At 37.7% G+C, this 57,671-nt stretch carries 46 protein-coding genes and 3 tRNA genes (1 of these 49 running past the window's edge); 34 read left to right on the top strand and 15 right to left on the bottom strand.

Annotation, left to right across the window (positions count from 1 at the left end; translation table 11 throughout):
* The 8 genes from COCH_RS00230 to COCH_RS12100 all read left to right on the top strand — a co-directional run.
* Positions 1 to 96, top strand: partial view of a hypothetical protein gene (locus tag COCH_RS00230; protein WP_012796847.1) — the end only. Its footprint begins 780 nt before the window's first position; 96 of the gene's 876 nt are visible here — the last part of the coding sequence; the start codon falls outside the window, past its left edge; its stop codon occupies positions 94 to 96.
* A gap of 5 nt (positions 97 to 101) precedes the next feature.
* On the top strand, positions 102 to 626 hold the full coding sequence (locus tag COCH_RS00225) for a ClbS/DfsB family four-helix bundle protein (protein WP_012796846.1): 525 nt from the start codon (positions 102 to 104) through the stop codon (positions 624 to 626).
* Entirely contained in the window at positions 623 to 1,852 is a 1,230-nt protein-coding gene (locus tag COCH_RS00220) for an NADH:ubiquinone reductase (Na(+)-transporting) subunit B (RefSeq protein ID WP_012796845.1), read from the top strand. Before COCH_RS00225 ends, COCH_RS00220 begins: the two co-directional genes overlap by 4 nt.
* A 3-nt stretch (positions 1,853 to 1,855) precedes the next feature.
* Positions 1,856 to 2,593: a Na(+)-translocating NADH-quinone reductase subunit C gene (locus COCH_RS00215; protein ID WP_012796844.1), complete on the top strand. Its 738-nt coding sequence runs from the start codon at positions 1,856 to 1,858 to the stop codon at positions 2,591 to 2,593.
* Positions 2,594 to 2,599: 6 nt separating this feature from the next.
* Entirely contained in the window at positions 2,600 to 3,247 is a 648-nt protein-coding gene (locus tag COCH_RS00210; RefSeq protein WP_009420940.1) for an NADH:ubiquinone reductase (Na(+)-transporting) subunit D, read from the top strand.
* Positions 3,248 to 3,267: 20 nt separating this feature from the next.
* A complete protein-coding gene (gene nqrE / locus COCH_RS00205; protein ID WP_009410221.1) occupies positions 3,268 to 4,011 on the top strand; it encodes an NADH:ubiquinone reductase (Na(+)-transporting) subunit E in 744 nt (247 codons plus the stop codon).
* Complete coding sequence (gene nqrF, locus COCH_RS00200) at positions 3,995 to 5,308, top strand: NADH:ubiquinone reductase (Na(+)-transporting) subunit F (protein WP_012796843.1); 1,314 nt, start codon at positions 3,995 to 3,997, stop codon at positions 5,306 to 5,308. The genes nqrE and nqrF overlap by 17 nt, the downstream gene beginning before the upstream one ends.
* A 158-nt stretch (positions 5,309 to 5,466) precedes the next feature.
* Positions 5,467 to 5,607, top strand: coding sequence for a hypothetical protein (locus COCH_RS12100; protein ID WP_167524716.1), 141 nt, complete (start codon positions 5,467 to 5,469; stop codon positions 5,605 to 5,607).
* Between the two features lie 148 nt (positions 5,608 to 5,755).
* Here COCH_RS12100 and COCH_RS00195 read toward each other — a convergent pair.
* Positions 5,756 to 5,829, bottom strand: a tRNA-Ala gene (locus tag COCH_RS00195).
* 89 nt (positions 5,830 to 5,918) lie between these two features.
* Here COCH_RS00195 and COCH_RS00190 point away from each other — a divergent pair.
* The 4 genes from COCH_RS00190 to COCH_RS00175 all read left to right on the top strand — a co-directional run bounded on the left by COCH_RS00190 (position 5,919) and on the right by COCH_RS00175 (position 20,299).
* Complete coding sequence (locus COCH_RS00190; RefSeq protein WP_012796842.1) at positions 5,919 to 6,686, top strand: enoyl-CoA hydratase/isomerase family protein; 768 nt, start codon at positions 5,919 to 5,921, stop codon at positions 6,684 to 6,686.
* Complete coding sequence (alr, locus tag COCH_RS00185; protein WP_012796841.1) at positions 6,683 to 7,792, top strand: alanine racemase; 1,110 nt, start codon at positions 6,683 to 6,685, stop codon at positions 7,790 to 7,792. Before COCH_RS00190 ends, alr begins: the two co-directional genes overlap by 4 nt.
* 70 nt (positions 7,793 to 7,862) lie before the next feature.
* Positions 7,863 to 7,935, top strand: a tRNA-Met gene (locus tag COCH_RS00180).
* A gap of 487 nt (positions 7,936 to 8,422) precedes the next feature.
* Positions 8,423 to 20,299 carry a T9SS type B sorting domain-containing protein gene (locus COCH_RS00175; RefSeq protein ID WP_012796840.1) on the top strand — a complete coding sequence of 3,959 codons (11,877 nt, stop codon included), beginning with the start codon at positions 8,423 to 8,425 and terminating at the stop codon, positions 20,297 to 20,299.
* 101 nt (positions 20,300 to 20,400) lie between these two features.
* Here the strand turns inward: COCH_RS00175 and COCH_RS00170 are convergent, their stop codons facing one another.
* Positions 20,401 to 20,724 carry a hypothetical protein gene (locus tag COCH_RS00170; protein ID WP_012796839.1) on the bottom strand — a complete coding sequence of 108 codons (324 nt, stop codon included), beginning with the start codon at positions 20,722 to 20,724 and terminating at the stop codon, positions 20,401 to 20,403.
* A 247-nt stretch (positions 20,725 to 20,971) separates the two neighbouring features.
* Here COCH_RS00170 and COCH_RS12095 point away from each other — a divergent pair, with 247 nt between their 5' ends.
* From COCH_RS12095 to ftsZ, 8 genes are all read left to right on the top strand, one after another.
* Positions 20,972 to 21,193, top strand: a complete 222-nt coding sequence (locus COCH_RS12095) for a hypothetical protein (RefSeq protein ID WP_041546577.1) — start codon at positions 20,972 to 20,974, stop codon at positions 21,191 to 21,193.
* 457 nt (positions 21,194 to 21,650) lie between these two features.
* Positions 21,651 to 22,661: a beta-ketoacyl-ACP synthase III gene (locus tag COCH_RS00160; protein WP_012796838.1), complete on the top strand. Its 1,011-nt coding sequence runs from the start codon at positions 21,651 to 21,653 to the stop codon at positions 22,659 to 22,661.
* A 32-nt stretch (positions 22,662 to 22,693) separates the two neighbouring features.
* The gene (gene accB / locus COCH_RS00155; RefSeq protein WP_002672720.1) at positions 22,694 to 23,197 is read left to right on the top strand and encodes an acetyl-CoA carboxylase biotin carboxyl carrier protein; all 504 of its coding nucleotides are present in this window, start codon (positions 22,694 to 22,696) and stop codon (positions 23,195 to 23,197) included.
* An 11-nt stretch (positions 23,198 to 23,208) separates the two neighbouring features.
* Positions 23,209 to 24,561 carry an acetyl-CoA carboxylase biotin carboxylase subunit gene (gene accC / locus COCH_RS00150; protein WP_002672717.1) on the top strand — a complete coding sequence of 451 codons (1,353 nt, stop codon included), beginning with the start codon at positions 23,209 to 23,211 and terminating at the stop codon, positions 24,559 to 24,561.
* 79 nt (positions 24,562 to 24,640) lie between these two features.
* Entirely contained in the window at positions 24,641 to 25,084 is a 444-nt protein-coding gene (locus COCH_RS00145; RefSeq protein WP_012796837.1) for a DUF6790 family protein, read from the top strand.
* 2 nt (positions 25,085 to 25,086) lie between these two features.
* Positions 25,087 to 25,824 carry a 3-deoxy-manno-octulosonate cytidylyltransferase gene (kdsB, locus tag COCH_RS00140; RefSeq protein WP_012796836.1) on the top strand — a complete coding sequence of 246 codons (738 nt, stop codon included), beginning with the start codon at positions 25,087 to 25,089 and terminating at the stop codon, positions 25,822 to 25,824.
* A gap of 251 nt (positions 25,825 to 26,075) precedes the next feature.
* Complete coding sequence (ftsA, locus tag COCH_RS00135) at positions 26,076 to 27,503, top strand: cell division protein FtsA (protein ID WP_012796835.1); 1,428 nt, start codon at positions 26,076 to 26,078, stop codon at positions 27,501 to 27,503.
* A gap of 29 nt (positions 27,504 to 27,532) precedes the next feature.
* Positions 27,533 to 29,314, top strand: a complete 1,782-nt coding sequence (ftsZ, locus tag COCH_RS00130) for a cell division protein FtsZ (protein WP_012796834.1) — start codon at positions 27,533 to 27,535, stop codon at positions 29,312 to 29,314.
* 101 nt (positions 29,315 to 29,415) lie between these two features.
* On the opposite strand, the gene COCH_RS00125 is transcribed toward ftsZ, so the two are convergent.
* From COCH_RS00125 to COCH_RS12570, 6 genes are all read right to left on the bottom strand, one after another.
* Positions 29,416 to 30,699: a dihydrolipoamide acetyltransferase family protein gene (locus COCH_RS00125; protein WP_012796833.1), complete on the bottom strand. Its 1,284-nt coding sequence runs from the start codon at positions 30,697 to 30,699 to the stop codon at positions 29,416 to 29,418.
* Positions 30,700 to 30,706: 7 nt separating this feature from the next.
* Positions 30,707 to 31,216, bottom strand: coding sequence for a DUF4252 domain-containing protein (locus COCH_RS00120; protein WP_012796832.1), 510 nt, complete (start codon positions 31,214 to 31,216; stop codon positions 30,707 to 30,709).
* Between the two features lie 15 nt (positions 31,217 to 31,231).
* Positions 31,232 to 31,456 carry a hypothetical protein gene (locus tag COCH_RS00115; protein WP_009421325.1) on the bottom strand — a complete coding sequence of 75 codons (225 nt, stop codon included), beginning with the start codon at positions 31,454 to 31,456 and terminating at the stop codon, positions 31,232 to 31,234.
* 17 nt (positions 31,457 to 31,473) lie between these two features.
* Positions 31,474 to 31,761: a hypothetical protein gene (locus COCH_RS00110; protein WP_009421394.1), complete on the bottom strand. Its 288-nt coding sequence runs from the start codon at positions 31,759 to 31,761 to the stop codon at positions 31,474 to 31,476.
* 55 nt (positions 31,762 to 31,816) lie between these two features.
* A complete protein-coding gene (locus tag COCH_RS00105) occupies positions 31,817 to 34,669 on the bottom strand; it encodes a DEAD/DEAH box helicase (protein ID WP_012796831.1) in 2,853 nt (950 codons plus the stop codon).
* 273 nt (positions 34,670 to 34,942) lie between these two features.
* Positions 34,943 to 35,077: a hypothetical protein gene (locus COCH_RS12570; protein WP_262481556.1), complete on the bottom strand. Its 135-nt coding sequence runs from the start codon at positions 35,075 to 35,077 to the stop codon at positions 34,943 to 34,945.
* 204 nt (positions 35,078 to 35,281) lie between these two features.
* On the opposite strand from COCH_RS12570, the gene htpG reads away from it, so the two are divergent.
* The 14 genes from htpG (at position 35,282) to COCH_RS00035 (ending at position 51,132) form a co-directional block, all read left to right on the top strand.
* Entirely contained in the window at positions 35,282 to 37,177 is a 1,896-nt protein-coding gene (htpG, locus tag COCH_RS00100; protein WP_012796830.1) for a molecular chaperone HtpG, read from the top strand.
* 179 nt (positions 37,178 to 37,356) lie between these two features.
* Complete coding sequence (locus tag COCH_RS00095; RefSeq protein WP_012796829.1) at positions 37,357 to 38,094, top strand: EthD domain-containing protein; 738 nt, start codon at positions 37,357 to 37,359, stop codon at positions 38,092 to 38,094.
* 115 nt (positions 38,095 to 38,209) lie between these two features.
* Positions 38,210 to 38,782 (top strand): PhnA domain-containing protein, encoded by a 573-nt coding sequence (locus tag COCH_RS00090; protein WP_012796828.1) that lies wholly within the window; start codon positions 38,210 to 38,212, stop codon positions 38,780 to 38,782.
* Between the two features lie 77 nt (positions 38,783 to 38,859).
* Positions 38,860 to 40,407: a sialidase family protein gene (locus COCH_RS00085; protein ID WP_012796827.1), complete on the top strand. Its 1,548-nt coding sequence runs from the start codon at positions 38,860 to 38,862 to the stop codon at positions 40,405 to 40,407.
* A 138-nt stretch (positions 40,408 to 40,545) separates the two neighbouring features.
* Positions 40,546 to 42,015 carry an IMP dehydrogenase gene (gene guaB / locus COCH_RS00080; RefSeq protein WP_012796826.1) on the top strand — a complete coding sequence of 490 codons (1,470 nt, stop codon included), beginning with the start codon at positions 40,546 to 40,548 and terminating at the stop codon, positions 42,013 to 42,015.
* A gap of 138 nt (positions 42,016 to 42,153) precedes the next feature.
* On the top strand, positions 42,154 to 43,023 hold the full coding sequence (locus COCH_RS00075) for a mechanosensitive ion channel family protein (RefSeq protein ID WP_009417816.1): 870 nt from the start codon (positions 42,154 to 42,156) through the stop codon (positions 43,021 to 43,023).
* A 12-nt stretch (positions 43,024 to 43,035) separates the two neighbouring features.
* On the top strand, positions 43,036 to 44,364 hold the full coding sequence (locus COCH_RS00070; RefSeq protein WP_012796825.1) for a TrkH family potassium uptake protein: 1,329 nt from the start codon (positions 43,036 to 43,038) through the stop codon (positions 44,362 to 44,364).
* Between the two features lie 3 nt (positions 44,365 to 44,367).
* A complete protein-coding gene (locus COCH_RS00065) occupies positions 44,368 to 45,018 on the top strand; it encodes a potassium channel family protein (protein WP_012796824.1) in 651 nt (216 codons plus the stop codon).
* Between the two features lie 463 nt (positions 45,019 to 45,481).
* Positions 45,482 to 46,462, top strand: a complete 981-nt coding sequence (locus COCH_RS00060; protein ID WP_012796823.1) for a DUF3644 domain-containing protein — start codon at positions 45,482 to 45,484, stop codon at positions 46,460 to 46,462.
* A 158-nt stretch (positions 46,463 to 46,620) separates the two neighbouring features.
* The gene (locus COCH_RS00055; protein WP_002672685.1) at positions 46,621 to 47,088 is read left to right on the top strand and encodes a hypothetical protein; all 468 of its coding nucleotides are present in this window, start codon (positions 46,621 to 46,623) and stop codon (positions 47,086 to 47,088) included.
* A gap of 152 nt (positions 47,089 to 47,240) precedes the next feature.
* On the top strand, positions 47,241 to 47,531 hold the full coding sequence (locus COCH_RS00050) for an ATP-dependent Clp protease adaptor ClpS (protein ID WP_012796822.1): 291 nt from the start codon (positions 47,241 to 47,243) through the stop codon (positions 47,529 to 47,531).
* A gap of 51 nt (positions 47,532 to 47,582) precedes the next feature.
* On the top strand, positions 47,583 to 48,359 hold the full coding sequence (locus tag COCH_RS00045) for a 3'-5' exonuclease (protein ID WP_012796821.1): 777 nt from the start codon (positions 47,583 to 47,585) through the stop codon (positions 48,357 to 48,359).
* Positions 48,360 to 48,389: 30 nt separating this feature from the next.
* Positions 48,390 to 50,588 carry a RelA/SpoT family protein gene (locus COCH_RS00040; RefSeq protein WP_012796820.1) on the top strand — a complete coding sequence of 733 codons (2,199 nt, stop codon included), beginning with the start codon at positions 48,390 to 48,392 and terminating at the stop codon, positions 50,586 to 50,588.
* A gap of 1 nt (position 50,589) precedes the next feature.
* Entirely contained in the window at positions 50,590 to 51,132 is a 543-nt protein-coding gene (locus tag COCH_RS00035; protein ID WP_012796819.1) for an RNA methyltransferase, read from the top strand.
* 58 nt (positions 51,133 to 51,190) lie between these two features.
* Here COCH_RS00035 and COCH_RS00030 read toward each other — a convergent pair.
* From COCH_RS00030 to COCH_RS12090, 7 genes are all read right to left on the bottom strand, one after another.
* Positions 51,191 to 51,263, bottom strand: a tRNA-Gly gene (locus tag COCH_RS00030).
* A 230-nt stretch (positions 51,264 to 51,493) separates the two neighbouring features.
* Positions 51,494 to 51,628: a hypothetical protein gene (locus COCH_RS12565; protein ID WP_012796818.1), complete on the bottom strand. Its 135-nt coding sequence runs from the start codon at positions 51,626 to 51,628 to the stop codon at positions 51,494 to 51,496.
* 1 nt (position 51,629) lies between these two features.
* A complete protein-coding gene (locus tag COCH_RS00020) occupies positions 51,630 to 52,685 on the bottom strand; it encodes a heparan-alpha-glucosaminide N-acetyltransferase domain-containing protein (protein WP_012796817.1) in 1,056 nt (351 codons plus the stop codon).
* A gap of 219 nt (positions 52,686 to 52,904) precedes the next feature.
* Positions 52,905 to 55,013 carry a carboxy terminal-processing peptidase gene (locus COCH_RS00015; RefSeq protein WP_012796816.1) on the bottom strand — a complete coding sequence of 703 codons (2,109 nt, stop codon included), beginning with the start codon at positions 55,011 to 55,013 and terminating at the stop codon, positions 52,905 to 52,907.
* A 56-nt stretch (positions 55,014 to 55,069) separates the two neighbouring features.
* Entirely contained in the window at positions 55,070 to 56,020 is a 951-nt protein-coding gene (locus COCH_RS00010; RefSeq protein ID WP_012796815.1) for a hydrogen peroxide-inducible genes activator, read from the bottom strand.
* Positions 56,021 to 56,029: 9 nt separating this feature from the next.
* A complete protein-coding gene (locus COCH_RS00005) occupies positions 56,030 to 56,944 on the bottom strand; it encodes an LLM class oxidoreductase (RefSeq protein ID WP_002672655.1) in 915 nt (304 codons plus the stop codon).
* Positions 56,945 to 57,241: 297 nt separating this feature from the next.
* Complete coding sequence (locus COCH_RS12090) at positions 57,242 to 57,391, bottom strand: hypothetical protein (protein ID WP_167524715.1); 150 nt, start codon at positions 57,389 to 57,391, stop codon at positions 57,242 to 57,244.
* Positions 57,392 to 57,671: the final 280 nt, after the last annotated feature.

Here is a 57,671-nt window from a genome sequence, read left to right as displayed (position 1 = left end):
AATAAGAAAGATAAGATAGAGTTTGATACCGAAGATTTTATAAAATATCTCAGTATTGATAAAACTGTTTATGACTTATTGAAAAGTAAAATCTAAACATTATGGCACGTCCGCAATCTAAATTAGGGCTTGTAGTATCAGCAGAAAGAAATTACGATGAATTGATTTCTTTGATTGATACTATTCCCGAAGACAAACGAGAAAAGGAATTTCCTAAGGGGACAATGAATCGAAATCTCCGAGATGTACTTGGGCATTTATATCATTGGCATTTGCTTTTTTTATCTTGGTATGAGGAAGGAATGAAAGGGGGTAAACCCAAAATACCCAAAGAGGGTTACACTATGAAAGACACTCCTAAATTAAACCAAGAGATATGGAAGAGTTGCCAAAATGTACCGTTTTCTGAAATGTTTTCTCTGTTTAAAGATTCACATAGTAAAGTTTTTCATATTATAGAAAGCCATACTGATGAGGAACTTTTTACAAAGAAAAGATATCCTTGGACGAAGACCACTTCGTTAGGCTCTTATTTAGTTTCGGCAACGTCAGGTCATTACGATTGGGCTTTAAAACTAATTCGCAAATCAATAAAAAAGAATAATTACTTATCATCAAGAAAATGAGTTTAAAAAGTAAATTAAATACATTAAAAGAAAAGTATAAAGGAACGAAGATGGAGACGACTTTCAATGCGCTCCACACATTCCTCTATACGCCTAATGAGGTAACCCACGGAGGTACCCACATTAAGGCTGCTGACGACCTAAAACGAACAATGAATATGGTGGTTTTGGCACTGATTCCTTGTTTGATTTTCGGTATTTTCAATACAGGTTACCAGCACGAAGTGGCTTTCGGTCACTTAACACACCCCGCCGAAGGCTTAGCTTTCTGTAGTGGTGATTTTTGGAGCTGGACAAACTTTAGTATTGGTTTTATAAAAGTACTTCCTCTTGTAGTAGTATCGTATGTAGTAGGTTTGGGCATTGAGTTTATCTTTGCTACCATTCGCGGTCACGAAGTAGAAGAAGGTTACTTAGTAACTGGTATGTTAGTACCTCTTATCGTTCCAGTAGATATTCCACTTTGGATGCTTGCTGTAGCAGTAGCCTTTGGAGTGATCATTGGTAAAGAGGTATTCGGGGGTACAGGTATGAATATCTTAAACCCTGCACTTACCATTCGTGCCTTCTTATTCTTTGCTTATCCTACTTCAATGACGGGGGATAAAGTATGGGTAACTGGCGTATTAGGTCGTTCTAAAGAAATTGCTGCAGGTGCAAACTTAGATGCAGTTTCAGGTGAAACTATCTTAGGTAACTTGGCACAAGGGCACCCTATTCACTACACCGATTCTGACCTCCTTTTCGGGTTTATTCCAGGTTCAGTAGGTGAAACTTCTACAATTCTTATTCTATTAGCAGGTTTATTCCTTATCTATACCAAAATCGCTTCTTGGCGTGTAATGGTGAGTATGTTTGTAGGAGCTTGGGTAATGGGAGCTATTTTCAACGCTTTAGCACCAAGTATGGTAGGTACTCAGTTCTACACTATTTGGAGTGTGCCAGCTTATCAGCACTTGCTCATTGGAGGTTTAGCTTTTGGAGCTGTATTTATGGCTACCGACCCAGTTACAGCAGCACAAACCAATACAGGTAAGTATATCTACGGGTTCTTAGCAGGTTTCATCGCTATTGCTATTCGTTGCTTCAACCCAGCTTATCCTGAAGGGGTAATGCTCGCTATCCTATTGATGAACGTACTAGCTCCTACTATCGACCACTTTGTAGTACAAGCTAATGTATCTCGTCGTAAAAAACGTTTAAAAACAGTTACTAAAACCGCATAAATTATGGCAGTAAAAACAGAAAGTAATTCGTATACAGTGATTTTCGCCATTATAATGGTGGTAATCGTAGGAGCTTTGCTCGCTGGTATTTCATCAGCATTGAGCAGCGATATCAGTAACAATAAAAAGTTAGAAAAGAAACAAAACATTCTCTACGCTATGGGCGTAAATCACAACCAAGGTGAGCTTGGAGGAGGTAAAGTAGAGTTTCTTTCTACAACTGATGCTGAAAAAGAGTTCCCTAACTATGTGAAAGAACAATACCTTATCAAAGGAAATACCGCTGAGAAAGTAGAAGGTGCTAATGACCTTATCAATTTCAACGGTCATCGTGAAGGTTTGCCTCTTTATGTAGGTGAAAAAGATGGAACTACACTCTACATCATTCCCGTAAATGGACGTGGTTTGTGGGATGCTATTTGGGGATATATAGCCGTAGATAAAGATCTTGTTGTACGTGGCGTTTTCTTCGACCATAAAGGAGAAACAGCTGGTTTAGGAGCTAACATCAAAGAACGTTTCTTTATGGACGACTTTATCGGGGAACATTTATTGGATGCCGCAGGTAACTTCCAAAGCATTCAAATTTCAAAAAGCAATGGCGATCCTGAAAATAAACGTAAAGAAGATGGGAAAATTGATGCTATTGCAGGAGCTACCCTTACTGGTAATGGAGTGCAAGCGATGATAAGCGATGGCATAGAGCCTTATATATCCTATATTAAAAGTTTAAACAAATAAGAGACTATGGGACTATCAAAAAAAGATACAAAATTAGTAACCGACCCTCTATGGGATAACAACCCCGTAACAGTACAAGTGTTAGGTATCTGTTCAGCCTTGGCAATTACAGCTCAGCTGAAAGCCGCTATCGTAATGAGCCTTTCATTTACCTTTGTGCTTGTAATGGGTAACGTAACCATTTCTTTGCTTAGAAATGTGATTCCACCAAAAATTCGTATCATCGCCCAGCTAATTGTAGCAGCTGCTTTGGTAATCGTGGTGGACTTTGTGCTGAAAGCCTATGTGTACGACCTTAGCAAACAGCTATCGGTATACGTAGGGCTTATCATCACTAACTGTATTTTGATGGGACGCTTTGAGGCATTTGCTTTAGGTAATCCTCCGGGTAAATCATTTTTAGATGCTATTGGTAATGCAGGTGGTTATTCTATCGCTTTGCTTATTGTCGCCTTCTTCCGTGAACTATTAGGTTCAGGCACTTTGCTCGGTTTCCAAGTATTAGGAGACCCTATTAAGAAAACAGGTGTATATGCTTGGGGCTATGAAAACAACGGTTTTATGTTGTTAGCGCCTATGGCATTAGTAACTTACGGTATAGTAGTGTGGGTACAACGTTCACGTAATAAAGCCTTGATAGAAGACAGTCATTAATCATTTAAAAAGAAAAGAAAATGTTAGAATATTTAACACTGATTTTTAAATCGGTATTCGTAGAGAATATGATTTTCGCTACCTTCTTGGGTATGTGTTCGTACTTGGCTGTGTCTAAAAAAGTATCTACTGCCATAGGCTTAGGAGCTGCCGTTATTTTTGTACAGACTCTTACCGTACCTATGAACTACTTGTTGAACCAGTATATCCTCAAAGAAGGTGCTTTAGCTTGGTTAGGTCCAGAGTATGCTAATTATGATTTGAGCTTCCTTACCTATATCTTATTCATTGCCACTGTAGCTACGATGGTGCAGTTGGTAGAGATTATTGTAGAGAAATTTTCTCCATCGTTATATAACTCGTTGGGTATTTTCTTGCCTTTGATAGCCGTAAACTGTGCTATCTTGGGAGGGTCACTCTTTATGCAATCACGTGAGGAAACTATTCACTCTTTTGGTCTTTCAGTAGCCTACGGGTTCAGTTCAGGATTGGGATGGGCTATTGCTATCTTAGCGTTAGCAGCTATCCGTGAGAAAATACGTTATTCACACGTACCTGCACCCTTGCGTGGCTTGGGTATCACCTTTATCACTACAGGGCTTATGGCTATCGGCTTTATGAGTTTTGGTGGTATGCTTACAGGTGGTAGCAGCAAAAAGGAAGCTAAAGAAGCTCCTAAACAAGAGACTACTATCCAACAAGAAGTTAAAACTGATAAATTAGCTCATAACACAAAAGATTTAAGCAATGATATTAGCAAGTGAAATATTAACAACTATTACGGTAACGGTAATAGGATTATTGGTAATAATCCTGCTGTTAGTAGCTATTTTGCTTTACGTAAAACAGAAACTAACCCCATCGGGACCTGTGAAAATTACAATTAATAAAGACAAAGTAATTGAAGTGCCTATCGGCGGTTCATTGCTTTCTACTTTGGGTAACGAGAAGATTTTCTTGCCATCAGCTTGTGGTGGTAAGGGGTCTTGTTTACAATGTAAATGCCACGTGTATGAGGGAGGAGGAGAGGCTCTTCCTACAGAAACGCCTCACTTTACAAAGAAGGAACTCAAAGAAGGTATGCGTTTAGCTTGCCAAGTGAAAGTAAAACAAGATATGCAAATAGGCGTACCAGAACAAGTGTTTGGTATCAAGAAATGGGAAGCTACTGTAGTGAGCAACTATAATGTGGCTTCGTTTATTAAAGAGTTTGTGGTAGAACTCCCAGAGGATATGGACTACAAACCAGGAGGATACATTCAGATTGAAATTCCTGCTTGTGAAGTGAAATATTCTGATATTGATATCACTGCACACCCTAAAGAACACCCAGGAGAGCCTGATAAGTTCAGAATGGAGTGGGATAAGTTTAAGTTATGGCCTCTTGTAATGAAGAATCCAGAACTGGCAGAGCGTGCTTACTCTATGGCTTCCTATCCAGCAGAGGGACGCCGTATAATGTTGAATGTGCGTATCGCTACGCCTCCTTTTGATAGAGCTAAAGGAGGATGGATGGACGTAAATCCTGGGGTAGCTTCTTCTTATATTTTCTCACGTAAACCAGGGGACAAGGTAACCATCTCAGGACCTTATGGCGAGTTCTTCATCAATGATTCTAACGCTGAGATGTTATATGTAGGAGGAGGAGCTGGTATGGCGCCTATGCGTTCGCACTTGTATCACCTTTTTAAAACCTTAAAAACTAATAGGAAAGTTACTTATTGGTACGGAGGCCGTTCAAAACGCGAGTTGTTCTATGTAGAACATTTCCGTGAATTAGAGCGCGAGTTCCCTAACTTTAGATTCTTTATTGTACTTTCTGAACCACTACCTGAAGACAACTGGAAAGTGAAGAAAGATATTAATGATCCTGAAGGCGATGGCTTCTTAGGATTTGTTCACAACGCTGTAATTGAACAGTATTTGAGCAAACACGAAGCTCCAGAAGATATAGAATTGTACTTCTGCGGTCCTCCAATGATGAACAAAGCCGTTCAGAAAATGGGTCAAGACTTTGGTATGCCCGATGAGAACATTCGTTTCGACGACTTTGGTGGTTAATAACTACCTACATTATACAAAAATCCGACTTAGTGATAAGTCGGATTTTTTTATTGATAAGGAAATGAGAGAAAAACTAATAACGTCGATAATGTCAATAATGCCAATAATGCCAGAATAAGGTATGCTTAGCTTATAGAAAACTTATATGAAAGACGGTGCAAGCCACACGGGCAGATGAAGGAAAGACGAACAAAAGACGAACAAAAGACGAACAAAAGACGAACAAAAGACGAACAAAAGACGAACAAAAGACGGTGCGAGCCGCACGGGCAAATGAACAAAGAACGAAGGAATGACGAAGGATAAACGGTGCGAGCCGCACGGGCAAATGAACAATGAACGAAGGAATGACGAAAGATAAACAGAGTGAGCTTCGCAGACAGAAGAAGAATAAACAAAGAAAAGATGATTAAAAGTTCTACTTTTAATCATCTTTTTTGCTTGTGGAGAAGATGGGGCTCGAACCCACGACCTTTTGGCTGCCAGCCAAACGCTCTAGCCAACTGAGCTACATCCCCGTTTGCAAGCGCAAAGGTAAAATATTTTTTCTAATTACCAAACCTATTTGCGAAAAAAGTTATACTTTTGCCATAAATTTATAATAACAATGACTGATAGATTGCAAGGTTCGTTGTATACGAAAATAGATAAAAAACTGGCTGTTACTACTTTTGGACATCCTAATGCGAACTCTTTCCCTTTGGAGTTGCTAAACAGACTTACCAAAGAAATTGATGCGCTTTCTGAAAATGAAGAAGTAAGCATTATACTTCTCAAGAGTGAAGGAGATAGAGCTTTTTGTGCAGGAGCTTCTTTTGACGAGCTCTTAGCCGTTAGCAATGAAGAAGAAGGAAAACGTTTCTTTGAGGGCTTTGCGCATCTTTTTTTGGCGATGCGTCGCTGTAAAAAACTTATTATTGGGCGCGCTCAAGGCAAGGCTGTTGGCGGAGGAGTGGGCTTACTCGCTACCTTAGACTATGTGTTTGCTACCGAAACAGCGAGTATCAAGCTATCGGAACTTTCACTGGGCATAGGTCCTTTTGTGATTGCTCCTGCAATCTTACGTAAAGCCGGACAAGCAACACTCAACGAACTTTTTATGGCTCCTGACCAATGGAAAAGTGCTTATTGGGCTCAACAGAAAGGGTTGATTGCTCGCGTGTTCGAAAATACAAAAGATATGGACGAAGCGATAGACCTTTTTATAGTTACGCTTCTGAAATCCAACCCAGTAGCTTTGTCAGAAATGAAACGCATCACTTGGCAACACACTGAGCATTGGGAACAAGAACTCATAAATAACGCAGCTATTTCAGGAAAATTAGTACTTTCAGAGCAAACAAGATTAATGTTAGAAAAATTGAAGAATAAATGAAAACAGAAGAAACCGTTTTAGAAATTAACCTTACCGCCTTAGAAAAAAACGTTCTTTACTTAAAAAGCCGACTCAAACCTACAACTTTGTTTTTGGGAGTGGTAAAAGCTTCCTCTTATGGGAATAATTCGGTGCCTATAGCTTTACATTTGCAAAAGAAAGGATTGGCGAATTACTTTGCAGTTGCCTACACTTCCGAAGGTAAAGCTTTGAGAGAAGCAGGTATTACACTTCCTATATTGGTGTTACACCCACAACCTATTAATTTTGATGATATTGTAAAATATAAATTAGAACCGACATTATATTCACAGCGTATTACAAAGTTATTCTTGGAGTATGCTGAGAAACACCATTTGGTAAAATATCCTGTGCACCTTAAATGTAACACAGGGCTTAATCGCTTGGGGTTTGATTTAAATGAAATAGATGAAGTGCTCGCTTTGTTAAAAAATAATACTACGGTGACAGTGAAAACGGCTTATTCTCATTTAGCGGCTTCAGAGGATATGAATGAGAAAGAGTTTACTGAAAATCAGATTAAGACTTTTATTGCTTTCCAAGAAAAGATAAACAAAACTTTCTCTCATAAAGTAATTTACCACCAGTGTAATACTTCAGGTATACTGAATTATGCCCACGCTCAGTTTGATATGGTGCGTTGTGGTATAGGAATGTACGGCTTTGCCAATGACGCTCAGCTACAACAATATCTTACGCCTATTATGACTCTCAAAAGCGTTATCTCACAAATACACACTTTGCAAGTAGGTGATAGTTTAGGCTATAATCGCGGTTACATTGCTGACCATATTACTAAAACAGCTACTATACCGGTAGGTCACGCTGATGGAATCAACCGTATTTACGGTAAGGGGAAAGGCTTTGTATTTATCAATGGGAAGAAGGCGCCTATTATAGGTAATGTGTGTATGGATATGATATTGGTAGACGTTACTAATATTCCTTGTGAAGAGGGAGGAGAGGTAATTGTATTTGATAAAGACCATACAGCTGAGACATTAGCTGAATCGGCAGGGACAATTTCTTATGAACTTATTACCTCTATGGCGCACAGAATCAAGAGAGTATATATAGAAGAGTGAAAAGTATAAAAAATAATACCTAAAAAATTTTGGTATATAAAAAAAAGGTTGTACTTTTGCACCCAGAAATCGCGGGATAGAGCAGTAGGTAGCTCGTCGGGCTCATAACCCGAAGGTCACTGGTTCGAGTCCAGTTCCCGCTACAAAATAGGCGTAATTAGTCTGGTTTAAAGACTGATTACGCCTAACTTCTTAAAATAACTGGGTCAAATTTGGGGCTTTTTCTCTGCACGAGGAAGGTAGCCGTAAATAGAAAACATCTCTTCACTTTTTATGTAAAGTAATTTAGCAATATTTAATTTAACGCTATAGATATTTTTAATGTGTCTTATATTATTTGTTAGATAAAATATTATTGAAGTCGTATTTTATTTCTGCAAAAAGAAAAGTTTTTACAACTTAAAAAACATCTAAAATGTATTTGGGTAAAACTTTAACAAGACTTTAACATAGTGTAAAATATTGGAAATGAAAAACCTATATTTTTTTTGATTTAAAAACGTAAAAATATATACTTTAATGATGTGTAATTAAAAAAAAAAAGATTACTTTTGTCGCACTAACTCTGTATACATAATATACATATTAGTTTTAAGAATAGCAGTTTTATATACCATAGTTTAATAACTAATGATAATGAAAAAGTTTTTATCAGCAATTTTGTTTTTGATGTTCGCAGGAGTTGCGTCAGCTCAATGTATAGACATAAAAGTAACGCCTACGGCGGGTACTTGTTACTCCGATGCACAGCTAAAGGTAGAGGCAAAGCCAGTATCACCTCTTCCTTCGGGTTGTCCTGCGCCTGGTAGTGAAGGTTATTTTGTACGCTTAGAGGGTTACGGAACTGATTCAGGTTTAGAGAGAATGGCAGGAGGTACCTCAGGGCAATATACTTTTACTAGTTTAAATCCTGGTAACTATACGGTAACAGTATATGATGCGAAAAATGGGAACTCTGAAGCTAAAAGCGTAAAGGTTATTTCTAGCTATAAGATAATGAATATCCAGAACTTGCAGGCTTTAGCTCCTACTTGTGGAAAGGATAATGGAGGAGTAAGATTCCGAATACCTAGTGGAGGAATTGGTCCTTTTGAGGTAACTTTACTTGATATGAATGACCAAGTACTTGTTCCTGCACAAAGTTTTACTCGCCCTATAGGTAATAACTATATAGAAGTAAGAGGTAATGCGGGACATAGAATTCCTCAGAATAGTACTATAAAAGTACAAATAAGAGATATTACAAATGTACACAATGATTGTGGGGAAACACGTCGTTTTCCGAATATACAGATACCTGCTGATACAAAGAATTTTGATTGTATTGAGATAAAAACAAATAAGCGTTATCTCACCAGATTGGGAATAAACTGCGATAGGTTTAAGATTAAAATTGAACTTGTTGATAAGGAAAAAGGAGCTGTTTTGCCCGCTTATGCGAGTAGAGAAGTACTTAGAGATCATTTTAATCAGCAGGGAAATGCAGAAATACGCATTTTAAGCCGTCGCTATAAAAAAATACAACTTAAGTATGATGGAAATACCTCTGTAGAAGTAGATACACACGAGCTGCGTAAAGGTGATGAAATACAGATTACTATAAAAGGACCTAAAAATACTATTGTAGAAAGAGTTAAATTGGACGACAACCAAGTAGCAACACCTTCTTGTCCTTCTTCAGAAGTACTAAATACAAGCAATCGTTCATATGAACGACATAAAGTAGGTACTTGTGGAGCTATTGAAAAACTATTACAGTTTTTTTATGAAATAAAATATTATGATAATAGAAAATTACCTAATTTAAATGGAGGAACTTACGATTATCGTGTAGAATGGCCTAGTGAGCAAAAGATACAAAACTTTAAATTAGAGCGAAGTACTAGTGGTACCTCGGCAGGTCCTTGGGTAAATGTTCCTTTAGAAGAGGGTACAGTAGGGGCAAGTTCAGGAAAAGCTCAGTGGACAACAACTCCTTATTATAATGGGCTTGTTACTTTAAGCGGAGGTACAGGAGAAGGACTTTACCGCCTTACTTATACTGACCCGTCTACTTGTAAAGGTACTTGTACTTCGGAAGTAAAGGTAATATACAATAAAGAAACATCTCCTAATCCGATTGATAAAATTTGGGAAAACTTACGTCCAGCTGGTTATGGTTCTTATGAGGGAACAGGAGCTTTTCTATTCCAGAATTTAGGTAGTGGTTTTTACTACCCATTAAAATTTAAGATAGCTCCTGTAGATGGTACAAAATCGGTAACTTATCAAGGTAAGATTAGTTGGTCGGCTACTGTTACACGTACCATTACCTATCCAATAGAATATACGATGCCTTCTAGTCGTTCATTGGGTTATACCAATTTGCCTTCTGGCAATTACAGAATTACTGTTACTGATGTTTGTAATAATACAACTACAAAAGATATTTTCTTACCCGCAACTCGTTATACTCCTAAATTAGAATATGAACGTGATTGTGAAATAGGACAGATAAACTATGATTTAGGTCGTTCTGTATATAATAATTCTCTTTCAGAAAGAGTTTATTTAGAAAAAGAAGTACAAGACGCTAATGGTAGACGTAGTTGGGAACCTGTAAAAGTAGATGGTACTAATACTTATAAAACAGGACATAGAGGGACTTTTTCAAACCTATTACCAGGAAAATATAGGGTATATCCTGATATTTACCAAGGTTATAAATTTAGAAGCTTTGGTTTTATTCCTGGTAGTTCTGGTAATTATACTTCTTTTGATTTAAGAGATCCCACTACTCCATATATAGGAGATAGTAAAGATTATGGAGAGATTACTATAGGAGATGTGGTGAAATTAAATCCTGTTTTAAACCCTGCAGTATGTAATAGTGGTAGCAATACTGGTATGATTTCAGTAGATTTAACAGGACAGCAAGTGGCTTTCCCTGTTACCTATGAGCTGTACTCTAAACCGAGTGCTACTTCTACTCAAACTACTTTTGTAAAAAAAGCAACTTACCAGCAGTCACAAAACCAATATTATCATATTTTCTCTAATTTACCTATGGGGCACTATATGGTGAGGACTATTCACCGTTGCCAAACAGTAAATAAAGATATTGAGATAAATAGTACTGGTGATTTTGATCCTTATTTATTAGTAGATAAATCAGGATTATGCGAAACTAATACAGTTAAAGTATTTCTTGGAGTATCAGGACATCTTTTTGATATCCGATGGTTTAAGCTTGATGCTAATGGACAAAAAACTACTTCGTCTCCACTTCAATCGGGACCTTCATTCTCTGAGGATATTACGACCACTACTCACTATTTGGCTGAATATAACTTGAAACCAGGTATAGGTTGTGGTAATGCTAAAGTATACACTAAATCTACTACTGTACAGGTGGCTTCAGGAAGTGATGCCATTAAGTTTAGAACACCTTGTCCTAATGATATTACAGTTTTTGCTGATCAGGGAGCCTGTGGTAAATCGGTAAATTGGCAAGAGCCTTCGGCTTATAACACTTGTAGTGGTACTATCACTACTACAAAGAGTCATACACCTCCATATTATTTTAATATAGGAGTTCATACCGTTACCTATGCGTTTTCTGATGTAAAGGGAAATACTATTAGTTGTTCTTTCACTGTAACAGTGAAATCTAACGCTACTAAACTAAAATCGAGCCATCGTTATACTGATACTTCGGGAAATACTATCACTCAGTTGACCCCTAATCAGGAGTTCTTCTATGTACTTACTTATCAGAACGACGGTTTAGAAAATATCAATAAAGCAACTATAAATGTAAAACTTCCTGCTAATACTACCGTAGTTACTAATGGTAACCCTGACCTTAATGGGGCAGGTGATGGCACAGTGAATAATCCTCTTCCTCAAAGTAGCTATAATAATGCTACTAAGAGCTATCAGTTTGTGATAGGAGGTATAGCAGGAGGCGTACAATTACAATCTACACTTAAAGCAGGAGACCCTGCTCGTGTGATTCGTATTCCTCTTAAACTTGTAGGCGATTGTAATGACTTTTTAAAACCTTGTGAGAACTTCTTGAAAACGTCTATGAATATAGACTACGAAGGAGGAGCTGCAGGTTGTACAGGAAATCAACAAACGGAAGCAGGTACTAAAACAATCACCATAAATACAACGGATTGCAATCGTCAGGAAGTGTTCTGTGGTACTGGAGCGATGACTTTTGAAGCTGTAGGAGGCTTTACAAGTTATCAATGGTATAAGGATGGAAACCTCCTACCAGGAGAAACAAAACAATCAATCGTTGCTAATTCACCAGGTGTTTATAAGGTAGAGAAAACGAATTTTTGCGAGGGAGTTTCAGTAGTAACAGTAGAAACTATCAACTATCAAGGTATTTCACCTACTACCGACCCTATTCGCGCACAAGCTCAGAATATAGGGGTAACTTGTCCTGGTGATGGTAGTTGGACAAGCCACTTCTACTTCTGTCAAGGAGGAAGTAAGAATATTAGGGTAAGCTATAAAAACACTGCTTTTGAATGGCAACAATGGAGCGGAGGTTGTACAGAAGCTTCTCCTGATTGTCGCAATACCGATGATAATTGTTGGAATCCGGTACATTCTAACGCTACCTTTACAGCTAATAGTGCTGGTAAATATCGTTTACACTTGAAAGATTGTAATGAAAACTTCTATTTTGAAGTATTTACAGCAGGACTAAGTGGTAACCTTACTGATAAGATTGATGAAACAAACTATTCACAAGGTTCAGTGAGATTAACTCTTAGCACTAGTGGTGTAAACTATAAGGTAGAAATCTACAAAGGAGCTGTACTTCTAAGAACTGACAATATCAATACAAATGATTATCGTATTCCTAACTTGCGACAAGATACTTATGATATTAAGGTTACCTCAGTACAAATACCAGGTTGTGAGTATAATGGTAATGTAACGATAGATAAGCTCACTGAAATGACAATGACTGCTGCCTTCAAAGGTTGGAAAGATTGTAACACTGCTAAATTACAACTTAAAGCTGAAGGAGGTAAACCTACTTATCGTTTCTATATTTGGAGTATCAATGGAGTACAACAATTTGCTGACGAACAAACGGCAATTGCTTCTGCTACACCTATTGCATTACAGTTAGGACACCAAACAAGCGTAGATGTAGATGTACCAAATATTACCCAAGTAGGAGAGTATGTATTTATAGTAGGTGATATGGATAATGGTAAGTTTGCTTTGTCTAACAAGGTAACGATTACACCACCAGATCCACATAGCTATACCTTGTCGGTAACTCAAGAAATTGAGTGCGAAAGCAATCCTAATAGTGGACATATCAATATGATATTCCCAGCAGGTAGCCAACACCAAAATCGTACTATTAACTTGTATAAGTTAGATAATAATGGTAATCGCATCACACCTGCTTTCAAGACAAGTTCAGGAGGATTATTTACTGGTTTGCCCGCAGGAAGCTATGAGATAGAAATGAAATCGAATGTAGGGGGTAATATATGTACTTACAGTCAGAAACCTATTGTAATAGCTCCTACTAAAGATCCTCTTAGAGCTTTTGCAGGAGTAGTAGCCGATAAAGATTGCGATGCAAGTAACCAATATAAAATAGCGGTAAACAATGTTGCAGGAGGTACACCTCCTTACCGTTATAGTTTTGATGGAGAAACTACTTATGGAACCAACAACGTTGGCTTTATGGGAGGTTCTGGAAATGTGTATGTAAAAGACAGCAAGGATTGCCGTATTGTTATCCCTGTGAATATTGTTGCGCAAACCGTACCAACTCTTACCGTTGCCAACCCTATTACTTATCGTTGTGATAATGGTTATGGAATGGTAACTGTAACGATAGCTTCAACTACTAGTCAAACTTATGAATACAGTATAGATGGTAGTGGTAAAACAGCTATCGCAGGTAATACTTTCAGTAGATGGTTAGCGCCAGGTACGCACTCTATTACTGTGTACTATAAAACTTTGAATACAGCTACTACGCCTAATGTACTATACGTAGAAGATTTTGGCAAAGGTGCTAATGAGTGCTTATCAGGAGCCACTACAGGTTTAGTGTGTAAGACTGATGGTGACTTAGCTGATGGTAATTATGTAGTTACTAAACAAGTAGGTACTAATGCCTCTTGGGTACCATCGCCTACTGACCCTTCGGGAGGACGTTATTTGGCTATTGCAGGAAATGGTAGTAGCGAATTAGTGTATGAAAAACGCATTACAGGAGCAACTGCTCTTACTCCTATAACTGTAAGTTTTGATGCCTTGAATCTTATTTCAAGTACTTCAGGAGTAGCACCTCGTTTCAGTGTAGAATTACACAAGAGCGATGGAGCACTGCTTCGTGGCAAGAATGTAGGCACTGTGAATGCTACAAGCTGGAAGAATGTAAGTGTTACCTTTACCGAAGCTGAATTGACAGGTCTTACCGATGGTACTCTTATCGTTAAGATTGTAAATACAGCGGCTGCAAGTTATGGTAACTTAGGCAATGATTATGCTGTGGATAATATTAAAGTGGCGCAAGCTACACAATATTGTGCTTCACAAGTTTCTCAATTAGTGAATATTGAGAAATTTAAGCAAATGCGTATTGAGAAATATGGTGCTGAGAAGAATGTAAGCTGTAAAGGTGCTAGTGATGGACAAGTGCGTATTAGAGTAATAAATCCAGCTTCTAATACTGTTAAATATTCTATTGACCCTCACCAAGCAGTTTGGACTACGACTACCCTTGACGCACAAGGAGTCTTTACCATTACAGGATTAAGTGCTACTCAAAACGGTGTAGTAGCTGTACAAGATGCTAATAATCCCAACTGTATTACTACCTTACAAACGGGTTACAAGATAGGAGAACCTACCTCTATTGTACCTACTGCCGTAGTAATGGAGAAAATAACTTGTTACAATGGTGGAAAGGCTAAAGTAAAAGTATCGGCTACTGGAGGCACACCAGGTTATCAGTATCAAGTGGGATTGGTAACAGGTACTTTAAGTGCTCCACAGCCAGCTGCTAAAACGCCTAACCCTTATGAGTTTAATAACCTTGTAGCAGGAACCTATAGTTTAGTAGTAACTGATGCTAATGGCTGTAAAACAGAAACTACTTTTGAGATTGAAGATAAAGCTACTATTTCAGCGACTGCCGAACCTCAATCTTACTGTTATAGAACAGGAGATGAGAAGAAAGTAGTTATTACAATGCTCAGTGGTAATGGCAATTATAAAGTACAACGTGTGGGAGGAGCTATCTATTCATTCAACACTAATAGCTATGTATATCCTGATGCTTTGCCAGCAGGAAACCATACCTTTGTTATAACCGATGGATTTGGTTGTAGTACTACTGTTACTACCCAAGTATACGACCCATTGACATTACAAGTATCGCCTACTACCCAACAGTATGCTGATTGTAAAGGAGGTAGTGTAACCTACACTCTTACAGCACAAGGCGGTATCCCTACAGCAATGAAAGAATTTAAATACAGTGTAGATAATGGTGTAACTTATACTACTATAGCTACGGCTCCTTCACAAGCTACTGTAGCAGTGAGTGTAGCCACTACTACTGTTATTAGATTCCAAGTAACTTATAAACCTGACGGAAGCGAATGTACTGCTGAACGTTACATCACTTTATTAAGCGATTCACCTCGCTTCTTGAAACCGTTCACTACTACCAAAGCTACTTGTGGAAAAGCGAATGGTTCAGTAACAATTACACCAAGTGATTACTATGTAGGTACTGCTTCGTATACCTTAGTGATTAAAGATACTGGAGGAGCTGTACAATCAGCTACTGCTTTAGCACAAGGTAACTATGTAGCTGAATTAACCGATAATCGTGGTTGTGTGGCTTCTCAAACCTTTACTATAGGAGCAGTACCACAACTTACTGCTACAGCTGCGGTTACCAAACAAATGGGCTGTACATCAGCAGCAGCTGATCTAGCGGCTATCACTGTAACTCTTGTTAATGGAGGAGGTACTCCACCTTTTGCAGTACATTTGAGAAATAACTTGAACGGTTATGAAAGTACACATACTTTAACCGCTTCTAATAATATGCCAACAGAGTTCACTGGTTTGGATTATGGTAATTATGATATTACCATTACCGATGCTAATAGTTGTGAAACTAAACTTAGCACTGTAATTAATCCTAATTCTAATGTAATGTCTATCACTGCTGAAACGCCTACAAGTTGTACAACAACAAGTAGTATGGTTATAAAGGCAAGTAATGGCACTACATTCAGTGCAACTACCAATGCTTACTTTGCTGTATATCGCCCAGGAATTGTAAATCCACCAAATGCATCAACAGCAACACAAGTAACGACCTCTAACCTCAATGGAGGTACTGATACTTGGTATAAAGGAACTGCTTCTGGTGCAGGAGTAGCTGTGAAAATACCAAACTTAACACCTGGTGTTCAATATACCTTTGTGGTGTACAACATCACAACAGGTTGTAGATATACTCAACAAGCTACTATGCCAGTGCCTACGGCTTCTACATTAGGTGCTACCTTACAAGTAGCCAATGTGAAATGTGCAGGAGGTAATGACGGTACAGTAAGCTATACCTTAACAGGTTTCCAAGGTAGCACAACAGCTATTACTTGGAAGATATTCAGAGAAGATAATCACCAACAAGTAGGTGCAGGAGGAAGTGTAACAGCTCCGTTCCATACCACACAAAACACCAATAGTAACTTGCCAGCAGGTAAATACTATATTGAGTTTACTGAAAATACAGGTTGCGTGAAAGCCTTCCCATTTGAAGTAAAACGCTCAGCGGTAGCATTACAAGTATCTACTATAGCTACTCAGAAAGCCTCTTGTAGTACACTTGGTCAAGCGTGGTTAAATATCAAAGGAGGTACAGCAAGCTATACTTACGGTTATGTAACCGCAGGTGGAGCTTATAACCCAGCGGTAATGACAGGCACTACGCAAGCTTCTACTTACATCAACTTGCCAGCAGGTAACTGGGATGTATATGTAAGCGATGCTTATGGCTGTATACAGCACGCTACTGTAACCATAGGAATGTTTGATGTACCAAGAATATCGGATGTTACAGCCTTGAATTGCCAAGCCTACAACAATATAACAGGTAAGATACCAGTGAGAGTGACCCTCAACCAGATAGGTCAAGGTAACCACTATTACACCTTAGATGGTAGTGCTGATCAGCCTGTGGTTTGGACAATAGCTAATCAAGCCTTTGAGGTAGAAGTAAGCCCATTAGTAAATCACACTATCGTTGTGAAAGATGTGAATGGTTGTGCTACTAGTACAACATTCAGTACTACGGCTATCATCACTGCTACGGCTACCGTGAGCAAAGTAAAAACGTGTGCTACACCTACGGCTGAAATAACCGTAGTAGCTACTGGAGGTACAGGTGTATACAGCTATACCTTAGAGCGTTTAGACAACGGTTCGTTAGCAGGTGAAATTATTAGAGAGAATGTAGCCTTGCCAGCAGGTGGTGTGGTAACTATTACCAACCCAACTGAAGCTGCTACCTACCGCATCAGTATATTTGATGCTGAAACACGCGATTGTCCTATTGTGAAAGAAGTTCAAGTGGTAGACCCAACACCTATCGACCCATCGACTATAGTAGCTCAAGCTTATAACGAAAAATGTAACTTAGGTCTCACAGCTACCCCAACAGGAAGCATAGACGTAGCTATCCCTACCGACCCTGATACCTATACATTTAGAATTACAAGTGCCATAGACTTAACCGATGGTAGCAACGTAACGGTAACTACTACACCTTCAACCGCAGGAACTCATAATGCTACCTTTACACAGCTACGAGGTACTACGCAAGGGGTAAGATACCAAATAACTGTTACTAATAGTACGGGTTGTACCGCAATGGTAGAAACAATACTTACTTCACCAGAGCCTTTGAGCTTTGATGCAGATGTTCTTTCAGCTACTCAATATGTATGTGAGGGAGGTGCAGGAATGACTACACCAAAAGTAAGCGTAGACGTAACTAAGATACAAGGAGGTATACCACCTTATACTACTGAGTTCTTTGACGGAGCAGGTAATAGTTTAGGTACAGGTACTGAGTACACCTTAACAAACCTCAATGGAGGTAGCTTCTACGTAAGCATAAAAGACGCTTCAGGCACTTGTAGTACTAATACCGCTAGCGTAACAGTAGCTCCTGCCTTTGCTCTTACCTCAATGAGCATCACCACAACTACCTCAGTAACTTGTGTGGTAGATGAAGTGATAAATATTAGCTTAACGGTAACGCCTACTTATATAGCAGGCACTCCATTGCGCTATACTATCCGAGGTACTGATAATGGATTTGTGGCTATTACTTCTACTACTGCTACTACCCTTAGTGTACCACTTACAGGTTCAAGTGGCTTTGGTAATAGCAATTATACAATAGAAGTAATTAATGAACGTACTGGTTGTAGCATTACAGGCGTACACAGTATCAGACAGCCTAATACTTTTGCGATAGAATCAACTAACCCAGTGAGAGCGGTTTGCCATAACGATAATGGTTCTATCACACTCGGATTAGTGGATACTGATCTTTCTAACGGCGATCAATCAGCAAATGGATATACTTATACCATTACCTCAGTGGGAGCTACAGTAGCTACTTCTACTTCGGCAACGATACCAGCAGGTACACGTAGCTTTACTGTGAACTTGAAAGGTGGTTCATATGATATTGAAGTAACAGTGAATGGAGTAGGATGCAAAGTACCGAAAATACGCTTTACTATTCCTTCTAACCCTGCTGAGATAGAAGTGAGAGATGCTCGACAAAAAGTATCTGTCGATTGTGCTAATAAGAACGGAGTAGCTGCCTTAACAGTAGTAGGAGGTCAAGAAACCTTTACTGTAACGCTTACTCCTGTAGGAGGTGGTACTCCACACGTACAAACTAATGTGAGAGCAGGTGCTCCTGGAATTGAGTTTGGTGGCTTAGACGCAGGTAGCTATATTATATCAGTAACCGATGCCTTAGGCTGTGCAACCGCTACAGGTACTTTGAGTGTGACTATTGACCCATATAGTGGTATCAATACCTCTACTATTTCAGTAACCACAACCCCAATCACTTGTATTGATGCTGATGACGGTACTCTTAAAGTAACAGGTGTAACAGGAGGAGCACGTCCTTATCACTATATTTTAGTGAGAACATCGGCAACGGGCAGTGATTTACCTGAAATAGCTACTAATGAAGGTGAAGCAACCTTTACAGGTATTAAACCAGGTACTTACCGTGTGGATATAGTAGATGCTAAGAACTGTTCAGTAACCGTAGCAGGAAGCTATAGCTTTACGAATCCGCAACCTATTACTGCTGATATTGATGTGACTAACTCAACCTTCTTTACTTGCTATGGTGAGAATGGAGGAAGTGTAACAGTTCACAATATCGCAGGCGGTACAGGTTCTTATACAGTGAATATCGTGAGAGCGGATAATAACCAAAAGATAGACGGACGATCAGGAGTAACAACAGGTTCATCAGAAACGTTCTCAGGATTAGCTCCATCACCTAAGAACACTTATTATCAAGTAGTGATACAAGATACTAATAAGTGTACGATGACTAAGACACTCAGCTTTACTGTAGAAGAGTTCCCTGATATAGCTATAAGCTATGTAGAACAAGAAGGTACTTGTGAAATGAATACTAATAACTATGTAGACCATTTGATAGTACGTTTCAGAAATACAGAAGTAGATTACTCTAAGATAACTTATAGTCTTAACGGTACGGCAAGTCGTACAGCCTTTACTCGTACGGTAGGTAATATAGCTTATATCGATAACTTTGATAGAACAACCCGCACTCAAACTATTCATATACATTACACTGCGGTAGCTCCTATCACAGGATATTGTACAACAAGCAAGACCTTTACGGTAGACCAAATCACTCCGCTTGTATTGAGTCAGGTAACCAACACTACCCTCAATACGATAGAAGTGATAGCTACAGGAGGGGTAACTAGCACAGTGAAGGGCTATACTTACTACTTCAATGGAGTAGATAGTGGCGATAACCGTGTATACAAAATCAAGCATAATGACCCTGAACGAATAGATAATGGCAGACGCATTAAAATCATAGAAGTGAAGGTGGAAGATGCACAAGGTTGCGTACGTACAATGACGATAGAAAAAGAATATCTTGACATTGAAGTACCGAACTTCTTCACCCCAGATGGCGATGGAATTAACGATGTTTGGAAACCTAAAAACTTAGACAACAACGTGAATGCTCGCTTCTACATCTTCGACCGCTATGGTAGACGTGTAGCACTGCTCAGATCAGGAGAGGGTTGGGATGGTACTTACGACGGTCGTAGCTTACCAGCTGGTGACTACTGGTATATCATTGAGGTGAACGATGAATTATACGACAAACGTGAGTTCTATGGCAACTTTACATTATACCGATAATCGTTAATAGTTTTCATAACTAAAAAGAGCTGTTCAGCAATGAACAGCTCTTTTTTATTAAACTCATTATAATTGAGTTATGAATACAATAACTTGCCTATCTATTTGTTTAGTAAAATTGCTATGTAAAGTAGTGCTGAGAATATTGCTACTAAAAGGGTAGTGGGAGCAGGTACTTTTATTGCTAAAAATACTGTAAAAAGTACTAATAGCACGTTTATAGCAAGTACATAACGAAAAGTAATAGGCAGTTGTAACTGATAGTGTAAGCCATTGGCTAAACCGGCAAAAATAAGGGCTAATCCTGCACTGAAAAACCAAAAGGCTTCTGCCGAAAGTTGGTCGTATTTCTTGAAACTAATTGCTGAATGGGCTATGCCCAATAGCATAATTCCAATAATAGCAACCGTATACAATGTTTTCATCGGTATAAAAGTTTATAATTACTTTGCAAAGATACTAATTAATACCGAATTAATACCATAATACCAATAATACTGATTAATATCAGAAATGACAGGAATACCAAATCAATGACGGTGTGAGTCACACTGGCAGGTGTGAGCCACATAGGCGGATAAAATTAGTGAATGGGTTAATTAGCAAATTAGCAAATGGGGGTGGGGGAATAAAATAATGTAGATGAAACGCTTATTTAATGATTAATGATTAATGGTTAATTTGGGAGAAGCTTATAGAAAGCTTATAGGAAAGACGAACAAAAGACGAACAAAAGACGAACAAAAGACGAACAAAAGACGAACAAAAGACGAACAAAAGACGAACAAAAGACGAACAAAAGACGAACAAAAGACGAACAAAAGACGAACAAAAGACGAACAAAGAACGAACAAAGAACGAACAAAGAACGGTGCGAGCCGCACGGGCAGATAGAGAAAAGACGAATAAAAGACGGTGCGAGCCGCACGGGCAGATGAGGAAAAGACGAAGGAAGAGCGATGTTAAAGCGAAGGTAAGTTGAAGTTGAGGTAAAGATAAAAAGATGGTTATTGAAGATTTTCAACTTTGTTAGAGTTTCAAATTTTGGCAAAGTTTATACATAAACGAATGATGAACAAATGAAACCTGAGTAGCAGGGTGGAGATAGAGTGTTTTATAATAGTTTAAAAGTTCATTTTATTAGGGTTTTATTTATTTGTAAAAATTTTGCATCATTAAAAATAAGCTCTTAAAAGGATATTCAGTAAAAAAACTCTTTGCATATTGGTGCTAAATCAAAAATATTATGTACTTTTGCCCCAAATTTACATAGTGGGCTTTGTGAAAAAACTACTTATTGGAGTTAATAATCACTATGTGAGTTATATAAAAATTAATTTAGAGAATTACGATGGAGAAAATAACCGCTGCCATTACGGCTATCGGAGGCTATGTACCTGAAGATGTTCTAACCAATGAAATGTTAGAAAAAATGGTAGATACTAACGATGAGTGGATTTACACCCGTACAGGTATCAAAGAAAGACGCATACTTAAAGACCCTAATAAAGGTTCATCATTTTTAGGAATTGAAGCCGCTAAAGACCTTATTCGCAAAACAGGTCTTGACCCCAAAGAAATAGACTTAGTTATTTTGGCTACGGCTACCCCTGATATGCCTGTAGCCCTTACAGGTCCTTATGTGGCGTCGCAAATAGGTGCTGTGAATGCTTTTTCATTCGATTTGCAAGCTGCGTGTTCGAGCTTCCTATTTGGGGTTTCGGTAGCTGCTAAATACATAGAATCAGGGCGTTATAAAAAAGTGCTCTTGGTGGGGGCAGACAAAATGTCGTCTATCATAGACTATACCGATAGAGCTACTTGCATTATCTTCGGCGATGGGGGAGGGGCTGCACTCTTTGAACCCAACTATGAAGGTTTAGGTGTGCAGGACGAACTCTTAAGAAGTGATGGAATAGGACGTAACTATTTGTACATCAAAGCAGGAGGTTCTCTCTGTCCGACTACGGCTGAAACAGTGGCTAACAAAGACCATTTTGTATTCCAAGACGGTAAAACGGTGTTTAAATACGCGGTTACAGGAATGGCTGACATAGCAGAGGAGCTTATCAAACGCAACGGTTTGACCTCAAACGAAGTGCAATGGCTTACGCCTCACCAAGCTAATAAACGCATTATTGATGCTACTGCCGAGCGTATGGGATTACCTGCTGAAAAAGTGATGCTCAACATTCACAAGTACGGCAATACAACTTCGGCAACCATCATCTTAGCTCTTAACGACTACGAAAACCAACTCAAAAAAGGAGACAATATAGTATTGGTAGCCTTTGGGGGAGGTTTCACTTGGGGAGCTATTTACTTAAAATGGGCATACGACGGAGCCCTTTATCACAAATAAGGAACAACCATTGAGAAAAATACAATACACGTATGGATTTAAGAGACATTCAAAATTTAATTAAGTTTGTTGCCAAGTCGGGGGCAAGCGAAGTGAAATTGGAAATGGAAGATGTAAAAATCACCATTAAAACGAACCCTGATGAAAGTGGCAAAGAGCAAGTGTTTGTACAACAATTGCCCGTAGCACAACAGCTACCGCAATTGCCTTTGCAACAGCAAGTGCCTGTACAACAACTTCCTACAGCTGAACCTGCTGACAGCAAACCAGCAACACCTGCCGATGACGATAGCAAATACATTACTATCAAATCGCCGATGATTGGTACTTTTTATCGTCGTCCTGGTCCAGACAAACCGCTATTTGTGGAAGTAGGTTCTACCATAGCCAAAGGTAGTGTGATTTGCATTATTGAGGCGATGAAACTCTTCAACGAAATAGAATCAGAAGTTTCTGGTAAGATAGTTAAAATATTGGTTGATGATTCTTCACCTGTAGAATTTGACCAGCCATTGTATTTAGTGGATCCTTCATAAACCAAACAATTATGTTTAAAAAAATATTGATAGCCAACCGTGGAGAAATTGCCTTACGCGTGATACGTACGTGTCGCGAAATGGGTATCAAATCGGTAGCCGTATACTCTACTGCCGATGCTGACAGCTTGCACGTGCGTTTTGCGGATGAAGCTGTGTGTATAGGTCCTCCACCCAGCAAAGATTCATACTTAAAAATACCTAATATTATAGCCGCTGCCGAAATTACCAATGCCGATGCCATACACCCAGGCTACGGATTTCTTTCGGAAAATGCGAAATTCTCGAAGATTTGTGCAGAACACGGCATTAAGTTTATAGGCGCATCGCCTGAAATGATTGAAAAAATGGGTGATAAGGCATCAGCTAAAGCGACTATGAAAGCCGCAGGAGTGCCTACCGTACCAGGTTCTGACGGGCTCGTAGAATCGTTGGAGCACGCTAAAAAGATAGCTGCTGAAATAGGCTACCCTGTGATGCTGAAAGCTACTGCCGGTGGGGGAGGTCGCGGTATGCGCGATGTATGGAAAGAGGAAGACCTCGAGAAAGCCCTCAACAGTGCGATGCAGGAAGCAGGAGCTGCCTTTGGTAACGATGCGATGTATATGGAAAAGCTGATTGTAGACCCTCGTCACATTGAGATACAAATCGTAGGCGACCAATACGGCAAGGCTTGTCACCTTTCAGAACGCGATTGCTCGATACAGCGTCGCCACCAGAAACTTACCGAAGAAACGCCGTCGCCTTTTATGACGGACGACCTTCGCAAGCGTATGGGAGAAGCTGCAGTGAAAGCTGCTGAGTATATCAAATATGAAGGGGCAGGAACGGTAGAGTTCTTGGTAGACAAAGATCGCAATTTCTACTTTATGGAGATGAATACTCGTATACAAGTAGAGCACCCTATCACTGAACAGGTGATAGACTACGACCTTATTCGCGAGCAGATATTGGTAGCTGCCGGAGTGCCTATCTCAGGTAAGAACTACACGCCTAAACTGCACGCCATAGAGTGTCGTATCAATGCGGAAGACCCTTATAACGACTTCCGTCCGTCGCCAGGTAAGATTACCACCTTGCACGCCCCAGGAGGTCACGGAGTACGCCTCGATACTCACGTGTACAGTGGTTATGTAATTCCGCCTAACTACGACTCGATGATTGCAAAACTCATCACTACAGCGCAAACCCGTGAGGAAGCAATTGCCAAGATGAAACGCGCCTTAGACGAGTTTGTAGTAGAAGGAGTGAAAACTACGATTCCGTTCCACTTGCAACTAATGGACGACCCCGATTACTTAGCAGGCAATTACACTACTAAGTTTATGGAGGATTTCCAGATGAAACCCCAAGTGGCAGAATAATGAAGTAGAAATGATTATATAAAGAAAGGGACTGTCTAACTCAAGAGAAAGATAGTCCCTTTTATATAGTTACAATACTATGATATATCTTGTTGTATATTTTATTTGTTGGTTGCTGGCTGTTGTACTGTATACTTTTTCATTCGATGAAAGCTTTGTATATACCGCATTATACACTCATTTGGTTTATGGAGTAGGCTTTTTTGGCTTGTTTAACTTTGTAGGGCACTCGGTACTCAGTGAGAAAGTAGCTAAAACCATAGGATGGGTATCTAATGGTTTTCAAAAAGAATTGGGGTTTGTGTCGTTGGGGATAGGCATTTGTGGTATATTGTGCCATTGGTTTCGCGACGGATTCTGGTTGGCAACGGCTATTCCGTTTAGTGTATTCTTGATAGGAGCAGCCTTGTTGCACATCGCTGAGATGAAGCGAAAACACAATTTCAACAAAGGGAACGTATGGATTATACTTCCTGATTTGCTAATGCCCCTAACGTTATTAATATTGTTTATACTGAATTAGAGATGAAACTGATAGCAATGATACCTGCCCGCTACGGAGCGACCCGCTTTCCTGCAAAGCTGATGCAAGACCTTTGTGGCAAGCCTGTAATTGTACATACTTATGAACGTGTAGCTGATACCCGCTTGTTTGACGAAGTGTATGTGGTAACTGATGATGACCGTATAGAAAAAGTGATACGGGAGGTAGGAGGCAAAGTAATTCGCAGTAAAAAAGAACACAATAGTGGCAGTGACCGTTTGGCAGAAGCTTCAAGAGATTTAGACGTAGATATTATTGTGAATGTACAAGGAGATGAGCCTTTTACAGATAAAGAGAACTTACAAAAAGTAATTGATATTTTTGCTAAAGACCTTACTAAAAGCATAGCGGTAGCAAGCCTAATGGAGCGTATTATCGACCCAGATGATATTGCAAACCCAAACAATGTGAAGGTAGTAGTGAACAAATTTGGAGAGGCACTCTATTTTTCGAGGAATATCATTCCCTTTCCTCGCGACCCTAACACCAAGGTGTCTTATTACAAGCACATAGGTATTTACGCCTATCGCAAAGAAGCATTACAACAGTTCACCGAGTTACCTCCTTCCTTATTAGAAGAAACGGAAAAATTAGAACAGCTTCGTTACTTAGAAAATGGGTTTAAAATACGTTTAGCGCTAACCGATATTCCTACTATAGGGATTGATACCCCCGAAGATTTGGAGAGGGCACGTAAGCGATTGATTACACAAAAGTGATAAAAACAGAGAGAAAAAGACTAAAATTGAGGGGAATAAAGCAGAAAATTAGCAAATTATTAACATTGATTATCAGCTGTTTATAAAAATGTTGATAACTTATTAATAAAAAAATGCTGTAAAGTTTCTTTTTTTCTATATCTTTGCTACGTCTAAAGAAGTGTAAAGACACGAATAGAGCGACCTAATTAATAACGAATTAAACAAAAAATTATCGGCTATACATCTAGATATAGTTGTTTAAGTGAAAAATGAAATATAACAAGTATTACGTAGGGTTAGATATCGGGACTACCAAGATTGTAACTATGGTAGGGGCAAAGAACGAATACGGGAAGATTCAGATTTTAGGTTATGGGCAATCTAAAAGTGAAGGCATCAATAAAGGAGTAGTAACTAACATTGCTAAAACTACTCAATCTATTATGGATGCTATTCAAGATGCCAAAGAAAAGACAGGCTTAGAAATTGAGAATGTAGAAGCAGGTATCGCAGGACAAAATATCATAAGTCGTTCACATAGCGATTATATTACCCGTACAGACCCTGAACAACTTATAGACTTTGACGATTTGGAACGCCTGAAAGAACAGGTGTTCTCTATAGCACTTTCACCAGGACAAAAGATAATTCACGCACTCCCTCAGGACTATAAAGTAGATAATGTGGGAGATATTAAAGAACCTATCGGTATGATGGGGACGCGTTTAGATGCTACTTTTCACTTAGTTATCGGGCAAGTAAGCGCTATCAAAGGGATTACTCGTTGTGTGGAAATGGCACACCTAAAGCCCATAGGTCTTACTTTGGAACCTATTGCTTCTGCTAAAGCTGTATTAAGCGAAGAGGAAAAAGATGCAGGGGTGGTGTTAGTGGATATAGGAGGTGGTACCACTGATGTAGCTATCTTTAAAGATGGTATTATCCGCCATACAGCCGTAGTGCCTTTAGGAGGTAATATTATTACTGATGATATAAAAGAAGGTTGTGGAATACTCACCCGTCAAGCCGAGATGCTGAAAGTAGAATTTGGGTCAGCTTGGCCAGGAGAGAACCGAGATAATGAGATAGTATCTATTCCTGGTATTAAAGGGAAGGAACCTAAAGAAATAACACTTAAAAACCTTTCTAAAATTATTCACGCAAGAGTAAGTGAGATTATCAATTTAGTATTTAACGTGATTAAAAATTACGGTCACGAAGAAACTAAAAAGAAACTGTTTGCGGGAGTAGTACTCACAGGAGGTGGAAGCCAACTGAAGCATATTGTTCAGTTAGTAGAATATATTACGGGAATGGATGCCCGCATAGGTTATCCTAATGAGCACTTAGCAGGTAACTCTGACCCTAAACTTACTTCGCCTATTTACTCTACGGCTATAGGTCTTGTAATGAGCGCTATTGAAAATGAAGCAGAAGAGCAATTTAAAAAACGCTTCCAGGAAGTAAAAGCTCAAGAGACAATAGAGAACGGAAAGGGAGTGGTAGTGGAGCCTTTATCAGCAGATTTGCAGGATTCATCACTTGAAAAACAACCTATCACAATAGTAGATTCACCAAAAATAAATGTTTTTCAGGATAAAGATGAAGATGATGAATTAGAGATACATAAAACTAGTAGAGGCTGGTGGAGTAAATTAAATGAAAAACTAAAGGACTTCTTAGATAGTGAAGATTAAGTAGAAACAAATAATTATGATTTTTTGATATGAATTCGGACATTCAATTTGATTTGCCAAAGAATATTAGTAACTATATCAAAGTTATTGGCGTAGGAGGCGGAGGGTGCAACGCCGTGAATTTCATGCACAACGAAGGTATAAAAGGGGTAGATTATGTGGTCTGTAATACAGATGCACAAGCTTTGGAAAACAGCCCTATCCCTAATAAAATTCAATTAGGAGTTACCCTTACTGAAGGATTAGGAGCAGGAGCCAATCCTGATATTGGTGAAAAAGCGGCTCTTGAAAGTATTGAGGATATCCAACGTACTTTGGAAGGGAATACCCAAATGGTATTTATCACAGCTGGTATGGGTGGTGGAACAGGAACTGGAGCAGTGCCCGTAATAGCTAAACAAGCTAAGGATATGGGTATTCTTACCGTTGCTATTGTAACTACTCCATTTAATTATGAAGGCTTAAAGCGTAGCCGACAAGCACAAGCAGGTATAAAAAAACTGCGCGACTGTGTAGATTCTCTTATTGTTATCAATAATAATAAAATCAACGAAATATACGGTGATTTGAGTATTAAAGAGAGTTATGGGAAGGCGAATGAGATATTATTAAAAGGAGCTAAAGGTATGGCTGAGGTAATCAGTAAGCACTACCTTGTAAATATCGACTTACGCGATGCTCGTACCGTACTTGAAAACGGGGGAACAGCTATTATGGGCTCAGCCTCAGCTGAAGGTGATAACAGAGCTTATGAGGCTGTTTCAGCAGCCTTGAACTCTCCTTTACTAAATGATAATAAGATAGCAGGTGCTAAAAACGCTCTTCTTTTGATTACTTATGGTAAAAAAGAAGCTACTCAGCGTGAAGTTACTGAAATAAGTAGTTTTATTCAAGAGCAAGCAGGTGATAATATGGCTGACCTTATCTATGGGATAGGTGAAGATGAATCATTAGGAGAGGCTATTTCTGTGATAGTTATTGCCACAGGCTTTGATGCTGACCAACAACAAGAAATAGTGAACGCTGAAACCAAAAAGGTAATTCATATTCTTGAGGAAAACCAAACAGCTACTCGTGATTTAACAGAACCTAAAGGAACTGTGGTTAATGCTATAAATAGCGCTTCTCCCATTTCTTCAATCTCTGATATAAAGAAAGAGTCTTCGCTATCAGATTTATTTAATATTTGGGTGGATTGTGAAATAGTTACTGCTGTAAATGATGAGTTTGTGATAGTAGATAAGTCTATTCCTAAAAAGAATAGTTTTCAAACTATTGAAAAAAAAGCTGAAGTGCAAACCCAGCAATCAACATCAGTAAAACACGAAGAGCCCGAAAAAGAAGCTCCAATTATTCACCAATTGAGTGAGGATATTCATAAAGAAATGCCTCAAGTAGAACGCCGGAAGAATCCTCCTGTTGTAAATCAAGAGGGAGAAATTCGTTATACTTTAGAAGACTATACAGAGCTTGAAAGAACTTTTATAGAAGCAAAGCCAACCTCTTTTACAGAAGATAAAAACTCAAACGAGTTTATTCTTTATAAGAAAGAAGAGGATTCTAAGTCCAAAACTTCTCCTTCTTCAGGTCAATTAGATATGTTTGCAGAAGAAGAGGATATAGAGTCTTCTTTGAACCCTATTGACAGTAGAATCTCTGATGTAATGAAACGCTCTCGTTCCAATCGTTTGCAAGATTATAACTACAAGTTTGGAAGTAATAATCAATCACGTACTTCTATGGGGAAAGATAGCGCAGGAGAGATGCAAATAAGAAAAAACAATTCTTATTTACACGACAATGTAGATTAGTTTTATAGGACTCATCTATGAGAAAAACCATATTCTAATAAAAACGGGAAGTTTTAATTAAACTTCCCGTTTTTCTATATAATCACATTATTGAAATTATTTTATAGTACTCTATTCATATCCCACTCTTCAAGATATTTAGCTACACGCTGTACAAACATTCCTCCTAAGGCTCCATTTACAACACGATGGTCATAACTGTGAGAAAGCATTAGTTTATAACGAATGCCTATTGTGTCTCCTTCTGGAGTTTCAATTACAGCAGGAACTTTTTGGATAGCTCCTATTGCTAAGATACCTACTTGTGGCTGATTAATAATAGGAGTGCCAAACAAAGTGCCAAATGAACCTATATTGGTTACTGTATATGTACCATCTTTCACTTCATCGGGCTTGAGTGCATTAGCACGAGCTCTATTAGCAAGGTCATTTACTACTTTTGCCATACCTCTTAAACTGAGCTCATCAGCGTTTTTTATAACGGGAACAATTAGGTTGCCGTCTGATAGCGCAGTAGCCATACCTATATTAATATTTCTCTTCTTGATAATGCTATCCCCTTCTACTGAGACATTCATCATAGGAAAATCAACAAGTGCTTTGGCAACCACTTCCATAAAGATAGGTGTAAAAGTGAATTTCTCACCTTCGCGCTCTTCAAATGCTTTTTTTACTTTATTGCGCCATTTCCATATACGGGTTACATCTACCTCAATAAAACTTTGTACGTGTGCTGAAGTAAGTTTACTTTTTAGCATATGCTCTGCAATGAGTTTACCCATACGACTCATCTCAATTCGTTCTTCACCGCGTTTGGTATAAACTCTCTTATCGGCAGGAGTAGCATCAAAAGTAGCTGAAGGCTTTGCTTTTCCTTGTGTCCTATGCGATAGATAGTCAAGAATATCACTCTTGGTTACACGGTCGTTTAAGCCTGTTCCTTTGATGCTGTCTAACTCGCTTAAACTGATACCTTCTTTCTTAGCGATATTCTTTACCAAAGGTGAATAGAAACGCTCTGTTTTGCTGAAGTCTACTTGTGGCTCAGCTGAGGTACTTTGTTGTATGTTAGCAATGTTCTTTTCTAAACTTGCAACCGATTGTTGTACAACATCAAGCTTTTCTCCAGAAGTGCTAATCTCTTCTTGTGTCTCAATAACAGCTATTACTTCACCTACTTTCACAACGTCATTCACTTGAAACTTGATTTCAGCCAATATACCCGACACATCAGTAGGTACTTCAGTATCTACTTTATCTGTGGATACTTCCACAATACTTTCTTCGGCTTCTACAGGATCGCCTACTTTTTTCAGCCAGTTGGTAACAACAGCCTCTGTTACACTTTCTCCTAATGAAGGGAAAATTAATTCATGTCTTGCCATTTTCCTGCTACTTTATTTCTTTAACCTCTTGTGGGAGGTTCATATTTTTGGTTAATACGCTTATTTTATTAAGGTCTATATCGCCTGTGAGCGATAATACAATAGTTTGTTTTGAAGTCTCGGTCGGTTCTACAAGCATTAGCAGTTCCGATACGTGGGTAGCATCTTTCCCTTCTTTGGTGTAGAATTTCACATTTTGAGCTTTGTCTTTTACTCGCATTAATTCTGATAGCCCTGCTGTTTTAAGATACTGTTGTGCTTCCGTTTTCATTAACCCAGCAGCCGTTTTATTTTCAGTCGTGAATATCTTCATTCCTTTGAGCTTATTAGCAACTTCCATAAACTCTTTAGCTTCCGCATCTTTACTGTCAATTTTTGATAGCATCTGAAACATCTTCTGTGATACTACCACAGTGCTAATATCTTTATTGGTTTCTAACTTTTCAAAGGCTGTCTGTCCGTTAACAGCTATGGTCACCCAAAAAGCAGATAGCATTAATATTTTCTTTATTTTCATAGTAACAATATGTTGTTAATGTTCTTTAACGATTTTGTTTTTAGTTTCTTCATACTCTTTGAGGTATTGCACTTTCTCAGCGCCTTTATTATATTCCTCTGAGAGTATTAAAAGCCCTTTTCTTATTACTTGGTAGTTATACTCTGCTTCTTTGCATTCGCGTTGCTGTTTCACCCAATAAAAAGAGCCTAATCCTATCGCCACCGCTATGAGTACACAAATTGCAATAGTTTTTTTCATATTTTCTTGTAACTTTGTTAATGTCTTCTGAATATTGATAAATCAAAGTCAAGGAAGTAAAGAGTTATCAATATTAATACTAATAACACTATCCAAAAAGTTTTGTTTACCCCTGCGTTTTTTCGGTTGCGACTCTCACTGCGGATAGAACGCCATTCTTCCGTGAAGTGCTTCGTCACAGTTTCGCGGTCTTTTCGAATGCGTGAGCCCATCTCAAAAGGGTTACCTTCTTCCTTCCCTTCGTAATAACGAGGAGTATAGTTAAAGCGCTTGTTTTTTGGTAATTTAAATAATCTAATCTTCATAATGATGCAAAGGTAAAAAATAATTGATAATTAACAATAAAATATTGCACAAAAATTATTCCAATAAGCTATTAATTTGTTCCATTACTTCCTTAATGATGTGATTTTCATCGATAATGTTTTCGGAAAGTTCTGTTTTACTTTTCTGTAATTTGATGATTTTTTCCTCAATGGTATCCTTGCTCACAAAGCGTATTACGTTCACTTTATTTTGTTGCTCTATACGGTGAGCCCTCCCAATAGCTTGCTTTTCAGAAAACGGATTCCACCACGGGTCTAATAACAAAACATAAGATGCCTGCGTGAGATTTAACCCTACCTCACCTGCTTTAAGCGAAATGAAAAAGAACGATATACTGGGATTGTTCTGAAACATCTCTACTTGGTTCTTGCGCTCAAACGAAGGTGTTTCGCCTGTTAGTTTGGCATATTTTATCCCTTTTTTGTTACACCATTCTTCATAAAGTGCTAAATGACTCACAAAACTGCTAAAAATAAGTGCTTTTCGAGATGATTGTAGCAATTCCTCCATATAATTTATCACTTCTTCGTACTTTCCTGATGCAATTTTACTCTCTTTGTCTACTAATTTAGGGTGTAAGCTTATTTTTCTAAGCCTCATTAGCATATTTAGGGTGTTAAATTCAGTGATTGGCTCATTAATTTGTAAAAGTTGGTTACGCACTTTCGATTTTTCTGTTTCATACCATTTGTGCTGGGCTTCACTCATAGGACAGTAGATAATTTGCTCTTCCATTTCTGGCAAATCGTCAAGCACTTGCTCCTTTGTCCGCCTTAGTAAAAACGGACTGATAATGGTCTTTAACTCCTCTAAGGCTTGTGTGTTTTTCTTTTTGCTGATTTCCACTTCATAGTTCTTGTAAAACGAAGTATAACTTTTCAGTATATTCGGATTGATAAATTGCATCTGCGACCATAAGTCACTGAGTGAATTCTCAATAGGTGTCCCACTCAGCGCAATGCGATGAGTCGCTTTTAAGGTATGTATTGCTTTGAATGTCTTTGAGTTCTTGTTTTTAATACGCTGGCTTTCATCTAAAATGATATACCTAAATTCGTACTTTTGGAACAGTTCCACGTCGCGTTCTACTATCGGATAACTGGTAAAAACCATATCGTAATTGCCTAAGCGTTTGGCTTTTACTTTTCGGTCAGCCCCCACGTATTGTGTGCATTTAAAATGTGGAGCAAACCTTTTAGTCTCGTCATACCAATTAAAAATGAGCGATGAAGGCAGAATAACCAATACTTTTAGAGCCTCTTTACTCTTTTCTATTCCTGAAAAAAGGTCGGCAGTTTCAATCGTTTTTTCGGGTAAAGCATCGTGTATAGCCACCAATAAGGCAATGGTTTGTAGTGTTTTCCCCAGTCCCATATCATCAGCAAGGCACGCCCCAACACCATTGTAATAGTGTTGTAAAAGCCACTCCACACCCTCTATTTGATACGGACGTAAGGTAGCTCGTAGGTTAGGCGAGGGGGTATAACTCACTTTTTCTACTAAGTTCTGAGGTTTTATCTCGGGTACAGCTTCCAAAAGTGCATAGTTACTCTTGCTAATTTGCAGTTTCTCCTGCCTAATTTGTGCATATTTGGCAATACTACCAAACTTACTAAACCATTCTTGAGGAATAATGAAGGCTTTCCCATCAGGAAGTAAGTAAATAGGGTTATTTTCTTTTAAATTCTTGATTAAATCTTTAAAATGAAAGCTATTTTCTCCTTGTTTTACTCTTATATTGAGGTCAAACCAATCGTTTTCGGTACTTGTTTCTGCAAAAATGAGCTCAGGCAGATGTTCACTTATCTCTTTTCCACCTTCTATGCTGAAAGTATGAAAGCCAAAACCTGCTTCTTCCAAATCTTTTTTGCAGTGCAACAGATGAAAATACGAAGCAAAAGGGTCTTTACTTTCAACTGAAAAAGTACCTCCGTCGTTCACAAAACCTAACTGTTCCAAAAGGCGATACTTTCTTGTTTCTTCTTTTTTATTTCGTTGGTAATTATATATTTTTATATCGTTATTGGGGCTTATTTCTAAGTTCGACTGATTGTTTTTCGCTTGATTACTGTCAAAAGTATAACCATTGTAATCAAAGTGTATGTATATTTTGTAATGATTGGCAAAGAAATCGTATAAAATATCCAATTCACTACTTTTTAATTCATTCTGAGTAATAATTTTAAAGCCTTTTGCTTCTACCTGTGCATTTCTAAGTACCTTTTTAAGGAATTTCTCGAAGTATTCGGGAAAAGTTTTTTCGGGAATAAAGGTACTTTCTTTATTCAAAAAAGGTTTAAGGTGCGAAGCTTTAATATGTGCTACTCGCACTACTTGCCCTTTGAGTACAATCCAAGCGTATGAGTTGTTCAGCAGTTCGATATGGCTTTCACAAGGCAATAATTTTTCATCGTCTTCCTGTAACAACAACCGATAACTAATACCTCCTTCAATTTTTGTAAATTCCAATAAAGGTTCAATTATATTCGTGCTTATGGGTAGTATTTTCTTACTGATATCGTCTTTGTGATTGTAGTTAGTAGTGATAAACAAACTATTTTCTGCAATAATAGAAAGTAATTCAGCTGTTTTTTCTTCTATTTGTTGTTGAATGTGCTTTTTTATTTGGGTATTTTTGTATATTTCTTCAAAACTATCCCCTTTTTTGATGTATTTTTGATGTAGAATATTAGGTTGTAGACTATTTACGATACTTAAAGCCTCTTTTTCACTTTCTGATGGTTCAAAGTTAGTCAAACTATGTAATACTTCTGTGGTAGCTTTCTTGTAAAACGAGGCGTATCCGTTTTGTTTTTCGGCTAAATAAGCATTAGGCAAAGATAGTTCTATGGTAGGGTGAAAGCTAAAATCAAAAAATAAAAACATAACTCAATAATCTAATTGCTGTAAGGTTTTGTATTCAGCGGACAAAGGTACAGTATTTTTACAGGAATAAAAAAACTAAGTAACCTCTTTTTATCAACATCGATAGGAAAAAACCTTTATTGAACAACACTTTGCAAGATATTTGTCCTCACTTTGCGAAAATTTCAAACTTTGGTAAAGTTAAAACTTGATATATTATATCTTCACCTTACCTTTATTTTATCACCATTTATTCTTCGTTCATTGTTCGCCTTTTGTTCGTCATTTGTTCGTTCATTGTTCGTTCATTGTTCGTCTTTTGTTCGTCTTTTGTTCGTCATTTCTTCGTCCTTTCTCTATCTGCCCGTGCGACTCGCACCGTCTTTTGTTCGTCTTTTGTTCATCATTTGTTCGTCTTTTGTTCATCATTTGTTCGTCTTTTGTTCGTCTTTTGTTCGTTAATTATTTATCCGCCTGTGCGGCTCGCACCTGCCCGTCGTGCTACGACCTCTCACCTGCCATTTTGTCACCTCCTCCTACTTTGGTACTCTTTTCGCTATATTCCCCCTAGTAAATAACAAATTAAGAGATACGAGTCTTACCTCTTATCTCTTACTTCTTAACTAAATAAAAATGAAAGGAAATATAAACGTCTCTGTGGAAAATATCTTTCCACTCATTAAAAAATTCTTGTACAGCGATCACGAGATATTCTTACGCGAACTCATCTCCAACGCTACCGATGCAACCCTTAAACTGAAACACCTCACTACTATAGGCGAGGCAAAAGTAGAATATGGGAACCCTATCATCGAAGTGAAGGTCGATAAGGACAATAAAACCCTCCATATAATCGACCAAGGTATCGGTATGACTGCTGAAGAGGTCGAAAAGTACATCAACCAAATTGCCTTTTCAGGAGCTGAGGAGTTTTTGGAGAAATATAAAGATACTGCCAAAGACGCCGGAGTGATAGGTCATTTTGGATTGGGCTTCTACTCTGCTTTTATGGTAGCCAAACAAGTGGAAATCATCACCAAATCCTATACCGATGCTCCAGCCGTGCGCTGGGTATGCGACGGTAGTCCTGAATTTACCTTAGAGGAAACCGACCTGCGCACCGAACGCGGTACTGAAATTATCTTGCACATCGCCGATGACTCTACTGAGTTTTTGGAAGACTTCCGTATCGAAGAGTTGTTGCGCAAGTACAACCGCTTTATGCCTATCCCAATTAAATTTGGTACAAAACAAGAGCCGTTACCTCGTCCTGAAAATGCCCCTGAGGATTATAAAACGGAATATGTAACGGTCGATAATATTGTAAATAACCCTAATCCTGCTTGGACAAAACAGCCAGCCGATTTGAAAGATGAGGATTATAAGGCATTCTATCACGAACTCTATCCAATGCAGTTCGATGAACCTCTTTTCTACATTCATCTAAACGTAGATTATCCGTTCCACCTTACCGGTATTCTCTATTTTCCTAAACTTACTAACGATATGCAGTTACAGAAAGACCGCATACAGTTGTATCAAAACCAAGTATTTGTTACCGATAACGTCGAAGGTATAGTGCCCGAGTTTTTAACAATGCTCAAAGGAGTGATAGATTCGCCAGATATTCCGCTAAACGTATCGCGTTCTTACCTCCAATCCGATGGTAATGTAAAGAAGATTGCTAATTACATCACTCGTAAGGTAGCTGATAAGCTGAAATCACTCTTTACTAATAATCGCGACGACTTCCAAAACAAGTGGAACGACATTAAGATAGTGCTCGAATATGGAATGCTTACCGATGATAAATTCTACGAAAAAGCAGCTGATTTTATGTTGTACCCCACTACCGATGGCAAGTATTACACTTTGGCAGAACTAAAAGAAGCAATAAAAGCTGAACAAACCGACAAAAACGGTACTTTGGTAGTGTTATACGCTCAAAATAAAGAACAGCAATACACAGCTATTGAGCAAGCCAAAGAAAAAGGCTACGAAGTGTTGTTGTTGGATAGCCCTATCGTATCGCACTTGGTACAGAAGTTAGAAAGTGATAATGAGAAACTTACTTTCACTCGTGTAGATGCTGCTCCTGTAGCTAAGCTGATACAAAAAGAAGAACCTATCATTGCCAAACTTTCTGACGAAGAGAAAAACACGCTGAAAGCTGAAATCGAGAAGGTAATTCCTAAAGAAGGCTATATGGTGCAGTTAGAAGACTTAGACAGTGATGATACGCCATTTGTTATCAATCAACCTGAATTTATGCGCCGTATGAAGGAAATGAGTGCTACCGGAGGAGGTGGTATGTTCGCTATGGGAGGGTTCCCCGAAGTATATCACGTAGTGGTAAACAGCAATTCTCCTTTAGCCGATGCTATCCTCCACTCTAAAGACGAAGTTCAAAAAGAAAGCCTTATCAAGCAAGCCTTTGATTTAGCACGACTTTCACAAGGTCTCCTTAAAGGTAAAGAACTTGCCGACTTTGTAAAGAGAAATTGGGAAATTAACAAATTAGCAAATTAATAAATGAACACCATTACACTTTGCCAAAGGTTTTAGTAGCTTGTCGTGCTACGACCTTTGGCAAAGTTGAATATAATGATAATTAGGTATTTTTACAATATATTTTGTAGAAACGTTTTGTAAAATCCCTTACAATTTTTTTAGATAATCTTTTAATTATTCTGATAACTTATATTGATATGTTTAAGATTATAATGTTTGTGCGCAAGAAACAGCATCTTAGCACAGAAGAATTTATAAAACTATGGGAAGCACATTCTCAAAAAGTAATAAACTATAAAGAAGCCCTGTTGATAAAGGATTATGCTAAAACATTTCCTTTTCAACCTACTGATGAAAAATCGTCTACACAGCGAGAAACCCTCCCTTTTACCTTTGATGCTATGGGTGAATTGTGGTATGAAAGTAAAGACGATTTTCTCAGAGCCCGAAACACTCCTGAGGGGCAAAAAGCCTTAGCCGACCTCCGTGCCGATGAACTCAAATTTGTAGATATGGCAAACTCCGTAATGTGGCTCGGTACTGAGGAAAGAATATTTGATAAATTGTCTTTTGAAGTTAAAAATTGGACAGTTCTCGATGAGTATTTCTATTTGTCAGATTATGCAGGAAATAGTGTAGCAGACTTTGATAAGTTAATAGCTTTGTTTTCTGAAGATATTACAATGTTAAGTGCCGATGGTTCACAAATGAAAGGTAAAACTGCAGTAATCTCTTTTTTTAAACAATTCTTTGAAAGAAATAAAACTACAAAACATCTTTGGGAAACCATTAAAGTTGCTGAAAATACTCTTGAAACTCATTGGGCTGTCTCAGGAAAACGAAAAGATGGTACTTTCTTTGCCTTTAAAGGTAAAGATACAGCAAAACTAAATTCAGAAGGTAAAATCAATTATTTAAAAGTAGAGTTTTTATAATAAAAATCATCACACGCTGGCGCGAGCTTGTAGCTCGTGCCTCTTTTTTTGTAGTTCAGAGAAAACTCTCTATATTTGCACATTGATTAATTGAAAATCGACAAATTAAATTAAGATGTTACAAGAACTAAAATCCCGTAGTGGTAATTGTTGTGAGCTCTGTGGAGCTACTGAAAACCTAAGTGTATATACTGTGCCTCCTGCTAGAAACGAAAGTACAGATGATAGCCTTTTGGTATGTGGTACTTGCCTTAGTCAAATACAAAATCCCGAAACGATGGATAGCAACCATTGGCGTTGCCTCAACGATAGTATGTGGAGCGAACACCGCCCTGTAAAGATAATGGCGTGGCGTCTCCTCAACCGACTCAAAAACGAAGGCTGGTCGCTCGACCTTCTCAATATGATGTATTTAGATGAGGAAGAATTGGCTTTTGCCCAGGCTTCCGATGACCATTTGGAAGAGAGCGAAAAGGTAATTCACAAAGATAGCAATGGGGCAATACTCGCTAATGGTGATAATGTAGTACTTATCAAAGACCTGAAAGTAAAAGGCACTAGTATGACAGCTAAACAAGGTACTGTTGTGCGCAAAATCACTCTCGACCCCGAAAATGCTGAATATATAGAAGGCAAAGTTGATGGACAACAAATCGTTATCCTTACTCAATATGTAAAGAAAGCATAATATTGTATGAATTTACATCACAACTTTGTCAAAGTCTATAATATTAATAATCAATCTCTAAATCAATAAATTAACAAATGAAACAACTATTTACCATTATTGCATTATGTTTTCTTAGCTTTGGCTATGCCCAAAAAGGAATGACTTTTACTCAAACACAAATGCCTTTGGCTACTGATAAAGATAATCTTATTACCTCATTTGTACTACCTATAAAGCAAGGAACAGAGGTAAAAGAACTTTCTTTGCAGTTTAAGAGTAAAAAGCTCAATCTTTCAGAACTCTCTGTTTATGTAGGTGCTAACGCTAAAAGAGAACAAGCAACACTTTTTGCTAAAACTTCAAATCTTGGTTGCAACACCAAACTACAAGGAAATTTCAAAGCTACTAATGATACCCTTTTTGTTTGGATTTCTGCTCGTACTACTCAAAAACCAGACCTCTTGCAAAAACTGTACTTATCAAAGGTAAAACTCATCACTAATGAGGCAAAAATCACCCTCAGCAATGCTAAAAAAGAAGGACAACGTTTTGCTATTGCGCTTCGTCAGCGTAAACAAGACGGGATAGAATGTTACCGTATACCAGGGCTTGTAACCACTAATAAGGGTACGCTGATAGCCGTTTACGACAATCGTTACAACAACTGCAAGGATTTGCAAGAAGATATCGATGTAGGAATGAGTCGCAGTACTGATGGCGGACAAACGTGGGAACCTATGAAAAAAGTGATTGATATGGGGGAATGGGGAGGAAAAACTAACCGCCTTAATGGGGTAGGAGATCCTGCAGTTTTGGTAGACGAGCAAACCAATACTATTTGGGTGATGGGCTTGTGGCAGCACGGCTTAGATCCTCAAACAATGAGTTGGTGGGGCTCTAAAAGTGGAATGACTCCTGAGGAAACAGGACAAATAGTAGTAGTAAAAAGTGAAGATGATGGTAAAACGTGGAGTGAACCTATCAATATCACCTCTCAAATCAAAAATCCCGAATGGAGGCTCTTTTTCCAAGGACCTGGAAGAGGTATCTCTATGAGCAATGGTACTTTGGTATTTGCAGGTCAGTTTAAAGATAAAGATCAAGTGCCTCATTCAACTATTATTTACAGTAAAGACCACGGAAAAACGTGGCACGTAGGTACAGGAGCTAAAACACACACAACTGAATCTCAAGTGGTAGAACTCTCTGATGGTACGTTAATGCTCAATATGCGCGACGACCGCAATCGATCTAATTATGAGCTTTCTGATAACTATCACGGGCGTTCAGTAGCTGTTACTGCCGATATGGGCAAAACGTGGGTAGAGCACAATACCTCTCGCACTGCTCTTACCGAACCTAATTGTATGGCAAGCATTATTTCTTATAAAGATAAAAAGGGAAAACAGTATTTATTCTTCTCTAATCCTAATGATGCAAAGGATAGAGTAAATATGACTATCAAAACAAGTAAAGACGAAGGTAATACTTGGGATAAACTTGCTTCAGTATTGTTGTATGAGCAAGCAGCTATGGGCTATTCTTGTCTTACAGTAATAGATAATAAATATATAGGTATTCTTTACGAAGGTGATGGAGATTTATACTTCCAAAAAGTGCCTATCAAAGAGTTTATCAAGTAAAGCAAAAGAATTTGTAACCTTAATAGAGACGATATAAAGAGTATCGTCTCTATTTGTTTGATTTAAAATACTTGAAAAATTTGCTTCGTATATAAAAAAAGAAGTACATTTGCACGCAACTAAATTCTCTTTTTTAAAATGAATTTCCAAGATAAAATTATTAACGAAGGATTTACCTATGATGATGTCCTTCTTATCCCCAATTATTCTGAGGTATTACCTCGCGAAGTGTCGATAACCTCACGTTTTACCCGTAACATCACCCTGAATGTACCCATTATCTCAGCGGCTATGGACACTGTAACCGAAGCTGCTATGGCTATAGCTATGGCACGCGAAGGAGGCATAGGAGTGCTCCATAAAAATATGACTATTGAGGAGCAAGCCAAACAAATACGCAAAGTAAAACGTGCCGAAAGCGGTATGATTATCGACCCTGTTACGCTTCCCTTAAACAGCAAGGTGAGTGATGCAAAACGTTGTATGAAAGAAAACAATATTGGCGGTATCCCCATTGTTGATGCTAACGGAATCTTAAAAGGCATTGTAACTAACCGCGATTTGCGCTTTGAACACGATAATAATCGCCCAATAACCGAAGTAATGACCTCTAAAAACCTCGTGATTGCCAACGAAGGCACTTCTATGAAGGAAGCTGAGGGTATTTTACAACGCAGTAAGGTAGAAAAACTCCCCGTAGTAGATAAAAACTACAAATTAGTAGGTCTTATTACCTTTCGAGACATTGCCAATTTGCAAGAAAAATCTATTTCTAACAAAGATAACTTAGGGCGCTTGCGCGTAGCAGCAGCCTTAGGGGTTACTACCGATGTAGTAGACCGTGCCGAAGCTCTTGTACAAGCAGGAGTTGATGCTGTAGTTATCGATACAGCTCACGGACATACAAAAGGCGTAGTGAATGCTCTTAAAGCCGTAAAAAGCAAGTTTACCGACTTAGAAGTAGTGGTAGGAAACATTGCCACTGCCGAGGCTGCTCTTTATTTGGCTGAAAATGGCGCTGATGCAGTGAAAGTAGGCATAGGTCCAGGCTCTATATGTACTACCAGAGTGGTAGCAGGCGTGGGTTATCCTCAATTATCAGCGGTGATGAGCGTTGCAAACGCTCTTAAAGGTAAAGGAATCCCTGTGATTGCCGACGGAGGCATTCGCTACACCGGCGATATCGTAAAAGCCATCGCCGCAGGTGCCAATAGTGTGATGCTTGGCTCTCTGCTTGCCGGCACTAAGGAATCACCGGGGGAAACTATCATTTTCGAAGGCAGAAAATACAAATCTTATCGCGGTATGGGTTCGGTAGAAGCGATGAACCAAGGTAGTAAAGACCGTTATTTCCAAGATGTAGAAGACGATATCAAAAAACTTGTGCCCGAAGGCATTGTAGGGCGCGTGGCATACAAAGGCGAACTACAAGAAAGTATGCATCAGTTCATCGGAGGCTTGCGCGCAGGTATGGGATACTGTGGTGCCAAGGATATCGAAACGTTGCAAGCCGTGAGTCGCTTTGTGCGCATCACTACAAGCGGAATTACCGAAAGCCACCCCCATAATATTACCATCACCAAAGAAGCTCCTAATTATTCACGTTAATAAATGAATAAAACTTCCAAAAATGAGGCTGTCTGAAAAGATTAGACAGCCTCATTTATGTAATAAATAGCAAAAAAGTGCCTATCAACAATATATTTTGTACTTTTGCCATTTGGTAAAACAAACTTATTAGACTCAATGGAAAACGGAATAGTAAATGATTACATTAATATTATAGAAGTATTCACTAAAAAAATACATCTATGGATTCAACTCTTCATCGATAAAACACCTAATATCGTTATAGCCTTATTAGTCTTTATTTTAGGTTTTTATCTTTCTAGACTTATCAAAAAAATAGCCATTCGTATCTTAGAAAAGCGTGGTGTAAAACCTTCTTCACGCATAATGCTTGGCAATATTATTTCTGTGTTGGTAGTTATTACCTTCTTTATGTTTTCGCTAAATATTTTAGACCTCGAAAATATGTTTAAAACCATTTTGGCAGGGGCAGGAGTAGCAGGTTTAGCTATCGGTTTGGCATTACAGGGCACGCTTAGCAATACTTTTTCAGGCATTACCTTATCTTTTAGTAAGAGCATTCGTATAGGACATCAAATTGAAACTATGGGCTATACAGGTACTATTGAAGATATAAATTTGCGTACTATCAAGCTTAAAATGGCTGACGGGAACTATGTGTCGATACCCAATAAGCTTATAGTTGATAATCCTATGAAAAATTATTCTGAAAGTGATACTGCCAATGTATTAGTTACTTGTGGTGTAGGTTATGAATCGGATTTGGAGCAGGTGAAAATGCTTACTGAAACTACCATTCGGCAGATGATGAAACAAAAAGAGCTTGATACTACCATTTCTTTTTATTATACTGAGTTCGCCGATAGTTCTATTAATTTTATTGTGTATTTTACTATTCCTTCCAAGAAACTTTCTGAGTCTTTTTTGTATAAATCAGAAGCTATAATGGCTATCAAGAAGTGTTTTGATGCACATAATATAAATATACCTTTCCCTATTCGTACCATTCAGATGGATAAACAATAAAAATTGAACCTAATGTTAAAAAAAATATCACCATATAACCTCATAATGCTTTCGTTTATAGGCTTAATAGTCGTAGGTGCTTTGCTTTTGATGATGCCTTTTGCACATACGCCTCAGAAAGATATTTCTTTCCTCGAAGCGCTTTTTACAGCTACTTCGGCGGTTACCGTTACGGGTCTTTCGGTGATAGATATAGGAGCGACCTTTACTATTTACGGGAAACTCATTTTATTGGTGCTTATTCAGTTTGGCGGATTGGGAGTGCTTACTATTTCCTCTGTTTTAGTATTGCTTATTGCTAAACGCATCGGTTTTTATACTAAAAAAATAGTAGCCGAAGGGCTTAATCACAACAAAAGTTACGATATTTATGCCGTAGCAAAGCGTGTGGTGTATATTACTTTGCTTTTTGAAGCTACAGGAGCGTTGTGTTTGTTTATTTCTTTCATTCAAGAATTCCCTTTTGGGAAAGCGTTATTTTTCTCGGTGTTTCACTCGGTATCAGCTTTTTGTAATGCGGGTGTTTCTTTGTTTCCTCATAGCTTCGAAGGTTATACTTACAATGTTTTTGTGAATATTATTATCGCTTTTTTGGTTATTTTTGGTGGTTTAGGCTTTACAACTATTATTCAATCCTATGAATACTTGCGAAAAAAGAGACGAAGACTCGATATTAACTCACAATTTTCAATTTTGATGACAATAATCTTGCTCGTTGCGGGTACGTTCTTGTTTTTTATCTTAGAATATAAAAATTATCACACACTTTACGGGAAAAGTTTCTTTGGACAGATGCTTATTAGCTTTTTTCACTCTGTAAGTTTGCGTACAGCAGGTTTCGATACGATTCCGTTGGAGCATTTAAGCAGTGCCACCATTCTTTTTTGCGTAACGTTTATGTTTATAGGGGCATCGCCAAACTCAACAGGTTCTGGCGTGAAAACTACTACTATTGGCATCTTATTTCTGGGTATTAAAACAGCATTACTCAATAAGAACTATATCGAATTTTCAAAGAGACGCATCTCTTGGAAACTCTTTAATAAAGCATCTGCACTCGTGTTTATTGCGATGATGTATGTGATTACAATGATTGTAATACTCACAGTCTTAGAACCCGATTTAGAATTTACAAAAATAGCTTTCGAACTCATTTCGGCATTCAGCACTTGCGGACTTTCTACCGGAATTACCTCACAATTAGGCAACAGTTCAAAATTTATTTTGATATTTACAATGTTTTTAGGCAGGGTAGGACCGCTTACCATTGCGCTCGCCTTGTCGAGACCACGTGCCGAAGGAAATTACAAATACCCAAAAGAAAATATTTTAATAGGATAGATTATGAAGAATTTTTTAGTCATAGGATTAGGAGAGTTTGGCAAATCGGTAGCCAAAACACTCTATAAGAACAAAGCCACTGTGCTAGCAATAGATTCGCGTGAGAGTGTTATTAAGCAAGCTCTCAGTGAAAATATCATCGATGAAGCTGTGATTTTGGACGCTACCGATGAAATTGCCCTCAAAAATGTAGTGAAAGACGATTTCGACACTGCTTTTGTGAGCGTAGGCGATAATATTCAGGCGAGTATCCTTATTACTTTGCAGTTAAAGGAATTGGGATTAAAAAACATCATTTGCAAAGCCGTAAACCACACACAAGAAAAGGTTTTATACAAAATAGGTGCTACACAAGTAGTATTTCCAGAGGAATTAATGGGCGAAAAAGTAGCCTATTCCGTTTTGCGACCTACCATTATAGAATATTTTAAGTTTGCTGAAGATTATTTTATCTATGAAGTAAAAGTACCCAAGAGTTATATAGGAAAATCGTTGATGGAACTCAATTTGCGACACAAGTATGAGATAAATATTTTGGCAATAAAGCATTCTGATGGCAAAATGAACGTAACACCCGACCCAAATGCTAAACTTAGCAAAGACGACCTTTTGGTAATACTCTCCAATACCAATGTAATTGATAGAATTGTGTAAAAAAATGCTTTTTTATGCTAAAAAATAGCTTACAGAAGCAATATTTTAGCTTCTGTTGCTATCCCGATAGCTTCCATAATCAAACTGAATGCTTCCATAATCAATATTTTAGATTATGGAAGCAATATTTTTGCTTTTGTTGACAATATTTTAGATTGCAGAAGCAATCTATATTGCTTACAGAAGCTAGAAAGGTCGATTAAGGAAACAATATTTTTGATTAAAGAGACAATGTTTTAGATTAAGAAATCAAAAAAATTAGATTGCATAGGCAATATTTTAGCAATCAACTTTTCCAAAATCTCAAACTTTGCCAAAGTTTGAAATTAAAGTAGATGATGTTTATAAACGAAGAAAAAAAATTTTTTTTCTTCGAAATGTTTGATTTGTTTATTTTGAATAGATTAAAATTCTTTATATGATTAATGGTATAATTTAGTAACTTATAATATATTTAAATACTATGGAAAAAATAAGAAAAAGAAAAATGAAATCATTAAAAGATGAATTATTGATAAAATCAAGAGAAGCAATGCTTTCGGCAGTACAGATTTTTAATAATCCTAATATGATGTTTAAATCAGAAAGTTTTATAGTTTTATCTAATATATCTTGGATGTATTTACTACATGCATATTATAAGAAAATGAATGTTGATTATAGATATTATACTTTAAAAAATCAAAGAAAAAAATATGATAAAACCAAATATAAAGCATTTAAACGTTGGGAATTAGAAAGATGTTTAGATGATGATAGTTGTCCTATTGATGAGAATACAAAACATAATTTAAAATTTTTAATAGGTTTACGTCACGAGATAGAACATCAAATGACAACAAGAATTGATGAATATTTAAGTGCAAGATTTCAAGCGTGTTGCTTGAATTATAATAATTATATTAAAAATCTTTTTGGAGAACAATATGGAATTGATAAACATTTATCATTTTCTTTGCAATTTTCTACAATAAATGAAGAACATTTGAATCAACTGAGAAATTTTTCAGATTTACCTAAAAATATTGCTACTTATATAAATGTTTATGATGAAAAACTTTCAGATCAAGATTATAATGATATAAGATATTCTTATAGAGTGCTTTTTGTTCCAAAGAATGCAAATCATAAGGGACAAGCTGATAAAGTAATAGAGTTTATTAAGAAAGACAGTCCAGAGGCAGAAGGATTGAATAAAGAACTCATTCTTATTAAAGAGAGAGAAAGGAAAAAATTTTTGCCAAAAGAAATAGTTTCAATAATAAATGGAAAAGGTTATAGGAGATTTAGGATGTATGAGCATACTCTTTTATGGAAAGAAAAAGATGCAAAAAATCCAAATAAAGGATTTGGGACATCTGTATCTGGAACTTGGTATTGGTATGAAAATTGGCTATTAGAAGTTGAAAAATATTGTTCTAATAATAGGAATATTTTTTCTTAATTAATAATATGTTATTTATTAAAGTATGATATTATAATGTAATTTATTCAAACTAATTATCATGTTTATGATTTTGTTAAATTTTTGTTAAAATATTTGTCTTTCCAAACAAAAATTCGTTCCTTTGTGGCGTTATTAACCCATTAAATATTTTTACTATGGGAAATTTGATAAATGCAACCTTATCAGAAACTGATAAAGAAAGTGTAAAAACAAAACTTTCAGAAGTGCAACAGCTCTTGAACTTTTTAATAGCGTTGCCAGCAGATCAAAAAAGAGGCGGTGCCTCTATGGGACAAAAAAGTGTGGAATTTGTAAACCTCGCTTTGCGTGGCGCCAATCATTTTCCACAATATTTATTGCAATCGTTTAACAAAGCTGAGTTTGAAAACGATGTGCATTTAATAGACCAATTGTGGGATATCCGCGTATTGGTAGCTTCCTTGCTCGAAAAGCTCGACGATACCATTTATGCTGCTTCTTCCGATGCTATGCAAACAGCCAATGAGGTATATACCTATTTGAAAACATCGGCTAAGAAAGACGCTTCGGTAAAAGCATTGGTAGACGAAATGGGAAAACGTTACGGCAAGAAAAAAGCTAAAAACGGACTTACCGATAAGTAATGCTATGGTAAAAAAAGGACAAAACGCCAAAAGAAGGCACTTTCTTTTGGCGTTTTTGTGCTTATAACCTTTGCTAAAATCCCATTATATCGGTTAAGCATTTGCACAATTCATTTATTTACTATACTTTTGTATCATCATAAAAACAATTTATGCTACGAAATAATTATCAAGAAGAAACTTTTGACGAAGGTGATATAACGGAATTTTTAGAAGGCGAATGTCATCTCATTTTATACAATGATGATGTCAATACCTTCGACCACGTTATCGATACCTTAGTAAAGGTTTGTCATCACACCTTTGAACAAGCCGAGCAATGCGCTATTATTGTGCATTTCAAAGGAAAATGCGATGTAAAATCAGGAAGTTATAGCTTCCTTAAACCGCTCTGCACCGCGCTTCTTAATGCGGGACTCTCAGCCGAAATAGAAGAAGTATAATTTTTTTATCTTAAATTATTTGTTCTTAACTTTTAACTATTCATTAAAATCGTGGAACTAAAATTATCAAAACCTATTTGTTTTTTTGACCTTGAAACTACGGGCATCGATATTACCAAAGACCGAATTGTTGAAATATCTATCTTGAAAGTCTACCCCAATGGCAATAAGGAAAGCAAAACGTGGTTGGTAAACCCTACTATTCCTATCCCCAAAGCTGCCTCAGATGTGCACGGCATTACCGATGAGCGCGTTGCGGGTGAGCCTACTTTTAAAGAGCTTGCCAAGCAAATTCATAATATGATAAAAGATTCCGACCTTGCTGGCTACAATTCCGACCGCTTTGATATTCCTTTACTTGCCGAAGAAATGTTGCGTGCCGAAGTAGATTTTGATTTGGGAAACCGCGTATCGGTAGATGTACAAACTATTTTTCACAAAATGGAACAGCGCACCCTCTCAGCAGCCTATAAATTCTATTGTGGTAAAGACCTTATTGATGCGCATACGGCTTCGGCAGATACCAATGCCACTTATGAAATCCTCAAAGCCCAGCTCGACCGTTATGACAACTTAGAGAACAACATCAAAAAGCTCAGCGAGTTTACTTATCGCAAACAAATAGCCGACTTTGCTGGGTTTATTGGCTATAATGACAAAGGCGAAGAAATCTTTACCTTTGGGAAACACAAAGGTAAACGTGTAGAAGATATTTTTGACGAAGAACCAGGATATTTTGGTTGGCTTCTCGGTGCCGACTTCCCGTTGTATACCAAAAAAATCCTTACGGCTATCAAACTCCGCAAATTATCGGCTACTATTAAATAGATTTTTGAAAATCCTCTTTTGTTCTTTGCTATGGAAACAAACATCGACTTAGAAGAAGAAAATAAAGCCATTGCGCGCGAGTATAAAGAACTCTTGCGTATCAGCTATCAAACCCTGAGTGATGAAGATAAAAAGCTCATTCGCTTGGCGTTTGACACCGCTGTTGATGCGCACAAAAACCAACGCCGAAAAAGTGGGGAACCTTACATTTTTCACCCTATTGCCGTAGCTAAAATTGTTGCTTCACAAATAGGATTAGACGCCGTAGCCATTGCGTCGGCTTTGCTACACGATGTAGTAGAAGATACTGACTATACGATTGAAGATATGGAACGGCTTTTTGGTAACACTGTAGCACATATTGTGGAAGGACTTACCAAAATTTCGAGTATGAGCCGTGAAAATGATATCTCTTTACAAGCCGAGAACTTCCGAAAGCTCCTCCTCACGATGAACGACGATGTACGTGTGATTCTCATCAAAATTGCTGACAGACTCCACAATATGCAAACGATGGATTCGATGGCAGAATACAAACAAGCCAAAATAGCTTCGGAAACACTCTATATTTATGCACCTATTGCTCACCGCATTGGTTTGTATAACATCAAAACAGAATTAGAAGACCTCGCCCTTAAATACACTGACCCTGAGCGCTACAATAGTATCCTAAACAAAATGGAGGAATCCAAAGAAGAACAACAGGAATACATTGAGGCGTTTACCAAAATCGTAGAAACTTCTTTGACGCAACAAAAAATTGATTATTCCATCAAAGGGCGACCTAAATCAATCTATTCTATTTACAGAAAAATGGAATCGCAAGGCGTGAGTTTTGAAGAAGTTTACGATAAATTTGCGATTCGCATCATCTATAAAAGTGAACCAGCCGAAGAAAAGTTTTTGGCTTGGAAAATATACTCTATTGTTACCGACCACTTCCGTCCCAATCCCACCCGATTGCGCGATTGGATTTCCTCACCCAAATCTACAGGTTACGAAGCCTTACACATTACCGTAATGGGTCCAAAAGGCAAATGGGTAGAGGTGCAAATACGCAGCGAACGTATGCACGAAATTGCCGAAAAAGGTTATGCAGCCCATTTTAAGTATAAGCACGGCAACCAAAAAGAAGAAGGCATCGAAATGTGGCTTAATAGGTTGCAAGAAATCTTTGAAAACAGCGAGGCAAATGCGGTGGACTTTGTAGAAGACTTTAAACTCAACTTGTATTCCAAAGAGATTTTCGTCTTTACCCCTAATGGCGAGATAAAATCCCTCCCGAAAGGCGCAACTCCCTTAGATTTTGCTTTTTATATCCATACAGGAGTGGGCTTAAAAACGCGGGGAGCTAAAGTAAACAATAAATTAGTGCCCTTAAACTATGTGTTAAAGAGTGGCGAAACGGTGGAAATCATCACTGCCGAAAATGTAAAACCTACTAAAAACTGGCTCAACTATGCCACCACAGCCAAAGCTCGTAGTAAGATAAAAAATGCTTTAAAAGAAGAGACAAAAACCGTTGCCGCCGAAGGAAAAGAGATTTTAGTACGAAAATTAAAACAATTGAAGATTACTCTCAACGAGGAAGTGATGAATGAGATGGTGAGTTACTTCAAAACAAAGACGAGCTTAGATATTTACTATCAAGCAGGCACGGGAGAAATCAGCAACCAAATGTTGAAAGACTTTGTATCGCATCGCACGTCTTTCTTTGGCTTATTCAAAAATAAAGCAGTAAAAAAACCTACCGACGAACCCATTTATTCGCCCAACGTTCACTATGATAGCATTGTGTTCGGCAAAGAAGAAGAATCGTTAGACTATACTTTTTCAAAATGTTGCAATCCTATCCCTGGTGATCCCATTTTTGGATTCGTTACTATCAACGAAGGGGTGAAAGTACACAAAAAAACTTGCCCGAATGCTATTTCGATGCAATCGAATTACGCTTATCGTATCATTCAAGCCAAATGGGTAAAATCTGATGAAAGAGATTTCAAAGTGAGTCTTAAAATTAGTGGTATTGACCGCGATGGACTCATCAGCGATATCTCAAAAGTGATTTTGGATAGCAAATTTGTAAAACTTACCAACATTAATATTGATACCGAAGGCAATGTATTCAGCGGGAAAGTTTCTATTTCTATCAACAATAATGCAACTTTAAAGAAATTGATGCAAGATATTAAAAACATTAAAGGAGTAGATAAAGTAAACAGACTCTAATATGCGAAAATTAGCAAATAGTGAGCTCAATAGGTTGGATATTGAGCAATTTAAGAAGGCAGAAAAGACACCTTTAATAGTAATTTTGGATAATGTGAGAAGTTTGAACAATATAGGTTCTGTTTTTCGCACTTGCGATGCTTTTTTAATTGAAAAAATATACCTCTGTGGGATTACTGCCACTCCTCCAAACAAAGAGATTCACAAAACAGCTTTGGGTGCGACTGATAGTGTGGCGTGGGAATATGTAGAAAACACACTTTCGGCAGTAGAAAAGCTAAAAGAGCAAGATGTTTATATTATTAGCATTGAGCAAGCTGAAAATTCCACAATGCTGAATGATTTTCAGCCTAACGGAAAGCAAAAATATGCTATTATCTTTGGCAATGAGGTAAAAGGAGTGGAACAAGAAGTGGTTTCAACTTCTGATGAGGTGATAGAAATTCCACAGTATGGTACTAAACATTCTCTGAATATTTCGGTAAGTGCAGGAATTGCTATTTGGGAGTTAGCAATGAAGCTCAGGAAGCATACAATGTTATAAAAATAGAAATGATAAACAAAAAGCCTGATAACATATTGTTATCAGGCTTTTTTTGTAGAGCGGGAGACGAGGTTCGAACTCGCGACATTCAGCTTGGAAGGCTGACGCTCTACCAACTGAGCTACTCCCGCAATTACAATGATATAAATAATTTTTCGAGTGCAAATATACGGGCATTTGCTATTATATTCCAAATTTTTTTAAACTTTTTTATTGTATTTTCTGTAAATAAAAAAGTAAAGACTTATAAATCAATGATTATTTTTCTCATTACTTTTCTTCTGATAAAGATAAAGACAAACGAATGAAGATAAAATTTTACGTAAAGTTTTTAAATGTATATTTTTACTGATTTTTATCTTTATTTATAAGTAGCTAAACTTTCTAAAAGTAGCGAAACAAGTTCTTTATGACTGATTTTCATTGTGGAACTTGCAATACTGATAGGAGCTCCATACATTTTTTGACTGCTGGTAAAGATTTCTATGGCTGCCATTTTATTTCTCAATGGTTTTCTTGTTTAAATATTTTTCTTTTATATATTTGCTGACTTTGTGATAATAGAATGAAAGAATTAAAATACCTATCACAAAGGCAATAGCACCTATCACAGCTTGGGTAGGATTTAAGCTTTTATGAAGATAATGGTCTAAGTTGAAATATGGAATAAAGTGATAGAGCGCAATACTGTGAATGATGTAAATAGAAAGGGTATTTTGCCCTATACGTTGTAAAAAATGGGCAGTAAGTACATTTCGTAAGATTACAAATACAGCAAATGTCCAAAGAGTATCACCCATTCTCAAAAAAAGAAAGCCATTGCGTGCTAAACTTTCAAAGTGTCCCCACCCTGTAATGCTGTATAAGAAGTGAAATGTGTGATATTGGAAGTGAAAAATGGCTCCGATGCCAATAAGTAGTAGTGTATATACTGTATATAAGTGTTTGGTGTTTCTGTAATAGTAAAATAGCGATCCCATAAAGCCTCCTAAGGTTACAAAGCCTAACCACGGAAAAATAGTAAAGAAAGTACCGTATTTTGGAGTGAAGTAATTGGCTACTACTTGGGGTAACCAAGAGTATTCATATTGGTTATAGGTTTCGTTGAAAGTGAAAAGTAGTAAAGTAATGCCGATGAGCATTGTAGGAAGGAAATGCCTCACGTGATTTCTAGCTAATAAGTAGAGTCCTACCATTATGATGAGAGCTAACCCTATACAATGCAAAATATCTACGAAATAGATGCTTTTCCGCAAAATACACGCCACAGCTATAAGCATTAATCCGCGTTTTGCTCCTTTCTTTACACGTGGGTTCTTGAGTCCTACACCACTGCGTTCGCCTTCTCGAATGAGCAAATAGGTAAAGATAAAGCCTGAGATGGTAAGGAATACAGGTGCGGTAATACCTGTGAAATAATGCCAAATATGATAGTAAGGGTTATTTTCGTCACAGTATGATTCAGCAAGTAAAGCGGTGATAAAATGTCCTTGTAACATCATACAGATGGCATAAGCGCGTATTACATCGATAAATATCAGTCGTTGTTTCATTATATTTTTATAGTCTATTATCTATGGTCTATTTTTCCTTTTGTAGTGGGGGTGGTTCTTATTTCTATATATAATACTAAGTATCTTAAAACGCATTTCTATTTAGGTAACAGACAAAATGTAGTGCAAAGGTATAACAAATTTCCCATATACCCAAAATAAAAACATTGGCAAAGCTCCTCGCTCTGCCAATGTTTTTATAATGTATTACTTATTGTCTTATTTGTTCAAATCTTCCAATACTTTCACAGCTTCATCTATATACACATCTTTTTCAAGACTTTCGTGCCAACGATCACGACGTAATTTCAAGTCTTCACTGTTTTTTATTTTAGCCTCATCAGAAGCTACTGAAGTGAATTTCAAGTTAGATTTGTAATCGTTAATTGCTTTGAACTTTTTAGATTGCTCTTCGTTTTTCTCAATTACTTTTTTGTAAGCTTCGTAGTTGAGAGGAAAAACGTTGTCTTTCTGTTGTTGTTTTATCCATTGAGCATTTTCGTCAATCAGCTTTAAGTATTGATTTTCACTAATGCGTTTTTTGCTGTTTTCTATTGCCTTATCAAAGTTAGCATTGTTAGTCCAAGGAGTGTACTTAGCAGGCTCTATTTTATCCCAAGGCATAGCGTTGGGCATATCGCGTTCGCCTATGTCAATATATTTGTATTTATCAGGCACTACGATATCGCTTTCTACACCTTTTAGCTGAGTAGACCCTCCGTTGATACGATAGAACTTCTGAATAGTAATTTTTATAGCACCAAGGTCGCCGTAATTGTTTTGGCGCAAGAAACTATTAAGGTCTACAAAACTTTGTACGGTACCTTTACCAAAGGTTTGTTTACCACCTATGATGATAGCGCGTTTGTAGTCTTGCATAGCCGCTGCCAAAATCTCTGAGGCTGATGCCGAAAGCTCATTGGTAAGGATTACCAACGAACCGTCCCATTGTGTCTTAGGGTCGTTGTCAGAGAGCACATCACGACTTCCGCGCGACGATTTTACTTGTACGATAGGTCCCTTAGGAATAAATAAACCTCCTATATCCACTACTGTTTTTAAGGAGCCCCCTCCATTGGTACGTAAATCTACAATAAGCCCGTCTATATTCTCTTTTTTGAGCTTTTCTATTTCAAGAGCCACATCAGTCGCAGCATTGCGTTGGTTTACATCTTCAAAATCGATATAGAATTTAGGTAAGTTGATAAGTCCATAGCGTTTACCATTAGCAGTTATCACTGCCGATTTGGCATAAGTTTCTTCAATTTCTACCACATCGCGAATGATAGACACTACTTCTATTGTACCGTCTACTATTGTACCGTCTACGCGTTTTACGGTAAGGCGTACTTCAGTGCCCTTAGGCCCTTTAATAAGTTTTACCGCATCGTCTAAACGCATTCCTACTACATCTACGGGCTCACCGGCTCCTTGTGCTACTTTTAGGATTTGGTCGCCTACTTCAAGGAGTTTACCTTTCCATACTGGCCCTCCCAAAATCACATTGGTAATAGCAATTCCATCAGTCTTCTTTTGTAATTGTGCCCCTATACCTTCAAACTTACCCGACATATCTCGGTCGAAACCTTCTTTGATGTCTGGTGCCATATAGTTGGAGTGGGGGTCGAAAGTCTCAGTAATAGCGTTCACAAACATACTGAACCACTCTTCACGAGTGATGTCGTTGTACATACTGAACATATCAGCCAATGTCTTTTGAGTAGCTTCTATCGATTCTTTTTTGAGCACCTCATTGGTTTTAGGCTGATATTTAGCGTCCTTTTCTTTCTTGCTCGCTTCTTCCTTTTGTTTAGTGATATAAGTGGAAAGTGTAGTGAAAATAATTACTTGTTTCCAGCGGTTTTGTAACTCAGCTTTGTTCTTTACAAAAGGCAACTTCTCATAGTCGGTATTAATCGTTTCATTGGTATTCAGGTTGATTGGTTTAGCAAAGATAGCTTTGGTAATTGCTTCTGCTTCTTTCATACGTTGTTTGAGGCGTTCGTAAGAAAGGTTGAAGAATGCAATTTCTCCGTTTTTCAAATCGTCGTCCAAACGGTTTTCGTACTTTTTTAACTCGTTGATATCCGATTGTAGAAAATAACGCTTCTGCCCATCAATATTATTCAAATAACTGTCAAATACTTTCTTAGAGAAAGCATCGTCCATTTTTATCGGACTAAAATGCGCATTTTCCAGTACGTGTTGTACAATGTCCAAAAGCACTCTATCCTTGTCTTTATCTGGATTGTCAAATTTCTTACTTGTAAAACTACAAGACGCAAATGAAATAAATAATAAAAATAATACTGCTGAAATATTTTTCATTCTAAAATTGTTTTTTAATAATTTAGCTAACTTTCAATTCTTAGCTCTTAGCTTTATCAAATTCTGTGCCTTTCTCTTGTTGGGCTGATAATTTTTACATTTTGGAAAACAATAGCCCCTCGTATAACCCCTGCAATAGTGTCGTGTAAAGCTTTGATGATTTGCATTTTTAGTTCGTTTTTGTGATATACCAAGCTGATTTCGCGTGCAGGGTAAGGCTCAGCAAAATAGTGAATGCGTTTCTTTTCTTCCTCTTTCAGTTCCAAAGAGTGTAAATATGGTAACAAAGTCATTCCTAAGCCTTCGTTAGCCAAGCGTACCAAGGTTTCAAAACTACCGCTTTTTAGTTGGAAGTGCTCTTTTGAGTCTATCACATCTTGGTTGCAGATATTCAGTACACTGTCCTTAAAACAATGCCCGTCTTCAAGCATCAATATATCGTTGATATCCAAATCCTCAGAATAGATAGTCTTAGAGTTTTGCAAACGGTGATTTTGTGGAATATAAGCCACAAAAGGCTCATAGTATAACGGTCTTTCTACTATCGACGGATTGTGCAGAGGGGTTGCCAAAATTCCTGCATCATAACTCCCGTCCTCTATCTTTTTCAAGATGTTTTCAGTAGTTTGCTCCTCAATTTTTAGGCATACCTTAGGGTATTTATTGATGAAATTAGTGAGAAACATAGGTAGTAGAGTAGGGGAGACGGTAGGGATAATTCCCACGCGAAACTCACCTCCTATATACCCCTTTTGTTGCGCTACTATATCGTTCATTCTCCCCGCTTCATTTACAATTACTTGGGCTTGTTTAACGATTTGTTCTCCTATTTCAGTAACCTGTAAAGGCTTTTTGCTCCTGTCAAAAATAGTAACCCCCAATTCTTCCTCCAATTTCTGCACTTGCATACTCAAGGTAGGCTGGGTAACAAAACTGTGTTCAGCAGCGGTAGTAAAGTTCTTGTACTTCGCCACAGCCAACACATATTGGTATTGAGTAATGGTCATAATTTGCGTTTATTTCAAGTGTGGCAATACTTCTTTTCCTATTTCTTCAAGCACTTCACTTGCAGGGCGAGAGCAGTATTTTAGTACGAGCATAATATGGTTAACCCCTATTTTCCCGAGTTCTAAGAACATATCCAATAAATAGTTACGTCCTAAACGGAAACCTAAGTCCATTTTCTCTGGTTCAAAATCAGGGTCATCTTTTAGGTCAATATACACAGGTTGAATATAAGGTTTAGAGGGTTCTCCTTCTTGTTTAAGAGCTTTGTGCCAGTCTTGTATTACCTTCTTTGTGAAAGCAAAATCTCTTGGGTAGTAAATCCACCCGTCCGAGTTTTTCGCAATCCATTCCAAATTCACTCCTCCTATGTGCCCTGTAGCATACATTGGTATATTTTTATGCAAGGGCTTAGGCACTACATCACCCATTTTTTCCATTAGGGTACCATACTCATTGTTGTAGGTAGGGAACTCTTTGCTCCACAAGTCGCGTAACATAGCCATATGCTCCAATACACGAGTACTCCGTGATTCATAAAGTTCATTAAAAGCAGGATATTCTACAGGTCGGTCACCAGAAGCAACTCCCATCATAAAACGCTTCGGAAATAGCACGTCAAGACTCGCCGAAGCTTTGGCTACGTGTAAAGGGTGACGCAGTGGTAGTATTACACTCGCAAAGCCAAACTTAATACTTTGGGTAAGAGTAGCAATGTGTGCCAAATATATCCACGGGTCAAACATTTGTCCTACTTCGTTAAAATCAGGAGTGTATAGAGGAATGTCACGCACCCACACAGCATTAAAGCCTAACATTTCAGCTCGCTGAATGAGTTGTACTTGGTTTTCCATTTTAGGAATAGCCCCTTCGTATGCTTCAATAGGTAGTAGTAAACCAATAGATAATTTGTGTGCGTCTATCATAATGATGAGTTTGTTTAGAACGGCAAAAATAAGAAAAAATAATGTATAAATTCACTAATATCGAAAATCTTTTTTACTCATATATAATATCTATTGATTTTCAGTAATATATATCCCTTTTTACAAATCTCTAATCACCCTTTCTTTATCTTTTCAAAACCGACTTTCCTACCTTCATTCTTTATTTGCCCGTGCGGTTTACCCCCTCTTTCCAAAACGAACTTTGCCAAAGTTTCAAATTTTAGTAAAGTTGAAATCTACTAATCACCCTCTTTTTATCTCTATCTTAGCTTTAACTTACCCCCACTTTACCTTCGTTCTTTGTTCGTCATTCGTTCGTCTTTTGTTCGTCATTCGTTCGTCTTTTGTTCGTTCATTGTTCGTCTTTTGTTCGTCTTTTGTTCGTCTTTTGTTCGTCTTTTCTATATCTGCCCGTGTGGCTCGCACCGTCTTTTGTTCGTTCTTTGTTCGTTCTTTGTTCGTTCTTTGTTCGTTCTTTGTTCGTTAATTATTTATCCGCCCGTGTGGCTCACACTATCTGCCTGTCGTGCTACGACTGCCCGTGTGGCTCACACCTGCCCGTGCGGCTTGCACCGTCTTTCCTATAAGCTCTCTATATCTACATTATTTTATTCTTCCGTCCCCATTTGCTAATTTTCAAATTTGTTAATTTACTAATTATACTCACTATTTTATTCTTCCGTCCCCATTTGCTAATTCTCAAATT

The sequence above is a fragment of the Capnocytophaga ochracea DSM 7271 genome, assembly GCF_000023285.1.
Lineage (GTDB): Bacteria > Bacteroidota > Bacteroidia > Flavobacteriales > Flavobacteriaceae > Capnocytophaga > Capnocytophaga ochracea.
The sequence above is the reverse complement of the archived record's forward strand: the minus strand, read 5'-3'. Positions and strand labels throughout refer to the sequence as shown.

Bases quoted from the DNA above. Each gene is read 5' to 3' on its own strand.
- COCH_RS12570 (WP_262481556.1), bottom strand. From the start codon at position 35,077: ATGATGAACAAAAGACGAACAAATGATGAACAAAAGACGAACAAAAGA.
- COCH_RS00220 (WP_012796845.1), top strand. From the start codon at position 623: ATGAGTTTAAAAAGTAAATTAAATACATTAAAAGAAAAGTATAAAGGA.
- accC (WP_002672717.1), top strand. From the start codon at position 23,209: ATGTTTAAAAAAATATTGATAGCCAACCGTGGAGAAATTGCCTTACGC.
- nqrE (WP_009410221.1), top strand. From the start codon at position 3,268: ATGTTAGAATATTTAACACTGATTTTTAAATCGGTATTCGTAGAGAAT.
- COCH_RS00215 (WP_012796844.1), top strand. From the start codon at position 1,856: ATGGCAGTAAAAACAGAAAGTAATTCGTATACAGTGATTTTCGCCATT.
- COCH_RS00115 (WP_009421325.1), bottom strand. From the start codon at position 31,456: ATGAAAAAAACTATTGCAATTTGTGTACTCATAGCGGTGGCGATAGGA.
- COCH_RS00035 (WP_012796819.1), top strand. From the start codon at position 50,590: ATGCGAAAATTAGCAAATAGTGAGCTCAATAGGTTGGATATTGAGCAA.
- htpG (WP_012796830.1), top strand. From the start codon at position 35,282: ATGAAAGGAAATATAAACGTCTCTGTGGAAAATATCTTTCCACTCATT.
- COCH_RS00120 (WP_012796832.1), bottom strand. From the start codon at position 31,216: ATGAAAATAAAGAAAATATTAATGCTATCTGCTTTTTGGGTGACCATA.
- COCH_RS00050 (WP_012796822.1), top strand. From the start codon at position 47,241: ATGCTACGAAATAATTATCAAGAAGAAACTTTTGACGAAGGTGATATA.
- COCH_RS00005 (WP_002672655.1), bottom strand. From the start codon at position 56,944: ATGATAGACGCACACAAATTATCTATTGGTTTACTACTACCTATTGAA.
- COCH_RS00040 (WP_012796820.1), top strand. From the start codon at position 48,390: ATGGAAACAAACATCGACTTAGAAGAAGAAAATAAAGCCATTGCGCGC.
- kdsB (WP_012796836.1), top strand. From the start codon at position 25,087: ATGAAACTGATAGCAATGATACCTGCCCGCTACGGAGCGACCCGCTTT.
- COCH_RS00125 (WP_012796833.1), bottom strand. From the start codon at position 30,699: ATGGCAAGACATGAATTAATTTTCCCTTCATTAGGAGAAAGTGTAACA.
- COCH_RS00210 (WP_009420940.1), top strand. From the start codon at position 2,600: ATGGGACTATCAAAAAAAGATACAAAATTAGTAACCGACCCTCTATGG.
- COCH_RS00145 (WP_012796837.1), top strand. From the start codon at position 24,641: ATGATATATCTTGTTGTATATTTTATTTGTTGGTTGCTGGCTGTTGTA.
- COCH_RS12095 (WP_041546577.1), top strand. From the start codon at position 20,972: ATGGTTAATTTGGGAGAAGCTTATAGAAAGCTTATAGGAAAGACGAAC.
- COCH_RS00075 (WP_009417816.1), top strand. From the start codon at position 42,154: ATGGAAAACGGAATAGTAAATGATTACATTAATATTATAGAAGTATTC.
- COCH_RS00010 (WP_012796815.1), bottom strand. From the start codon at position 56,020: ATGACCATTACTCAATACCAATATGTGTTGGCTGTGGCGAAGTACAAG.
- COCH_RS00095 (WP_012796829.1), top strand. From the start codon at position 37,357: ATGTTTAAGATTATAATGTTTGTGCGCAAGAAACAGCATCTTAGCACA.
- COCH_RS00175 (WP_012796840.1), top strand. From the start codon at position 8,423: ATGATAATGAAAAAGTTTTTATCAGCAATTTTGTTTTTGATGTTCGCA.
- COCH_RS00105 (WP_012796831.1), bottom strand. From the start codon at position 34,669: ATGTTTTTATTTTTTGATTTTAGCTTTCACCCTACCATAGAACTATCT.
- COCH_RS00110 (WP_009421394.1), bottom strand. From the start codon at position 31,761: ATGAAGATTAGATTATTTAAATTACCAAAAAACAAGCGCTTTAACTAT.
- alr (WP_012796841.1), top strand. From the start codon at position 6,683: ATGAAAACAGAAGAAACCGTTTTAGAAATTAACCTTACCGCCTTAGAA.
- ftsA (WP_012796835.1), top strand. From the start codon at position 26,076: ATGAAATATAACAAGTATTACGTAGGGTTAGATATCGGGACTACCAAG.
- COCH_RS00225 (WP_012796846.1), top strand. From the start codon at position 102: ATGGCACGTCCGCAATCTAAATTAGGGCTTGTAGTATCAGCAGAAAGA.
- COCH_RS00085 (WP_012796827.1), top strand. From the start codon at position 38,860: ATGAAACAACTATTTACCATTATTGCATTATGTTTTCTTAGCTTTGGC.
- COCH_RS00070 (WP_012796825.1), top strand. From the start codon at position 43,036: ATGTTAAAAAAAATATCACCATATAACCTCATAATGCTTTCGTTTATA.
- COCH_RS00065 (WP_012796824.1), top strand. From the start codon at position 44,368: ATGAAGAATTTTTTAGTCATAGGATTAGGAGAGTTTGGCAAATCGGTA.
- COCH_RS12565 (WP_012796818.1), bottom strand. From the start codon at position 51,628: ATGGCAGCCATAGAAATCTTTACCAGCAGTCAAAAAATGTATGGAGCT.
- nqrF (WP_012796843.1), top strand. From the start codon at position 3,995: ATGATATTAGCAAGTGAAATATTAACAACTATTACGGTAACGGTAATA.
- accB (WP_002672720.1), top strand. From the start codon at position 22,694: ATGGATTTAAGAGACATTCAAAATTTAATTAAGTTTGTTGCCAAGTCG.
- COCH_RS00090 (WP_012796828.1), top strand. From the start codon at position 38,210: ATGTTACAAGAACTAAAATCCCGTAGTGGTAATTGTTGTGAGCTCTGT.
- guaB (WP_012796826.1), top strand. From the start codon at position 40,546: ATGAATTTCCAAGATAAAATTATTAACGAAGGATTTACCTATGATGAT.
- COCH_RS00020 (WP_012796817.1), bottom strand. From the start codon at position 52,685: ATGAAACAACGACTGATATTTATCGATGTAATACGCGCTTATGCCATC.
- COCH_RS00060 (WP_012796823.1), top strand. From the start codon at position 45,482: ATGGAAAAAATAAGAAAAAGAAAAATGAAATCATTAAAAGATGAATTA.
- COCH_RS00055 (WP_002672685.1), top strand. From the start codon at position 46,621: ATGGGAAATTTGATAAATGCAACCTTATCAGAAACTGATAAAGAAAGT.
- COCH_RS00160 (WP_012796838.1), top strand. From the start codon at position 21,651: ATGGAGAAAATAACCGCTGCCATTACGGCTATCGGAGGCTATGTACCT.
- ftsZ (WP_012796834.1), top strand. From the start codon at position 27,533: ATGAATTCGGACATTCAATTTGATTTGCCAAAGAATATTAGTAACTAT.
- COCH_RS00190 (WP_012796842.1), top strand. From the start codon at position 5,919: ATGACTGATAGATTGCAAGGTTCGTTGTATACGAAAATAGATAAAAAA.
- COCH_RS00015 (WP_012796816.1), bottom strand. From the start codon at position 55,013: ATGAAAAATATTTCAGCAGTATTATTTTTATTATTTATTTCATTTGCG.
- COCH_RS00170 (WP_012796839.1), bottom strand. From the start codon at position 20,724: ATGAAAACATTGTATACGGTTGCTATTATTGGAATTATGCTATTGGGC.